Raw genomic sequence first — 57,671 nt, 5'->3', positions numbered from 1 at the left:
CGACGCCATCCAGTGGCTGATCGACGAGGGCAGGGACGTCCGCCCCGCCATGATCAGCGGCTACTGGAAGGACACCGGGAGCGCCGCCGACATGCTGGAGGCCAACCGGCAGGTGCTCGAACAGCTCGAACCGTCCGTCGAGGGCGTGGTGAGCGCCGACAGCGAACTCATCGGCCGGGTGCGGATCGGCCCGGGCGCCGAGGTGCGCGGCTCGCGCATCGTCGGGCCCGCCCTGATCGGCGCCGGATCGTCGATCGTCAACTCCTATGTGGGGCCCTCGACGTCCATCGCGGAGAACTGCCGTGTCGAGGACAGCGAGATCGAGTTCTCCATCGTCCTCAACGACTCCTCGATCACCGGTGTGCGCCGCATCGACGCCTCGCTCATCGGCTGCCACGTCGAAGTGGCCCCCGCTCCACGCCGCCCCGCAGCCCACCGCTTCATGCTGGGTGATCACAGCAAGGTGCACATCACGTCATGACCGTTCCGTACCTCGTCACCGGCGCCGCCGGGTTCATCGGCTCGCACTTCGTCCACGACCTCCTCGGCCCCGGCTCGCCCGCCGACGCGCGGGTCACCGTCCTCGACGCGCTGACCTACGCGGGCGACCCGGCCCGCCTCGGCGCGCTCAGGGACGACCCGCGGCTGCGGTTCGTGCACGGCGACATCACCGACGCCGCGCTCGTGGCCGGCCTCGTCGAACCGGGCACGGTGATCGTCAACTTCGCCGCGGAGACGCACGTCGACCGCTCGATCGCCGACTCCGGAGCGTTCGTGCGCAGCAACGTCCTCGGCACGCACACCCTCCTGGAAGCGGCGCGGGCCGCCGGGGCCCGCACCTTCCTGCACGTGTCCACGGACGAGGTGTACGGCTCGATCGACGAGGGGGCCTGGACCGAGCAGTCGCCGCCCGACCCGAACTCGCCGTACGCCGCGTCCAAGGCGTCCGCCGACCTGATGGCCCTCGCGTACGCCCGTACGCACGGACTCGACGTCCGCATCACCCGGTGCAGCAACAACTACGGCACCCGCCAGCACCCGGAGAAGCTCATCCCGCGCTTTGTGACGACTCTTCTTGAGGGCGGCTCCGTGCCGTTGTACGGGGACGGCGAGAACATCCGGGACTGGCTGCACGTCAGCGACCACTGCCGGGCCATCAGGCTCGTGATCGAGCGCGGCGCCCCCGGCGAGGTCTACAACGTCGGCGGCGGCACCCAGCTCACCAACCGCGCGCTCACCGGGATGCTCCTCGACGCGTGCGGTGCCGACTGGAGTTCGGTGCGCCGCGTCGAGGACCGCAAGGCGCACGACCGCCGCTACTGCGTGGACGACAGCAAGCTCCGCGGCCTCGGCTACCGGCCCCGCGTCCCCTTCGAGGAGGGCCTCGCCCGCACCATCGACTGGTACCGCGCACGGCACGCCGCAGGGACCGGCCGCCCCGCCGACGCCCTCGACCCGGCGGGCGCCCGATGAACGCCGAACTCGCCAGGCAGCGCGTGCTCGACGCCGTACGCGACTACCAGGAGGTGCTCGACGCCGAGTGCGAGCCCTTCGACCCGGGCGTCAGCGAGGTCTGGCCGTCCGGCGCGGTGCTCGGCGCCGACGACCGCGCCGCCCTGGTCGAGGCCGCCCTGGACCTCAGGATCGCCGCGGGCCCCGCGTCGCGCCGCTTCGAGTCCGCCTTCGCCCGCCGGATGGAACGCCGCAAGGCCCATCTGACCAACTCCGGTTCCTCCGCGAACCTGTTGGCGGTGAGCGCGCTGACCTCGCCGCAGCTCGGGGACCGGCGGCTGCGCCCCGGCGACGAGGTGATCACCGTCGCCGCGGGGTTCCCCACGACGGTCAACCCCATCCTGCAGAACGGCCTCGTGCCGGTCTTCGTGGACATCGACCTCGGCACATACAACACCACCGCCGACCGCGTCGCCCGCGCCATCGGGCCCCGCACCCGCGCCGTCGTCATCGCCCACGCGCTCGGCAACCCCTTCGAGGCCGCCGGGATCGCGGACCTCGCGGACGCGCACGGACTCCACCTGGTCGAGGACAACTGCGACGCGGTCGGGGCCCGTTACGACGGGCGGCTCACCGGCACCTTCGGCGCGCTGTCCACGGTCAGCTTCTACCCGGCGCACCACCTGGCCATGGGGGAGGGCGGCTGCGTCCTCACCTCCGACCTGGCGCTCGCCCGCATCGTGGAGTCACTGCGGGACTGGGGCAGGGACTGCTGGTGCGAACCGGGCGAGAACGACCGCTGCCTGAAGCGGTTCAGCCACCGCATGGGCACCCTGCCCGCGGGCTACGACCACAAGTACATCTTCTCCCACGTGGGCTACAACCTGAAGGCGACCGACCTCCAGGCGGCGCTCGGCCTCGCCCAACTCGCCAAGCTGGACGGCTTCGTGGCCGCGCGCCGACGCAACTGGCGGCGGCTGCGCGAGAGCCTCGACGGGGCGCCGCACCTGATCCTGCCGCGCGCCACCGAACGGAGCGAGCCCAGCTGGTTCGGCTTCGCCCTCACCGTGGACCCTCAAGCGCCCTTCACCGCACCGGAGTTGATCGCGCACCTGGAGAGCCGCGGCGTCGGCACCCGGCGGCTCTTCGCGGGCAACCTCACCCGGCACCCCGCCTACTCCGACACCCCGCACCGGATCTCCGGCGAGCTCACCAACAGCGACATCGTCACGTCCCAGACCTTCTGGGTCGGCGTCTACCCGGGCCTGACCGACGAGATGCTCGACCACATCGCCTCCACCGTCAAGGAATTCCTCGCGTCCCGGGGCTGACCCGCCCAGAAAGGAGCGCCTCCATGCGTGTCCTGTTCGTCGTCTTTCCCGCCACCGCGCACACCTTCCCCGTCGTGCCGCTCGCCTGGGCGCTGCAGAACGCGGGCCACGAAGTGCGGGTCGTCACCCACCCCGACATGACGCGCCCCGTCACGGAGGCCGGGCTCGCCGCGGTGCCGCTCGGCCGGGGCGACGAGCTCGACGAGATCGTCGCGTACAGCCGTGACCCCGCGCTCCTCGACGGCCTCGCGGGCGACCTGGCCGCCGACCCCAGGGACTGCCCGGACTGGGGCGAGAAGTGGTTCAAGCTGACCCGTCTGTTCGCCCGGCTCCGCCCGCTCCTGGAGGACCTCGCGGGCACGGCGGTGCGCTGGCGGCCCGACCTCGTCCTGTGGGACCCCTTCTGCCTGCCCGCCGCCATCGCGGCCCGGCTCAGCGGCGCCGCGCACGCCCGGCTGCTGTGGGGCCAGGACACCATCGCCTGGCTGCGGCAGCGCTCGCTGCGCTACCGGGCCGAGCAGGCCACCGGATCCGCGGACGTCTGGCCCGAGCCGCTCGAAGAGGTCATGCAGCAGCTCCTGGAACCGTACGGCCTGCCGTACGAGGAGGAGTTGCTGCTCGGCCAGTGGACCATCGACCCGATGCCGCCGGGCATGCGCCCCTCCGTCCCCGGCGACCTGCGCTACGAGAGCATGCGCTGGATCCCCTACAGCGGCGGCGCGACGGTGCCCGACTGGCTGCACGCGCGCCCCTCGCGCCCCCGCGTCTGTCTGACGCTCGGCGTCGGCGGCCGCGGCAGACAGCTGTTCAAGGAGAGCGGTGTGTCGGTGGCCGAGGTCCTCGCCGCCACCGAGGGCCTCGGCGTCGAACTGGTCGCCACGCTCACCCCCGACCAGACGGCGGGCGTCAGGATCCCCGACCACGTACGGGTCGTCGACTTCCTGCCGCTCAGCCAGCTCCTGCCGGAGTGCGCCGCCGTCGTCCACCACGGGGGCGAGGGCACGTTCTCCGCGGCCGCCGCGCTCGGCGTGCCCCAGCTCATCGTGCCGATGCCGTACTGGGGCGAGCGCTCGGCGGCCCGCTACGCCACCGAGCGGTACGCGGGACTCACCCTGGAACCGGACCGGTTCAGCCCGGACGCGCTGCGGGACGCGGTGCGCAGGCTCGTGTCGGAACCCCTGTTCCACAACGGCGCCACGGTGCTGCGCCAGGAACTCGCCACGCTGCCGGGACCCGCCGAACTCGTCCCCGTTCTGTCCGATCTGACCCGCCGCCACGCGCGGTCCGCCTGATCGGGGGCGGACGGAAGTGAGGCAGGAAACCCCACTCGAGTCGGAGCCGGACCCGCGACTCCGTCCGGCGGGCGGACCCGAGAAAGCAGTCCAGGGACGGACGACCGCGGCACCGGCCGCTGGCACGATCACCGAGAAGAGCCCATCCATGACAGTCCACCCGGACGAGCCGAACGCGGAGCGAGCCATCATGCGGAGCGATGTCGCGGCCATGTGCCCGCGGATGAGGGCCGGGGTGTTCTTCACCCCGGCCCCCGAGGGCGACGGTGTCCTGCTGACCGACGGCAGTGACGTCGTCACCTTCCAAGGGGCCTCCACCTACACCTGGCTGGAGAAGCTCTCCCCCCATCTGAACGGCGGCCACAGCGTCGGGGACCTCACCTCCGGACTGCCGCCCGCCAAGCGCCGGATGGTCGAACGGCTCGTCGGCGCGCTGCACGACGCGGGCCTCGTCCGTGACGTGGGCGCGGACGAGCCGCACACCCTCTCCGACGCGGACGTGGCGGCGTACGCCTCGCAGATCGCCTTCGTGGAGGCGTTCCGCACCTCGCCGGCCCGCCGCTTCCAGCGCCACCGCGAGACCCGTGTCGCCGTGGTCGGCACGGGCGCCGTGTTCACCGCGCTCGTCGAGGCCGTCCTGCTGACCGGCGTGGCCCGCGTGACGGCGCACCCCGTGACGACGGACCCCGCCGAGCACACCCGCCTCACCGCGCTCGCCGCATCGGCGAAGGACCGCGACCCCGGCCAACTCCTCGCCGTCGCACCGCTCGACGCCACGGACCCGGCGGCCCTGACCCGCGCCGCCGACTCCGCCGACGTCCTCCTCGCCGCGACGGACTCCGCGGAACCGGCCCTGCTCACCGCCCTCGACGAGACCTGCGCGACCACCGGCACGACCCTCGTCGCGGCCACCGTCGTCGCCGACGAGGCCTGGATCGGCCCGGTCTGCGCACCGGACGACGGTCCTGGCGCGGCGCGCTGGGGAAGCCTGTGGCGACGGGTCGGAGCGGCGGACCGGGAGCGGGGCGTGGACGCGCCGGCACCGGCGGGCCGCTTCCTCACCGGGCCCGTGCCCGGCATCATCGCCAACCATCTGGCGTTCCGCGTCTTCGAGTACGTCACCGGGGTCGCCGACGACGTGCGGGGCGCCGCCGCGGGAGCCTCGGCGCGGGTGGTGTGCCTCGACCTGGAGACGCTCCAGACGGTCACGCACACCCTGTCCCCGCACCCGGACGCGGCACCGTCCGCCGTCGAAGGCGCGGCCGACGAGGTCGTGGACGCGGCCGAACTCGCCGAGCGGGCCGAGGCGTTGACCGACGCCAGGCTCGGGGTGCTCGCGCCGGTGACGGAGGACCACCTCGACCAGTTCCCGCTGCGCGTCGTGCGGCTCGCGGTGGACGACCCCGGGCGGCCGGGCGCGCCGTTCGACGTGTGGGGCGCGGGACCGGACTTCGACGCGGCCAGGGACGCGGCCCTGCGGCACGGCCTCGCCGCGTACGCGGTGCGGGCCGCGGCCCCCGGGGACGTCCGGGGCATCGCGCTCGCGGACGGCACGGCACGGCAGGTGCCGGGGGAGCGGTCGGCCGACACGGTGCCGGCCGGTGTCGCGGGCGGGATCAGCCGGGACGACGCCGTGGAGCAGGGCCTGCTCGACCACGTCGTACGCGGTGTCCCCGCGGACGCGGTTCCGGCAGCGGCGGTCCCGCTGGTCCTTGAGGGACTTCGGCTCACCGGGACCGCCGACCGGTACCTCGGTCTGCTCACCGCCCTGGGCGGCGACCTGCGCGCGTACGAGGTGACGGCGCCCGACGGCGCCTTCCTCCGCACGGTGGCCCTGGACGGTGAACTCGTCGCCCACGGCGCGGGGTTCACCGCCGACGAGGCCCTGGAGGCGGCGCTCGGCCGGCTGCTCCTGAGCCATCAGGCGGCCGCCGCGGGCCAGCCCCAGTACGGCCCGTCCCCCGCGGTGCGGCTGCGGACCGGCCACCGCGAACCGGGCGAAGGGCGGTACGGCCCCCTGGTCGAAGCCCTGCGCGCGCAGGGCAGGGAACCGGTGGCGGTCCCGCTGGACGGCGACGCCGCCGTGACCGGCGTACTGCCGCACCTGCTCAGGGTGGTGCTCCTCGATGGCTGAGCACCCGCGCCCCACCGTCGCCCTGATCGGCGACGACGGTCTCCTGGACGAGGCGGTGGCCGCCGTCGCCGCCCGCGCCTTCCACGTCGTACGCCCGGACGGCACAGGCACAGGAACAGGCACAGGCACAGGCACAAGAACGGGCCAGGACGGCGACGGCACCCCCGACGCCGCCGTCCTGGCCGCCGCGCTCGCCCCCTGCGCGGCCGTCCTCCTCGTCGGCGACGCCCCGCGCGCCACCGCCGTCGCCCGGGTGCGCGAGGCGGCCGCGCTCGCCGGGATCCCCTGGCTGCCCGTGTTCGCCGCGGCGGACGCCGTGCACGTCGGACCGCTCGCGGGCACGCCCGCCGGTGGCTGCCCCGGCTGCGCCGACTGGCGGCGCAGGCTCGCCCGCGACAAGGCGAGGGAGCACGAGGCGCTGCGCGAGCGGCACGGCACGCGGCTCACCGAGCGGCCCTCGGCGCTGCGCACCAGGCCCGCCGCCGCGGTGGCCGCCGAACTCGCCGTCGACCTGCTCGCCAGGGACCTGGCGGGCGAGCCGCCCCGGCCGCACGGCACCGAAGGACCCGACCGTGAGGTGGCGGGCCGCAGGCCGGGCGACCGGTTCCTGCGCGTCGACCTCGCGTCCCTCGCGGTCGGCTCGCACCGCTACCTCCCGTACGCGCCGTGCGAGCTGTGCGGCGGACTGCCGCAGGACGCCCCGGACGACGCCGTCGTCGCACCCGCCCCGCGGCCCAAGCGGGCGCCCGACGTCTTCCGCGTGCAGGACGTCCTCGCCCGCGCGGACGAGCTGTACGACCTGTATGTGGACGGCGCGGCGGGCGTGGTGCCGTCCGTCGACGACGAGCGGTCGGGACCGCTGCCGCGCGCCGTCGCGCCCCTGAGCTCCCTGCGCGGCAACAGCTCCCAGCACGGCTGGGGCCGCACCCTCGACTACCGCTCGTCGCGGATCACCGCCGTCCTTGAGGCCCTTGAACGCTTCGGCGGCGAGCAGCCGCGCGGCCGGCGCACCGCCGTCACCGCGAGCCGCCGCGCACTGGGCGAACGGGCCGTGGACCCAAGGGTGTTCGGCCTGTACCCGGACGAGCGCCACGACCTGCCCGGCTTCCCCTATGTGCGCTACGACGACGACCTGGTGATGCCCTGGGTCTGGGGATACTCCTTCGGCAGGGGCGAGCCGGTCCTGGTGCCCGAGCGGTACGCCTACTACGCCGCGCACAGCCACGACGAGCCCCGCTTCGTCTACGAGATATCCAACGGCTGCGCGCTCGGCGGCTGCCTGGAGGAGGCGATCCTGTGCGGCCTCCTCGAAGTCGCCGAGCGGGACGCCTTCTTGATGACCTGGTACGGCCGCATGCCCATTCCCCGCATCGATCCGGGCTCGGCACGCGACCGCAGGATCCCGCTGCTCATCGAGCACTTGAGGCAGCGCACCGGATACGAGATCCAGCTCTACTCCGCCACCCTGGAACAGGGCGTGCCGTGCTTCTGGGCCGTCGGCCTCGACGCCCTCGACGACCCGGGCAGGCCCAAGGCGCTGTGCGCCGGAGGGTCCGGCCTCACCGCCGAGAAGGCCGTGCTCAACGTCCTGCACGAGATGGCGCACCTGCTGGAGCACGCCAAGATCTACGACGCGGACGAGCGGGAGCGCGCGGCCGCCATGGTCCGCGATCCCTCGCTGGTCAAGGTGATGGGCGACCACTCGGTGCTCTACAGCCACGAGGACGCGTTCGACCGCTTCGACTTCCTGCTCACGGAGCGCCCCGCGCAGCCGTTCAGCGACTTCGAAGCGGCGTGGAAGTGGCCCGAACACACCGACCTGAGCGACGACTTGGCCGAGCTGGTCCGCCGCTACGCGGACCGCGGACTCGACGTGATCGTGGTCGACCAGACCACCCCCGAGCACCGGGCGGGCGGCTTCGCCTGCGTCAAGGTGATGGTGCCCGGCACGCTCCCGATGACGTTCGGGCACCGCAACCGACGCGTGGACGGCCTGCCCCGCCTCCTGAACACACCGTACGAACTGGGGTACGCCGAGCGCCCGTTGACCCCCGCCGACATCAACCCGCACCCCCACCCGTTCCCGTGAGGAGTTCCGCGATGACCCTCACGCAGCGCCCCGCCCACCCGGCCCGGGCCGTGGGCGGCACGACGCCCGGCGAGCGCTTCTGGCGGCGCTCGCTGTACGACTACGCCGCCATGACCGCCGAGGCGCCGGGCGGCAGGGAGGGCGGACCCGGGGAGCCGGAGCGGTTCCGGCGGTTCGGGGAGCTGCGCCGCTTCCCGCTGCCCGCGCCCCCGTCGACGCTGTCCGCCCCGGTGGCGGCGCCGAGCGCGGACTTCCACTCGGCGCTGCTCCACTACACCAACGGCGTGCTCCGCACCGAGTTCGGCCCGACCGCCCGCTGGCCCTACCACCGGGCCACCCCCTCCGCCCGCTGCTTCGCCCCCGTCGACACCTACCTGTGGACGCCGGGACACGACGGCCTGCCCGCAGGGCTCTACGCCCACGACGCGGCCCACCACGCCCTGGTCCAGCTCAGGCCGGGCGACTTCGGCGACGTCGTCGGCAAGGCGCTCGGCGCGCACATCGACGGCGCCGTCGGCGTCCTGATGCTGTCCACGGTGTTCTGGAGAACCGCCTTCCGGTACGGCAGTTACGCGTACCGCCTGTGCGCGCAGGAGACCGGCCTGGTCGCGGGGAACGCCCTCCTCGTCGCCGACGCGCTCGGCGTGCGGGGGCAGGTGCACCACCAGTTCATCGACGGTGTCCTGGAACGGCTCATCGGCGTACGCCCGCCGCAGGAGAGCGTCGCCCTGGCCCTGCCCCTGTACCCGGCGGGACCGGACGCGGCGGGCCGTCCCCCGCGCCGCAGGGCCGCGCACGTCACCGAGGCGGACCTCGCGGACGGCCCCTGGGCGGTGCCCGTCGACCGGCCCGCGCCCTCGGGCGGCCACGACGACCCGGCCGGGCTCGAACACTGCCCGGAACTGGTCGAGTTGGACCGCGCGGCACGGCTGACCGACACGGCGTCCTTCGCCGAACTGCCCGCAGCCGCAACCGCAGCCGCAGCCGCAGCCGCAACCGCAGCCGCGGACCCGGCGCTGCACGCGCCGCTGCCCGACCTCGCCCGCGCCCTGCGCGACCGCACGTCGGGCAGCCTCGTCCTGCGCGCCGCGGGGCCGCCGGTCCCGGCCGCGACGGTGCACCGGATCGCCGACCGCCTGCCCCACCCGTACACCTCGGACGCCCGCCCCCACGGCGCGCCGTCCCCCATCACCGCCCACCTGTGGGCCTCCCGCGTCGACGGCCTGCGGCCCGGTGTCCACGAGGTGACGCCGCACGGGCTCGTGCACCGCGGGGAGGTGCCGCTGGAGCGGCTCGGGGCCGAGGCGCCCAACATCGACTACCGGTCCGTGCCCGCGGTGCTCTTCCTCTCCGGCCCGCGCCGGGCCGCCCAACTGGCCTTCGGCGACCGGGGGTTCAGGGTCCTGCACCACGAGGCGGGCCTGCTCGCGCAGCGCGCCTGCGTGCTGAGCGCGGCCGAGGGGCTCGCCGCGCGCATCCACAACGGCTACGACGCGACCACCCTGTCGCGCGCCCTGTCCCTGCCCGAGGGCCACGAGCCGCTGTTCCAGATCGTCCTGGGCACGCCGGGCCCCGACGAACGCTGCCTGCTGCCCGTCCCCGGCCGAACCCCCGCGGCAAGCGCCCACCCGGAAGGGGCCCGCCAGTGACCACGTACCCCACGACGGCCCTCCGGTTCCTCGGCACCGGGCACCAGCCGCCCGACGCGCTGCCCTCCGCCGACATGGCACAGTTGCCCCCGCTCTACAAGAGCTACCCGGACGCCCCGCGCCATCCGCTCACCACACCCGGCGAGGCGCCCTCCGACGCCTCCGGGGAGCGGCTCTCCTGGCTGCTGCGGCAGACCAACGGGCTCACCCGGATGCGGTGGATGAGCGGCATCATGCCGACCGGACTCGCCACCGCCGCCACCGAGGCGGCACGGGAGCGGCGCGTGATCCTCGCACCGGGACGCCCCGGCGCGGCCTCCGGGTCCCGCTATCCCGTCGAGGTGTACGTCGCGCACGGCGACACGGACGGCACGGCGGCAGGCCTGTCCCACTACGACCCCGCGCACCACGCCCTGGAGCGGCTCAGGGACGGCGAAGGGCGGGACCTGCTGCTCGCCCGTCTCGCCGAACCCCCGGCCCGGCGGCCGGAGTTCGTCCTCCTCCTGAGCAGCGTCCTGTGGCGCAACTCCGCCAAGTACGGCTCGTTCGGCTATCGGCTGCAGAGCCTGGACTGCGGCGTCGCGGTGGCCCAGGCGGTGGCCGCCGCCGAGGGCTCGGGGCTCGAAGCCGTCGTCCATCTGCGGTTCGACGACCGGGAGCTGGACCGCCTGCTCGGTCTCGACCCGTCGGCGGAGAGCGTGTTCGCCGTGGTCACGGTGCACCGTCCCGCGGGCGACGGGCCGCAGGAGGCGCGGCGGATTACCGGGCAGGAGCCGTCGGGATGGCGGGGCGACGTGCCCCGCGAGCGCCCCGCGCCCCGGCCCCTCACCGGCATCCCCGCGGTCGCGGACGCCGCCGCGCTGCACGAGGCCATCCTCGACGCGGCGCCGGGCGGCGGAACCGGCACCGGGGGAGGGACGCCCCCGCCCCAAGAGCCCGCGCCGCATGCGCCCCCCACCCCCGACGCCATCCCCCTGCCCCCCGTACACCCCACCCCCGAAAGGGGATTCACCCGGCGCCGCACGGTCTACGGCTTCCGCCCAGGACCGGTCTCCCCGGACGCGCTCGCGTCGCTGCTCGCCACGGCCACCGTGCCGGTACGCCACGACCTGCCGCGCACACCGGACGGCGACGCGGTGCGGATCGCCGGGGTGGTGCGCGGGGTGACGGGCGTACCCGTGGGCGCGTATCTCTACGACCGCGGACCGCACGCCCTGGCCCCCACCCGGGGCGCCGACGCGGCGACCGCCCTGCTGCACGCGGCCAAGAGCCCGATGCTGGCCGACGAGTGCCGCACCGCGACCGCGACCCTGGTGGTCTGCGGCGATCCGCGCGGCGGAGTCCTCGCGCACGGCGACCGCTGGTACCGCATGCTCACCATCGCGGCGGGCACGGCCGTGCAGCGCGTCGCCCTCGCGGCGGCGGCCGCCGGGCTCGACAGCCATGTGCACTGCGACTTCGACCTGACGGGCATCGCGGACGTCCTCGCCCTGCCCGCGCCGCTGCAGCCCCTCGTCCTGGTGACGGTGGGGCGCGCGGCCCCCGAGCGGACGGATCCGCAGCTGCCCCTGCGGGGGCGCCGATGACCGCCGACGGCCGCGTACGAACGATCACGAGTGAGAGGGACACCCACTGATGGAGTCATACGACGTGGTGGTCGTGGGCGCACGGAGCGCGGGCGCCGCGACGGCGATGCTCCTGGCCAGGGCCGGGCATCGGGTGCTGCTGCTCGACCGCTCCCGGTTCCCGAGCGACACGCTCTCCACCCAGCACATCCACCGGCCGGGGCTTCGACTGCTCGACCAGTGGGGCCTGTTGGGCCCGTTGGCGGACGGCGGATGCCCGCCGGTGCGCCACATCTCGTACACGCTCGGGGACCTCAGGCTCGAAGGACCCGTGCCGGTGGAGGAGCGCATCGACGCCGTGTACGCGCCGCGCCGCTACGTCCTCGACGCTCTGGTCGCCGACGCGGCGGTCGCGGCGGGCGCGGAGTTCCGGGACGGCTGCACGGTCACCGGGGTGCTCTCCGGCGACGACGGCAGGACCGTCGGGGTCACCTGCCGCACGGACGGCGGCGCGACGGAGGAGATACGGGCCCGCCTGGTGGTCGGGGCGGACGGCATGCGCTCCACGGTGGCCCGCCTGGTGGGGGCCGCGACCGAACGCGAGGACGCCCCGATGACCTGTGTGTACTACGGCTACTGGGCCGGTCTGCCCGCACAGTTCGAGGTCCATGAGCGTCAGGGACGGCTGATCGGCGTGGTGCCGACGCACGACGAACTCACCCTGGTCGCCGCGTACTTCCCGCAGGAGGAGTTCCCCGCCGTACGGCAGGATCCCGCCCTCGCGTACGCGGAGGCCCTGCGCAGCACCGCCCCGGAACTGGCCGAACGGGCCGCCGGTGCGCGCCGCGTGGAGCGGCTGCGCGGCACCGGCAGCCAGTTCAACTTCTTCCGGCAGGCCACGGGCCCCGGCTGGGTGCTCGTGGGCGACGCGGGCTGCCACAAGGACTCGATCACCGGCACCGGCATCAGCGACGCCTTCGAGCAGGCGGCGGCGCTGGCCGACGCGGTGGGTTCCGCGTCGGCCACGGAGCCGGGGCCCGGTCCCGGTGACGCCGCCGCGCTGGACGCGGCGCTGCACGGCTTCGCGGCGGCCCGCGACCGGTTGATGGAGCCGCGCTACCAGATGGCCCTGGACAGCGCGGGACTCCAGGTGACGGACGAGCGAAGGGAATTCCTGCGGTGGATCGCGAGCGATCCGGGGTCCACCCGGGCGTTCCTCTCGGTGGCGGTGAGCCACGTCGACGCGGCCCAGTTCTCCCCGGCGTGAGCCGGGGCCCGGCAGGCGGCGGGTCAGGCCGCGGGGCAGGCGCGCACGAGCCCGGTCTCGTAGGCGAGGATGACGGCCTGGGCGCGGTCGCGCAGGCCGAGCTTCTGGCAGAGGTGGTAGAGATGCGACTTCACGGTCGCCTCGCTGAGGGACAGCTTCTGGGCGATCTCGCAGTTGGAGTGGCCGTTGGCCACCAGGGCCAGCACGTCGCGTTCCCGGTGGGTGAGGCGCGACAGATGCGAGCCGGGGACCACCGTGACGCCGGGCGAGCGGCTGACGAGCCGGTTGATGAGGCCCACGGCCGTCGGCGACTTCAGGAGCATGGCACCGGCGGCGATCTCGCGGATGGCGGAGGCCAGGGTGTACGGGTCCCCGTTCACCGGAAGCACCCCGCGCACGCCGCCCCGGAGCGCCGAGAGCAGCTCTTCGTGCTCCAGGGAGTCGCAGAGCATCAGGACCCCGGCCCCGGAGGACGCCAACTCCGGGCAGGCTCCCAGCTCCTCGGCCACCGCGATGCCGTCCATGACGAGTGGATCATGGCTGACCACCACCACATCGGGCCGTTCCGTGCGCAGGGTCTGTGCCACGTCCTGCGCGTCCCAGACCTCCGCCACCACGGAGATGTCGGGCTCCCGCGCAAGGACTCCGATGAGTCCCGCCCGCGCGAGATGTCGCGCGTCGCAAACGGCAATCCGGATACAATTAACAGGAGCTATTTGACGCATAGGCTGTCCCCCGCCTGATTGTTCACAGCGTTCTGGCCGCGCTTTTACGCAGTATTCACCCGCTGAGTCGCGGGCGAAATGGAACTCTTCGTGGGCCGTCACACACCCGAACCCGTATGAACTCGCCTTGACTGGTCTGGACCACGAGAGTGATCAGTACAGTACTCGACTGACTGGTGCTGGTCCAGATTGGTTCAACCCGATACTTCTGGGCAACTCCCCGGCTCCGCGTGATCGTTGATCTTCCGGTGTCAAGAGCGTCCCGCGGCATCCCGGTCGCTCTCACGCCGCTGTATCAGCATTCAACTCGCGCGCGCTATGCATTCTTTATCGGACCGCGGCACCACCCGCCCAGGGGGAGACCGCCCGCCGGTCTCAGCCTCCGGTCGGAGAGCCGATACACCGTCCCGGACGGACGACACGGGCCGCGCCCGGTGCGAAGGTGAACCGGTCGTCCGGGACCAGGCGAGACAGATCAGGAGACACGGATGCCGGTGCAGCCGCGGTCCGAGCCGTTGGCCGGATTCAGCCCCTACGGCCTGCTCACACGGTCGGCCGAGACGCACCGGCTCATCCGCGCGGAACCACCCGTCCGGCTCGTCCGCGAGGAGAGCGGCTTCACCTACTTCCTGGTGTCGGGCCACGCCGAGGCGCGCCGCGCGCTGCGCGAACCGCGGCTCTCCAACGACCCGCGGCGCCTGGGCCACGCGGCAGGCGCCGCCGTCGCGTACTCGCCCATGGCCAACGACGATCCGCCCGCCCACACCCGGCTGCGCAAACTGGTCTCCCACGGGTTCACCCGGCGCCGCATCGCCGCCCTCGGACCCCGGATCGAGCGCACCGTCGCGGAACTGCTCGACGCCGTGACGCCCACCGGGCACGCCGACCTGATCGCCGACTTCGCCTTCCCGCTGCCCGTCCTCGTCATCAGCGAACTCCTCGGCATCCCCACCGGCGACCGCCCCGCGTTCCGCGCCTGGGCCGCGCGCACCCTCTCCGTGGAGACCGGGCCCCGCACCCGCGACGAGCGCTCGCGGAAACTGCGGGCGTACTTCGGCGGGCTCGTCGAGGAGAAGCGGGCCGGGGTGCGCCACGACCTGCCGCCGGACGAACAGCCGGACCTGCTGAGCGCCCTCCTTGTGGCGCAGGGCGCCGACGGGGAGCACGACGGGCGGGACGGCGGCGGGCTCAGCGACGACGAACTCGTCGGCCTCGCCATGCTGGTGCTGGTCGCGGGCCACGAGACCACCACCAACCTCATCGGCAACGGACTGCTCACCCTGCTCGCCCACCCCGGCCAGCTCGCGGAACTCCGCGCGGACCCGGCGCTCCTGCCGGGCGCCATCGAGGAGCTGCTGCGCTACGAGGGCTCCGCGGGACAGTCCTCGCTGCGCGTCGCCGTCGAGGACGTCGAGCTGGGCGGCACGGTCATCCCCAAGGGGTCGGTGGTGAACGTCGGCCTGTCCCTGGCCAACCGGGACCCCGACGCCTTCCCCGGATCGGCCGCCGTCGCGGGCTCCGACGACTTCGACATCCACCGCGCGCCCAACCCCCATCTCGCCTTCGGGCACGGCATCCACTTCTGCCTCGGCGCGCCCCTGGCACGGGCCCTCGCGTCCCACGCGTTCGCGGCGCTGCTCGCCCGCCTGCCCGGACTCGCCCTCGCCGTGCCGCCCGCGGAGCTGCGGTGGCGGCAGATCAGCATCCTCTGCGGCCTGACGCGGCTCCCTGTCTCCTTCCGACCCGAAGCCGGACCCGAAGCCAGTCCCGAAGCCCGACCCGAAGAAACGAGCGCCGAATGACCACGGCCCACACGTCCACGGAACACCCCTCCCAGGAACACCCCTCCCCGGACCACCCGGCCGCCCCCGACGCCGCAGGCGCCCCCTTCGACCCGGGTGCCGCCGCCCACCTCTACCGGCTCGCCTTCGGCTTCGTCCCCGCGCAGATGATCCACGTCGCGGTGCGCCTGCGGCTGCCCGACCTGCTCGCCGAGCGGACCCGGACCGCCGAGGACCTCGCGGCCGAGGCCGGCGTCCAGGCGCAGGCGCTGCGCCGGGTGCTGCGCGGCCTCGCCTCGCTGGGCGTCGTGACCGAGACGGCGGAGGGCTTCGGGCTCGCACCGGCCGGGCAGCTGCTCCGCTCGGACGTGCCGCACTCCCTGCGGCCCATGCTGCTGCCGTACTTCGACGAGGGCATCTGGGCCGCCTGGGGAGGCCTCCTGGACGCGGTGCGTACGGGACGGCCCTCCATCGAGACGGTCACCGGCGGCCCTGTCTTCGCGTACTTCGAGCAACACCCGCAGCTGGGCGCGGAGTTCCACGCGGCGATGTCGGTCAGCGCGCAGGCGGAGGCGTGGGCCGTCGCGGAGGCGTACGACTTCTCGGACGTCTCCACCGTCGTCGACGTGGGCGGCGGGGACGGCACCCTGCTGACCGGCCTGCTCACGCGGCACCCGCACCTGCGGGGCGTGCTCGCCGACACGGCGCAGGGCGTCGCGGGCGCGCGCGACAAGCTCGCGGACGCGGGCGTCGGGGAGCGCTGCGAGGTCGTGCCGGGGGACTTCTTCGCGTCCGTGCCCCGGGGCGGCGACCGTTACGTGATCAAGAGCGTGCTGCACGACTGGGACGACGACCGGTGCGTGGACCTGCTGCGCAACTGCCGTGCCGCGATGGGCGACACGGGCCGGGTCATGGTGGTGGAGATCGTGGCACCGCCCGTCGTGGACGCGGGCACCGATCCGTTCCTCGCGGTGAGCGACCTCACCCTGATGGTGCTCACCCCCGGCAGGGAGCGCACCGCCGACGAGTTCGACGAGCTGTTCCGGCGGGCCGGGCTCGAACTCGTCGGTCGCAGCGGGCCCTTGGGGTTCAGCGGCTACCGGATCATCGAGGCCCGCAGTTCTCGGTGAGGCTCAGCCGGATGAGGTGCGCGACGGTGGGCGCGGAGCGCTTGTTCCTGATGCGCCGCAGATACGTGCTCACGGTGTGCACGCTGATGCCCATGCGCCGGGCCACTTGCTTGTGGGAAAGGCCCGCCGCGATATGGGCGAGGACCTGACGTTCCCTGAGGGACAGCGCCGGTGCGTTCTCGGGGCGACTCTGTACTGGCATTTTCCCTCCGGGAGGGACTGTCAACTCTGGTGCTGCGACGGCCTCAACTTGATCTAACCATGGTCAGGAGCAAACACAAAGGAAACCTCGCATCCCGAGGGATGAGACGGGGACATTGAACCCGAGCGCTGTTGTCAAGTCACCAATTCGAGCGACTTTAGGTGCGGTTCGGCGCGCGTGAGTGTGAAGACGGTCTCGGCTGATGGCGGCCGTGCACGAACAGTGATGGCAGCTCATCGGCGGACCAGGGGGGAACGCTTGCGGCACTTTCGCCTGCTCGTCGTCGGCAACGGAGTGTCGGCGTACGGCAGTTATCTCAACATGGTCGCCCTCAACGTCTTCATCTACGAGGTGACCGACAGCGCCCTCGCCGCCGGACTCTTCATGGCCGTACGCCTGCTGACGAGTGTCCTCTCCGGCTGGGTGAGCGGGCGTCTCGTCTCGGCGTACGACCGCAAGAGGCTGATGGTCGGGGCCGATCTGACCCAGTGCGCGGCCATGCTGGCCCTGCTCGTCGCCCCTGACGGCACCCGCGCGGGACTCCTCTATGTCCTGGCGGTCGTGACCGGCTTCTGCTCGACCCTGTCGGGTGTCGCGCTGCGCAGCAGCATCCCCGAGATCGTGGGCGGCGACCTGCGCCTGCGCGCCAACGCGCTGCTCGCGACCGGGCGTTCACTGGCGATGATCGCCGGATTCGCCTCCGCGGGCGTCCTGGTCGCGCAGCTCGGCTACACCGCCGCCATCACGCTGGACGCCGTCACCTTCGCGGTCTCCGCCAGTGTCCTGTTCTCGCTGCCGATCCGTACGAGGGCCGGGCGGGCCGCGGAGGCGGGGCAGGCCGTGAAGCAGGGGAAGGAGCGCGGCCCCGGCGCGGGCTCGCTCATGCTGCTGCGCGCCGCCCCCGTGCTCGCGGTGATGATCGTGGTGCGGGCCGCCGACGGACTCGGCTCGTCGTCGCACAACGTCGCCCTGCCCGTCTACTCCAGCGACCTCGACCCGTCCCATCCGGCCACGTTCATCAGCCAGTTCTGGGCGACCTGGGCGATCGGCAACATCCTGGCGCAACAGGTGTGCGGACGCCTCGCGGGGCGCGGCGGGCGGCAGGGGCCGGGGGAGCGGGTCTTCGCGATCGGGTCCTGCGTCATGTCGGCCGCGTTCATCGTGGTCTTCACCGGACTGCCCACGGTCGCCGCCATCGCGGTCGCGCTGGTGGCGGGCATGGCCGACGGGCTCACCGAGACCGCGTACGTCACGCGGCTGCAGGCGGCCCCCGACGAGCAGCGCGGCCGCCTCTTCGGCCTCTCCGCCTCGGTCGAGAACACCGGCTTCGGCCTCGGGATGCTGGTCAGCGGCGCCCTGCTCGACCATCTCTCGCCGCTGCACGTCGTGGGCCTGCTGCACGGGGTGGCGATCGTGCTGTGCGCCGCGCTGTTCGTCGTGCTGGTGCGGCAGGGGAGGCGGGGCGCGGCGGCGCCCGCGGGGGAGAGCGGGAGCGACAGCGTGGCGAACGTGCACGACGCGGAGAAGGAGACCCGATGACCGCCCCGCCCGACGCCGTCGCCGTCGTAGGGATGTCCTTCCGGTTCCCCGGCGCGGACACCCCCGAGGAGTACTGGCGCACGATCCACGACGGCGCCGACCGCATCCGCCGCTTCACCGAGGCCGAACTCGTCGCGGCCGGGGTGCCCGAAGAGCGGTACCGGGCCGAGGAGTTCGTCGGGGCCAGCGGCACGCTGGAGGGCATCGCGGGCTTCGACGCGGGCTTCTTCGGGATGAGCGCGCAGGAGGCCAGGATCACCGATCCGCAGCACCGGCTGTTCCTGGAGTGCGTGCACCACGCGCTGGAGGACGCCGGGTACGCGGGCACGCCCGGCGGCCGCGACGGCTGCGAGGTCGGCGTGTACGCGAGCACCGGCTACCACCTCTACTCCCTGCAGAACTACCTGCTCAACAACGTCCTCCAGGGCGGCGTCGCCGACTGGGTCGCGGGCCTCCAGGTCACCGTCGGCAACTACACCGACTTCACCGCCAACCGCGCCGCGTACCGCCTCGGCCTGACCGGGCCCGCCGTCAACGTCCAGACGGCGTGCTCCAGTTCGCTGACCGCCGTGCACCTCGCCGCGCGGTCCGTGGCCACCGGGGACTGCGACATCGCGGTCGCGGGAGCCACCGCCGTCCACGTCCCGCAGGTCATCGGATACGAGTACGTCAAGGGCTCCATCCTCTCCAAGAGCGGCACGCTGCGGCCCTTCGACGCCGACGCGGACGGCACCGTCGGCGGCACGGGCGTCGCGGCCGTCGTCCTCAAACGCCTCGACCTGGCCGTCGCGGACGGCGACCACATCCACGGCGTGATCCGCGGCTCGGCGGCCAACAACGACGGCGCGGGCAAACGGACCTTCACCGCGCCCAGCGCCGAAGGGCAGCGTGCGGTCATCCGGCGGGCCCTGGACCGGGCGGGTGTCGACGCGTCCACCATCGGCTACCTGGAGACGCACGGCACCGGCACCTTCAAGGGCGACCCCATCGAATTCGACGGCGCCACCGCGGCGTTCCGCGAGGACACCGACCGCACGGGCTACTGCGCGCTCGGTTCGGTGAAGGCCAACATCGGCCATCTCGACGTGTGTTCGGGCCTGGCGAGCCTCCTCAAGGCACTGCTCGTGCTGCGGCACGGCGTCGTACCCCCGATGGCCAACTTCCGCCGCGCCAACCCCGCACTCGACCTCGCGGCGAGCCCCTTCCACATCCCGGAGTCCGCGCGCCCCTGGCCCCGCGGCGACGTGCCGCGCAGGGCGTGCGTCAGCTCGTTCGGCGTCGGTGGCACGAACGTCCACGTCGTACTGGAAGAAGCGCCCGAGCCCGCGCCCCGCCCGGCCGCCGCCCCGCCGCCCCCGGACGTCCTGCCGCTCGCGGGCCACACCGGGGCGGCCCTCGCCGACAACGCCCGCGCCCTGCGCGACCATCTGCGCGCGCACCCCGGCACGCACCCCGCCGACCTGCTGACGACGATGGCGCTCGGCCGCGCCCACCGCAGGCACCGCGTCGCGCTGCGCGGCGCCACCGTCGGCGCGCTCACGGACGCCCTCGACGCCTGGCTCGCGGACCCGGTCCCCGGCGACGGCGGCACCGACGGCGCGGGCGTCGGCTTCCTGTTCACGGGCCAGGGCAGCCTCCACCGGGGCGCGGCACGCCCCCTCTACGAGCGCTTCCCCGTCGTACGCGACGTCCTGGACACCTGCGAACGCCAGTACGCGGAACTCACCGGCGGCGCGGGCCTCCTCGACGTCCTGCTCGGCCCGCCCGACCCGGCAGGCGAGGAGCGGATCCTGCCCACCGAGGTGGCGCAGCCCGCGCTCTTCGCGCTGCAGTGCGCGCTCGTCCGGCTCTGGCGGTCCGCCGGGATCACGCCGCGCGTCGTGGCCGGGCACAGCGTGGGGGAGTACGCGGCGCTGCACGCGGCCGGGGCGCTGTCCGCCGCGGACGGGCTGCGCCTGACCGCCCGGCGCGGCGGACTGATGCGGCGGCACTGCGCGCCCGGCGCGATGGTCGCCGTGACCGCCGGCGAACGCGCCGCCCGTGACCTGGCCGCCGAGGTGCCCGGCGTGGCGCTCGCGGTCGGCAACGCCGAGGACAGCCAGGTGCTCGCGGGCCCGGCCGACGCCATGGCCCGACTGGCGGAGCTGCTCGCCGCGCGCGGCATACCGGCCAGGGCGCTCCCGGTGCGCCAGGCGTTCCACACCGCCCTGATGGACCCCGTGCTCGACGGGCTGCGGGAGCTGTTCGCCGAGGTGCGGCTCCGGCCCTGCGACGTGCCGTTCGTCAGCGGGCTCGACGGACGCACCCGGCCGCCCGGCTGGCTGCCGGACGCCGACTACTTCGTACGGCAGGCACGTGAGCCGGTGCGGTTCGCCGACGTGCTCACGGAGCTGGGCGCCGCGCACGCGGAGGCGGGCGCGCTGGTCGAGATCGGCCCGCACACCACGCTGAGCGGACTCGCGCGCCGTGCGCTGCCCGCCGCGAAGGCACATCCGACCCTGCGGCGCGGCGCCGGGCTCGCACCGCTCTGGGACGCGGCGGCGGGCCTGTACCGGGCCGGGGCGCCGGTCGACTGGCGGCCCTTCCTGGCCGGGGCGGGCCGCAGGATCCCCCTGCCCGGCTACCGATTCCAACACAAGGACTACTGGACAGGACCGGAGAACTTCCTTCCCCGGTCCGCACAACCGGCAAGGGATGGGGCCGAAGTGGCACAGGACGAGGCAGCGGTCGAGCGCGTGCTCCAGCACGTCGTCAAGGTGACCGCGAAGCATCTCAGCTACGACACGAGCGAGATAGCCGACGACGCTTCCTTCTTCGACCTCGGCGCGGACTCGCTGCAGATGATCGGCGTGCTCCGCGAACTGGAGGAGGAGCACCGGGTCAAGGTGTCGATGCGGGAACTCTTCGAGGAGGCGGGGACGGCGCGGGGGCTCGCCGTCATCATCGTGGGGAAGGCGGGGGGAGGCGGGGCGCCCGTGGTGCCCGAGCGGGTGGCGCCGTCGCCCGTGGTGCCCTCTCCCGTGGTGCCCGAGCCGGTCGTGCCCTCGCCCGTGCTGCCCGAGCCGGTCGTGCGTGCGCCCGAGCCCGCGCCGGTGGTGCGTGAACCTGCCCCGGTCGAGTACGCCACACGGCAGGAGGTCCAGGATCTTGTACGTCAGGTCCACCAGCTCTCCCAGATGCAGCTCCAACTGATGGGGCAGCTCTCGCAGTTGCTCGCGGCCCAGACGGTGGGGAGGGCGGACCGGTGACCGGGACCGACTCCGCCACGCCCGCCGTCTCCGCGGCGGTCGACCAGGACCTCGCGGCGATGGCCGAGCTTGCGCAGCGCATCTCCCAGCAGCTGGGAACACCGGCACCGGTACAGGAAGAATCCCAGGAGGCGCCCCGCCAGCACCAACACGGCCCGCGTCTGGAGGTGCCCCGCGCCTCCGGCATGGTCCGCGGCGGCGCCTCCGACGCCCAACGGGCCCACCTGGACGACCTGGTGCGCCGCTACACCGCCAAGACGCCCACCTCGAAGCGCATCGCCCAGCGCTACCGCCGCGTGCTCGCCGACAGCCGTGCGGCGGTCGGCTTCCGCAGCAGCACGAAGGAGATGCTGTACCCCCTCGCGGGGCGGCGGGCGCAGGGCTCGTGGCTAGAGGACATCGACGGCAACCGTTACGTCGACATCACCATGGGCTTCGGCGTGCTGCTCTTCGGCCACGAGCCCGCCTTCGTGACCGAGGCGGTCCGCGAGCACCTCGCGCGCGGCGTCCAGCTCGGCCCGCGCACCGTCGAGACCGGCGAGGCCGCCGAACTCCTCGCCGAGCTGACCGGCATGGAGCGCGTCGCCTTCGCCAACTCCGGTACGGAGGCGAACTCCGCGGCCATCCGGCTCGCCCGCGCCGCCACCGGACGCTCCCGCATCATCACCTTCGAGGGCGCCTACCACGGCCACAACGACAATGTGCTCGGCCGCTCCCCGCGCACCGGCGGCGACGGCCTCACCACCGTGCCGATGTCCGCGGGCGTGCCGCACAACGCCGTCGCCGACCTGCTCGTCCTGCCGTACGGCAGCGAGGAGAGCCTCGCCGTCATCGAGCAGCAGGCGGGCGACATCGCGGCGGTCGTCGTCGAGCCGGTGCAGAGCCGCCATCCGTCGCTGCGGCCCGCCGAGTTCGTGCGGCGGCTGCGCGAACTCACCCGGCGGCACGGCATCGTGCTGTTCTTCGACGAGATGCTCACCGGCTTCCGGCCCGCGCCGCGCGGCGCCCAGGAGCTGTACGGCGTCACCCCCGACCTGGCCACGTACGGAAAGCTGCTCGGCGGCGGCTTCCCCATCGGCGCCATCGCGGGGCGCGCCGACATCATGGACGGCATCGACGGCGGCCACTGGAACTACGGCGACGACAGCTACCCCGCGGCCGACACCACGTTCTTCGGCGGCACCTACATCCAGCACCCGGTGTCGATGGTCGCGGCGCGCGCCGTCCTGACCCACCTCAAGGAGCACAGCCCGCGGCTCCAGGAACGCCTGAACGCCCGCACCGACGAGCTGGCCGCCACGCTCAACGCCTTCTTCGAGGCCGAGGGGTTCGCCCTGAGCCTCGACCACTTCGGCTCGATGTTCCGCTTCGAGCACCGCGCGGACATGGAGCTGCTCTACCACCACCTCATGCTGCGCGGCGTGCACGTGTGGGAGTGGCGCAACTTCTTCCTCTCCACCGAACACACCGACGGTGACGTCGAGTTCATCGTGGAAGCGGTGAAGGACTCGCTCCGGGAGCTGCGCGGGGCGGGGTTCTCCCTCGGCACCCCCAAGACCGGGACCCGGCCCAAGGTCCAGTCCATGGCCTGGAACGGCGCGGCCCTCCCGAAGCCCGAGCCCAAGCCAGAGCCGAAACCCGAGCCCAAGCCCGAGCCCAAGCCCGAGCCGAAGCCCGAGCCGAAGCCCGAGCCCGAGCCGAAGCCCGAGCCCAAGCCCGAGCCCAAGCCCGAGCCGAAGCCCAAGCCCGAGTCGAAGCCCGAGTCGAAGCCCGAGCCGAAGCCCGAGCCCGAGTCGAAGCCCGAGCCCGAGCCCGAGCTCAAGCCCAAGTCCGCGCCCCAGCCCCGCCCCACCCCCGAACCCCCCGCGAAATCCCTCGACTTCGGCGTCTACTTCTTCGGCGACTACCCCCAGGACGAGCGCGCGCCCCGGCACGGCAAGTACGACCACCTCCTGGAGACCGCCCGGTTCGCCGACCGCAACGGCTTCCACTCGCTGTGGATCCCCGAGCGGCACTTCCACTCCTTCGGCGGCCTGTTCCCCAACCCGGCCGTGCTCGCCGCCGCGCTCGCGCGGGAGACCGACCGCGTCAGGATCAACGCGGGCTCCGTGGTGCTCCCGCTGCACGACCCGATCCGGGTCGCCGAGGAATGGTCCATGGTCGACAACCTCTCCGGCGGCCGGATCGGCATCGGCTGCGCGAGCGGCTGGCACGCCAACGACTTCGCGTTCTTCCCCGGCCGGTTCGGCTCCCACAAGGAGACGATGTACGAACAGGTCGCCGAGGTGCGGAAGTTGTGGCGCGGCGATCCGGTGCGCCGCACCACCGGCGACGGCGAGGCCGACCTGAGCCTCTTCCCGCGCCCCGTCCAGGACGCCCCGCCCCTGTACACGGCGGTGGTCGGCAACCCGGCGTCGTACGAGCTGGCCGCCCGCCACGACCTGGGCATCGTCACCAACCTGATGACGCAGGACGTCGAACAGCTCCGTGCGAACATCGCGCTCTACCGCCGTACGCGCGCCGAGCACGGCCTCGACCCCGACGCGGGACGCGTGGCGGTCCTGCTGCACACCTATCTCGCCGACGACCACGCGGCGGCCCGCGCCGAGGCGCGCGATCCGCTGTCCCGCTACATGAAGGCCTCGCTGTCCCTGTTCGGCGGCGTCGCCAACAGCCTGGGCCACCGCGTCGACCTGTCGGCGATGTCCGACGACGACCTGGACGTGGTCTTCGGCCGCGCCTACGACCGCTACTGCGACCAGCGCGCCCTCATCGGCAGCCCCGAGAGCGTGCGGCCCGTCGTCGACGAGGTGCGTGCCGCGGGCGCCGACGAGGTGGTGGCGCTCGTCGACTTCGGCGTCGAGCCCACCGCGATGCGGGACGGCCTGGTCCACCTGGACGCACTGCGCCGCGCGTGCACGGCCCCCGCGCCGCAGACGGCACCGGCACAGGACCCCGTGCCCGACCCCGGCTCGCCCCTGTCCCCAGGGCAGCAGCGCGTCTGGTTCCTGGAGCGGATGCTCCCGGGACGCACCGCGTACAACGAGACCAAGGCCATCGAGCTCGAAGGCCCGCTGGACGTCCCCGCGCTGCGGTCCGCGCTGCGTGCCCTCGCCGCGCGGCACGAGCAGCTGCGCACGGTCTTCCGTGAAGTGGCGGGCGAGCCACGGCAGTTCGCGCTGCCCGCGGGCGACGTGGACTTCCTCGTCGTCGACGGCACGGACGCCGACGACCCCGTCGCCGACACGCTGCGGGCCGAGAGCGGCCGCCGCTTCGACCTCGCGGAAGGACCGCTCTTCGTCACGCGTCTGGTCGGGCTCGGCGAGCGGCGGCACGTCCTCGTCCTGTCCCTGCACCACATCGTGATGGACGCGGCATCGGCGGGCGTGCTCGCCCGCGACCTGTCCGCCCTCTACCGTGCCGAAACCACCGGCGCACCGGCGGAACTCCCCGGCCTGCCCCGTACGTACGCCGATCACGCCCGCGAGCAGCTCGCCACCCTCGACGGTGCGCGGGCGGCCGACGACCTCGCGTACTGGAAGAAGGCACTCGACGGCGAACTGCCCGTCCTCGAACTGCCCGCCGACCGGCCGAGGCCCGCCGTCCTGACGTCCAACGGCCGGGCCATGTTCCGCACCCTGGACCCCGAACTGTCCGACGGCGTACGGAAGATGGGCAAGCAGCGGCGCAGCACCCTCTTCATGACGCTGCTCGCCGGATACGCGACGGCCCTGCACCGCGTCACCGGCCAGGACGACCTGGTGATCGGCACCCCGATGTCCGACCGCACCCCCGCGTACGAGGACGTGGTCGGCTTCTTCGTGAACACCCTCGCCCTGCGCCTCGACCTCTCGGGCGACCCGGACTTCGGCACGCTCCTCGACCGGGTGCGCGCGGTCGCCCTGGACGCGTACGACCACGCCGAGGTGCCCTTCGAGGCGGTCGTCAGGGAGCTGGCCCCCGCCAGGGCGCTCGACCGGACGCCGGTCTTCCAGACCCTCGCCGAGTTCGAGACCGCGGACCCCTTCGTCTTCGACCTGCCCGGGGTGCGCGCCACATCGCTCGACTCGGGCCCCGACAAGGCGCTCACCGACCTCAGCGTGTACTTCACCGACGGCGCCGACGGCATCCGCTGCCACCTGGAGTACCACACCGACCTCTTCGACGAGGCGACGGTCGACGCGCTCTTCGGGACGTTCCGCGACGTGCTCGCCGACGCCGTGCGCGACATCGGCACCCCCCTGTCCGGGCCCGTCCCGGCACGCCCCGCGGACCCCGTCGTGCCGGAGGCGTGGCGCGCGGGCCCGGTCAGGCCGCGCACCCGGAGCACCGTCGACGCCCTGACCGCACGCTGGGCCGAGTCCACCCCGCACCGCACGGCGGTCCGCAGCGGCGACGTCACCCTCACCTACCGCGACCTTGACGAGCGCGCCGAGCGGCTCGCTGCCGTACTGCGCGAGCGGGACCCCGGCGCGGCGACGCCGGTCGCGCTCTGGCTGCCGCGCGGCGCCGACCTGATCGTCGCCATGCTCGCGACCCTCAAGTCGGGCCACGGATATGTGCCGTTGGACCCCGGCATCGGGAGGGCCAGGGCGGCGGCCGTCCTCGCGGAGTGCGGGGCGCGGATCCTGCTGACCGACGGCGGACCCGCCGCCGCGCCGACCGTGCCCGGCACCACCGCCGTCGTCGACGTCCACGCGATCCCCGCGCGGCCGGCGGCGGCGAGGACCCCGGCCGCGGGCGGCACGGACCCCGAGGCCCTCTGCCTCGCCATCTACACCTCCGGCAGCACCGGCACCCCCAAGGGCGTCGCCCTGCCGCACCGGGCCGTCGTCGACCTGTGCCAGTGGCACCACGGACGCTTCGGCAGTACGGCGGACGACCGCGCGGCCGCCGTGTGCAGCCAGGGCTTCGACGCGGCGGTCCTGGAGATCTGGCCCGCGCTGACCGCGGGCGCCACGGTCGTCGTGGCCGACGACGCGGTCCGCAGGGACCCGGCCGTGCTGGCCCGCTGGTACACGGAACAGCGGATCACCTTCTCCATCCTGCCGACGGCCCTAGGCGAGGCGATCCTCGCGCTCCCCGACGCCCAACAGCCGCCGCTGCGCCACCTGTTGCTCGGCGGCGACGTCCTGCGCACCCGGCCGCGCCGCACCGCCCCGTACGAGACCGTCAATGTGTACGGGCCCACCGAGGTGACGGTGCTGTGCACCACGCAGACGGTGACACCGCAGGCCCCCGAAGGGACGGCTCCAGGGGCCCCGATCCCGATCGGCCGCCCCGTGGACAACGTCACGCTGCGCGTGCTCGACGCGGCAGGCCGCGAGGTCCCCGCGGGGCGGCAGGGCGAGCTGTACGTCGGCGGTCCCGGAGTGGCCACCGGCTATCTGGGCCGCCCCGACCTGACGGCGGAACGCTTCGTGCGCGACCCGCTGGACGGCCGGACCGGGCGGATGTACCGCACCGGCGACCTGGTGCGCAGGACCGAGGACGGCGTCCTGGAGTTCCTCGGCAGGTCCGACGACCAGGTGAAGATCCGCGGCTACCGCGTCGAGCCCGAGGAGGCGTCCCGCGCGCTCAACTCCCTGACCGGGGTGGCGTCGGCGGTCGTCCTGCCCCGCCGCGACCGGCGCGGCGACGCCCACCTCGCCGCGTACGTCGTCCCCGGGGCGCCCGCCGCCGGACGCGCACAGGAACTCGCCGACCGGCTCGCGGCGGAGCTTTCCGGGCTGCTGCCCGACTACCTGGTGCCGCACGCCTGGGCGGTACTGCCCGCGCTCCCGCTGTCCGGCAACGGAAAGCTGGACAGGACGGCCCTGCCCGCCCCGTCGATCGTCACCGCGGCGACCGCACCCGCCGCCGCGGCCGGGAGCGGTGACCCGGCGCCGGGTCAGGTCCTGGAACGCCTCCGGCGGCTGTGGGCCGACGAGTTCGACGTGGCCCCGGCGTCGATCGGCCCCGACGCCTCCTTCTTCGACCTCGGCGGCCACTCCATCACGGCGATCCGCCTGGCCAACGGCGTGCGCGAGGAGTTCGGCACGGAGTACCCGATCGCCCGCTTCTACGAGGAGCCGACGCTGCGCGCGATGGCGGCGTACCTCGGGGCGGAAGAGGGTGCGACCGGCGAGGAGCGCGGCGACGGGATCGGCGACGTCCTGGACCGCGCCCCCGTCACCGTCCAGCAGAGCGCCTTCATCACCCGCCACCGCACCCACCCCCGCCCCGAGATCTACAACGTGGCGATGCGCCTCACCCTCACCGGCGACCTCGACGTACCGGCCCTGCGCACCGCGCTGGGTCAACTCGTCGCCCGCCACGAGGCGTTGCGCACCCGCTTCGTCGAGGACGGCGGCGAGTGGTGGCAGGAGGCGCTGCCGCCCCGGCCGGTGGAGCTGCCCGACGAGGACCTCCTCGCGCGGTGCGGCACGGCGGACGGCGCGGCGGCGGAGGCCGAGCGCATCGCGGCGGAGACCGCCGCGACGCCCTTCGACATCGACGCCGAACTCGCCCCGGTGTTCCGCCTGTTGCGCACCGGACCCGACCGCAGGGTGCTGCTCTTCGTGCTGCACCACGCCGCGTGCGACGGCTGGTCGGTCAGCGTCCTGCTGCGCGAGCTGGCCGCGCTGTACCGGGCGGCGGCCACCGGGGTGCCGCACGGCCTTGCGGAGGACGTGCCGCAGCCGGGCGCGTACGCGCGCTGGCAGCACGAGCAGTCCCGCACGCGGGACAAGGGCCGCCTGGTCGACTACTGGGCGCGGACGCTGGCGGGTGCCCCCTTCGACCGCGGCCTGCCGCTCGACCGGCCGCGCCCCGACGAGCTGAGCGGGGCGGGCGACGTGGTCCTGTTCACGGTCCCCGCGGCGGTGCGCGCGGATGTCGACGCGCTCGCGCGGCGGCACCGCACGACGCCGTTCGTGGTGACGGCCGCGGCGTTCGCGCGGCTGGTCGGCGATCTGACGGGCGAGCCCGACACGGTGCTCGGCATCTCCTACGCCAACCGCGAGCGCCGCGAGTTCGAGGCGCTCGCCGCCTGCACGGTCTCCTCCTTCACGCTGCGGGTGCGCGGGGGCGACGCGGGCGGGGACGGGGCGGGGGCCTTCGGTGCGCTCGTCGACCTGGTGGCGCGCGGCGCGGTCGAGGCGATCGACCACGCCGCCCCGATCCGCGCGGTGGCGGCCGAGCTGAGCGCCGCCCTTGGCACGGAGGTGCCGGACCGGCTGCCGCTCGGCTTCCAGTACCAGAACTCGCTGGAGACGGAGATCGACCTGCCGGGGCTGACCACGGCGGTGGAGGACCTCACGGTCCCGGGTGCGCGCTCCGAGTTCAACTTCGGTCTGATCCCGACGGGTGACGTGCTCTCCGGCTATCTGGAGTACTCCAGCGACCTGTGGGACCGGTCCACGGTCGAGGCGTGGACGGCGGCGTACGTGGAGCTGCTCGCGCGGGAGGTGGCGGGCGCGCTGTGAGGCGGGGCATCCGGTGACGTGGGGCGTCCTGCGACGCGGGGCGTCCGGTGGGGCGGGGCGTCCTGTGACGCGGACGGCGGACCGTTACGGCGCGACCGGTTTTGGTCGTGACATGTCAAGGTTCCCGGGGATGGCCTTGCCGTCCCCGGGGCCCTGTGTCTCAATGGGCAACGATCCGGAGTGCTGACGACCCGTCAGGGCGGGTTCCGCACCCCGGACCCCGCACCCGCATCTCCACCCCGCCTGATCACCCCCCACTGAACCCTCACCTGATCACCCCCCCACCATGAAGGCAGGCCCTCCATGAGACATGGCAGATTCGGCACGGCCACCACAGGACGCACGGCCCGCACCGGCGTCGGCGCGGCACTGGCCGCAGGCGCGCTGGCCGTCGGCGCCCTCGCGATGGCGCCCGCGGCGGGCGCCGTGGATCCGCAGTCCGCGACCCTCTCGTTCGACTGCGGGTCGTACGGGTCGGGCACGGCGACGCTCAAGGCCACCCAGGACGGCACCAACGCGACCATCGAGGTGTCCACCTCGGCGATCACCGCCCCCATCGACATCGGGGCGGGCTCCGTCAACTCGACGCTCACCCTCACCAAGAACGGCTCGGGGACGACCGACTTCACCGGCAACGCCAACCCGGCCATCCCGGCCGGCGGCGCCGTCTCCACCGGACCCCTCAACGGAACCGTGGCCTCCGGCGACAGCCTCGAAGGGAAGTCCCTGACGATCGTGGTCCTCGGCATCACCGTGACCTGCAACGCCACATCGGCGCAGTCACCGGGCCCGTTCGTGTTCTGACCGCACCGCTCTCCCGACCGCACTCCGGGCGGCTCCCCGCAACACCAACGGGAGCCGCCCACCCGCGTGCGCAGGGAACCGGCACCCGCGCGCGCGGCCGAAAGTCGCTCGCGGCCCCGCTCCGGCGGCGGCTACGGTGCCGATCATGCTGCCCGAGGTGACCACCGACGAGGAGTGGGACCGCGTCGTCCCCGACGAGACGGTCATGCGGCCCGCCGCCGAGGACCTCTGCGCCGCGCTCGGCCTCGCCGGAGCGCCCCTGACCCGCTTCCCGGAGGGCTCGCAGCCCGTCTACGCGGTCGGTGACGAGCACGTCCTGAAGCTCTTCCCCGGCGCGGCCGCCCAGGACGCCGTCGCGGAGGCCCGCGTGCTGCGCCACATCGAGGGCCGCCTGCCCGTCCCCACGCCCCGGATGCACGCCGCCGGCGCGTACGAGAACGGCTGGCGCTACGTCCTGATGTCCCGCATCCCCGGCGAGGGCCTCGCCGCCGCCTGGCCGCGCATCCCGCGCGCCGACCGCGAGCGCGTCGTCACCGCGGCCGCCGAGGCCCTCGCCGCACTGCACGCCCTCGACCCCGAGCCGCTCGCCGATGTCCTCGGCCCGGACGACTGGACCGCGTTCCTCCGCAGCAGGCGCGCCCGCGCCGTCGACCAGCAGCGCGACCACGGCCTGCCGCGGCGCTGGCTCGACCAGATCCCCGACTTCCTCGACCGGACCGACCTGCCCGCCGCCGGGCATACGGCCGAACACGCCCTGCTGCACACCGAGTTCATGCGCCAGCACCTGATCGTCGACCCCGCCGACGGCTGGCGCCTCACCGGACTCCTCGACTTCGAGCCCGCCATGATCGGGGACCGGGCGTACGACTTCGTGGGCGTCGGCCTCTTCGTCACACGGGCCGAGCCGGGCCTGCTCGCCCGCTTCATGAAGGCGTACGGCAGGACGTACGATCCGCGCCAACTCCTCGCGTACACCCTGCTCCACGTGTACAGCAATCTGCCCTGGTATCTCCGGGAACTGCCCGCACCGCCCGAGCCGACACTCGACGCGCTCGCCGAGACGTGGTTCGGTCGGGGCTCGTAGCGACCGGTACGGGCCGCGCCCCTCGGCCGACCCGCCCGGCTACGCCCCCTGCTCCTGCGCCCCGCCCTCCCTCGCCCGCACGTTCCTGCTCCGGGCCCCGAGCGTCGCGAGCACCCCGATCGCCGTGCCCGCGAGTGCCGCGGGGACCATCCAGGCGCGGTTGAGGGAGTGGCCGAGCGCGTGGTCGGCGGAGTAGCGGCCGGGGCCGGTGACCGCGAGGGCCGCGGAGGTGAGGCCGAGGAAGGCCGGGTACTCGTAGCCGCCGCGCTGGCTGAAGAAGCCGTTGGGCGTGTGCAGCGCGGTGGCCCCCGCCATCGCACCGGCCGCCGCCGAACCCGCCGCGGGCGTCGCGAGGCCCAGGGCGAGCAGGACGCCGCCGCCCGCCTCGGCGACCCCCGCGACCAGGGCGTTCAGCTTGCCGGGCGCGTATCCGACGGACTCCATGAAGGCGCCGGTGCCCTCGATGCCGCCACCGCCGAACCAGCCGAACAGCTTCTGGGCGCCGTGCGCGGCGAGCACCCCGCCGGTGCCCGCGCGGAGCAGCAGCAGGCCGAGGTCACGCCGGTCCGGGCACGAGCAGGTCATGGGAACTCCCGGGTCTCTCCTAGGTGGCATCGGGTCCGCTCCCACCGTCCGTCGGCGCGGCGCCCGGCACCCCGCCCGAGGGGCCGTCCGGGTGACCCGGGGCGCGGGGCACCGGTGGCGCGACGGGCGGCCCGGTGTGACCGTGGGCCCATGAGCATCCAAGTGAACCGGCTCGCCGACCCCGTGGTCCGCGCCTTCGTCACCGCCGTGAACGCGCACGACAAGGACGCCTTCGACGGCCTGCTCGCGTCCGGCGCGACCATGTCCGACGACGGCTCGGACCGGAGCATCGCCGAGTGGACGGACCGGGAGATCTTCTCCTCCAACGGCCACATGGACGTCGAGTCGGAGTCGGACGGCGGCCGCACGCTGATCGTCACGTACCGCAACGACACCTGGGGCGAGATGCGCACGAAGTGGCGGTTCATCGTCGACGACGCGGGCCAGGTGTCCCGCTTCGAGACGGGCCAGGCCTGAGGTCAGACGACCACTCGCACCGCCGCCCCGCCCACCCGCACCCGCGCGTCCCCGTCCCGCAGCGTCACCGTCAGGACGCCGGGCCTGCCCATGTCCGCGCCCTGGTGGAGCGTGAGCACCGACTCGGCGGGCACGAGGCCGAGTTCGCGTGCGTAGGCCCCGAAGGCCGCCGCCGCCCCGCCCGTCGCCGGATCCTCCACGACGCCGCCGACCGGGAACGGGTTGCGCACGTGGAAGACGGACTCGCTCTCGCGCCACACCAGTTGGACCGTGGTCAGGTCGAGGCGGCGCATCAGTGCTTCGAGGCGCGCGAAGTCGTACGAGAGGTCGGCGAGCCGTGCCCGGGTCGCGGCGGCGACGACGAGATGGCGGGCGCCCGCGAAGGCGATCCGCGGCGGCAGGGCGGTGTCCAGGTCGGCCGCGGACCAGCCGAGCGCGGCGAGCGCCTCGGTGACGTCGTCCCCGGCGGCCCCCTCGACGTACGGCGCGACGTTGGTGAGCGTGGCCCGCAGCACGCCCGCCTCCCGGGACACCGTCACCGGCACCGTGCCCGCCCGGGTCGCGAACACGAAGTCACCGGCCCCGTCCCGCTCGGCGAGCGCCACCGCCGCGGCGACCGTGGCGTGCCCGCAGAAGGGCACCTCGGTCTTGGGGCTGAAGTAGCGGACGGCGTGGGCCCGTTCGGCGCCCGCCGGGTCCGCGGTGAGGAACGCCGTCTCGCTGTAGCCGAGCTCCGCCGCTACGGCGAGCATCGTCGCGTCGTCGAGGCCCGTCGCGTCGAGGACGACCCCCGCGGGATTGCCGCCCGCGGGGTCGGTGCTGAAGGCGGTGTACCGCAGCACGTCGGGGGATGTACCGGTGTTCGTCGTCATGTCGCAGGGCAACCACTCCGCGCTCCGGGTCATTCCCGCGGCCCCAACCGCGGGTTCCGGTCCTTCGCGGAGCGGTCGCCCTGCCCCCTCCCCTTGGTGGTGGTCAGTGGCAGTTCTTGTGCCCGGGGTCGCTGCGCTTCCAGGAGCAGGAGTCCAGGAGCGAGCCGCTCGGCTTGATCAGGCGGGCCTTGTCGCTGGTGTTGTTCCAGACGTAGCTGCCGCGGCCCCAGTAGCGCACGCCCGAGGCGTTGGTGCCCTTGCCGGTGCGCACCTTGACGGTCTTGCCCGCGCCGATCCTGTAGCTGCCGAAGGTGTAGGTGTAGCCCGTGTCGTCCTTCAGCTTGTAGCCCTTGAGCTGGATCGCGGAGCGGGAGTTGTTGTGGATGTTCACCCACTCCGCGTTCAGCGAGGAGTTCGTGCGGGTGTCCCGGCCCGGGCTGTCGTACTGGATGTAGCCGAGGTGCAGTCCGCCCTGGTGCCGCGCGGCCGCCGCCGATGCCGGGGACGCGGCGAGCAGCGACACCGCGAGGGTGGTGGCGGCGAGGACGGCGGGGGCGGCGGTGCGTATGCGCAAGGAGTGCTCCAAGTGTGAAGTTCTCGTGGAGAGGAGCTGAGCATACGGGGTGCGCTGACCTGTATTGAGGCGGTAGGTCCGATTCCACTTGTAGAGATCTTGGTCACACCTCCGTACCGCCGCGCACCACCCCGGCCCCCGCCGTCGGCTCAACCCCGCCCGACGTACGGCATGTTGGTCGCGAGGACCGTCGCGAACTGCACATTCGCCTCCAGCGGCAGCTCCGCCATGTGCCGTACCGTGCGCGCGACATCGGCCACATCCATCACCGGCTCGGCCGCCAGCTCGCCGTTGGCCTGCAGGATCCCGGACTGCATGCGCTCGGTCATGTCGGTCGCGGCATTGCCGATGTCGATCTGCCCGACGGCGATCCGGTACGGACGGCCGTCCAGGGAAAGGGACTTGGTCAGCCCCGTCAGGGCGTGCTTCGTCGCCGTGTACGCCACCGAGTGCGGGCGCGGCGTGTGGGCCGAGATCGAGCCGTTGTTGATGATCCGCCCGCCCTGCGGCCGCTGCTCCTTCATCTGCCGGAAGGCGGCCTGCGCGCACAGGAACGCGCCATTGAGGTTGGTGTCGACGACATGGCGCCAGGCGTCGTAGGGGAGTTCCTCGACCGGGACGCCGCCGGGACCGAACGTACCGGCGTTGTTGAAGAGCAGATCGAGGCGGCCGAAGCGCTCGCGCACGCCCGCGAAGAGCGCGGCCACGTCCTCGGGCCGCGCCACGTCCGTGCGCACGCACAGGGCGGCGCCGTCCTTGGCGGCGGCGAGGGCGGCGGTCTCCTCCAGGGTCTCCGTGCGGCGGCCCGCGAGCGCCACCGACCAGCCGGCGGCGAGCAGTTCGAGGGCGACGGAGCGGCCGATCCCGGACCCCGCCCCGGTCACCACTGCGGTCTTCGATGGTGCAGTTCGCTCAGCGTTCATGGCCCCGCAGCGTACGGGAGGGGTGTCCACGCGGACATCATCCGACCGCCATGCGGTTGTTGTGTACGCGACGGTCGGGCGTCGTCCCCCGCCACTTCCATGCCCCTGACACCAATCGTCAGGGGAGGGCCACATGACCGCCGCAGGCCAGCACCGCACAGCCGAACTGGAAGCAGCCGCACGCCACTTGGGGCGCCGCCGGTTCCTCACCGTCACCGGCGCCGCCGCCGCGCTCGCCTTCGCCACCGGGCTGCCCGGCGCGGGCGTCGCGGGCGCAGCCGAGCTGGACGCCCGCAGGATCACGGACAACCCCTTCACGCTCGGCGTCGCATCCGGCGACCCCCAGCCGTCCTCCGTACTGCTCTGGACCCGGCTCGCCCCCGCCCCCTACGAACCCGGCGGCGGCCTCCCCGCCGAGCGCGTCACCGTCCACTGGGAACTCGCCCACGACGCCCGCTTCCGCCGCGTCGCCAGAAGGGGCACGGCCACCGCGCACCCCGAGTTCAGCCACGCCGTGCACGTCGAGGCCGAACACCTCGAAGCGGGCCGCACCTACTACTTCCGCTTCAGGGCGGGCTCCTGGATCAGCGAGACCGGCCGCACCCGCACCGCGCCCCCCACCGGCAGCCGCCCCGGCGCCCTCACCCTCGCCGCGGTCTCCTGCCAGGCGTACCACGACGGCTACTTCACCGCGTACAAGCACCTGGCGCAGGACGACGTCGACGTCGTCTTCCACCTCGGCGACTACCTCTACGAGTACGCGGTGAACGCGGTCGGCGGCGCCCGCAACTACACCGACCGCACCCTGCCCGCCCACTACAACAAGGAGACCCAGAACCTGGAGGACTACCGCCTGCGGTACGCCCTCTACAAGTCCGACCCCGACCTGCGCGCCGCCCACGCCGCGCACCCCTTCGTCGTCACCTGGGACGACCACGAGACCGAGAACAACTACGCGGACGACACCTCCGAGAACAACGACCCGCCCGCCACGTTCCTGCTCCGCCGCGCCGCCGCCTACCGCGCGTACTGGGAGAACCAGCCGCTGCGCCGCCCGCAGCTCCCCAAGGGCCCCGACGCCCAGCTCTACCGCCGCCTGAACTGGGGCCGCCTCGCCCAGTTCGACATCCTCGACACCCGCCAGTACCGCTCCGACCAGGCCTACGGCGACACGGCCCACGCGCCGGGCCCCGAGTCCGACGACCCGGCACGCACCATCACCGGCGCCACCCAGGAACGCTGGCTCATCGACGGCTGGCACCGCTCGCGCGCCCAGTGGAACGTCGTCCCGCAGCAGGTCACCTTCTCCCAGCGCAAGCTCGACCTCACCGCACAGGCCAAGCTCTCCATGGACGCCTGGGACGGCTACCGGGCCTCGCGGCAACGCGTCCTCGCGGGCGCGAAGGCCGCGGGCCTCGACAACCTCATGATCCTCACCGGCGACGTCCACGTCGGCTACGCCTTCGACATCAAGGCCGACTTCGACGACCCGTCCTCCAGGACCCTCGGCACCGAGATCGTCGCCACGTCCATATCCAGCGGCAAGGACGGCGCCGACAAGCCCGCCAACTGGGACACCTACACCAAGGCCAACCCCCACCTGAAGTTCTACAACGGCCGCCGCGGCTATGTGACGGTCTCCCTCGACAGGGAGCAGGCACGCGCGGACTTCAAGACGGTGAGCGCGGTGACGGTCCCCGGGGCCTCCATCAAGACGACGGCCTCCTTCGTGACCGAGTCGGGCAACCCGGGCCTGAAGCCGGTCTAGCTCCAAATTTCAGCCCCTCCGGCGCTAAATTCCAGCCCCTCCGGCGTTTGAGGAGCGGGGTCTGGGGCGGCGCCCCAGGAGACGGCGCTCAGGACGGAAACCGGTCCGCACCACCCACCCGGAACTGCGACCATGGTCAGCGGATCCAGAACCCACCGGGAGGGGCACGATGCCTGAGCGCGGGCAGACCACGGAAGAGCACGAGATACGGACGGCGACGGGGCCGACGAACCCCGTCGCCGTCCGCAGGACGGGCGCGCTCGTCACCCTCGTCCTCGGCGGCCTCACCGCCGTCCCCCCGCTCTCCATGGACATGTACCTCCCGGCCCTGCCGGAGGTCACCGACGCCCTGAGCTCCCCCGCCGCGACCGTCCAGCTGACCCTCACCGCCTGCCTGATGGGCATGGCGCTCGGCCAGCTCGTCGTCGGCCCGATGAGCGACAAGTGGGGGCGCCGCCGCCCGCTCCTCATCGGCCTGCTCGTCTACATCCTCGCCACCGCGATCTGCGCCTTCGCGCCCACCGCCGAACTGCTCATCGGCTTCCGCCTCCTGCAGGGGCTCGCGGGCGCGGCCGGCATCGTCATCGCCCGCGCCGTGGTCCGCGACCTCTACGACGGCGTGGAAATGGCGCGATTCTTTTCCACGCTCATGCTGATCTCCGGCGTCGCACCGGTCGTCGCGCCCCTCATCGGCGGCCAGGTCCTGCGCTTCACGGACTGGCGGGGCATCTTCGTCGTCCTGACCGGCGTCGGCATCGCGCTCACCGCGCTGGTCTGGCGGTGCCTGCCCGAGACGCTCGCCCCCGAGAAGCGGCACGGCGGCGGCACGGCCGAGGCGCTGCGCACCATGCGGTCGCTGCTCGCCGACCGCGTCTTCACCGGCTACATGATCGCGGGCGGCTTCGCGTTCGCCGCGCTGTTCGCCTACATCTCCGCGTCGCCCTTCGTGATCCAGGAGATCTACGGCGCGTCCCCGCAGACCTTCAGCCTGCTCTTCGGCATCAACTCCGTCGGCCTGATCGTCGTCGGCCAGATCAACGGCAAGGTCCTCGTCGGCCGGATCAGCCTGAACAAGGTGCTCGCCTTCGGCCTGACCGTGATCACCCTCGCCGCGACCGCGCTCCTGCTGCTCACGACCGGCGTCTTCGGCGACATCGGGCTGATTCCGGTCGCGGCCGGCCTTTTCGTGCTGATGTCGGCGATGGGCCTGGCCATGCCGAACACCCAGTCCCTCGCGCTGATCCGCACCCCGCACGCCGCCGGTTCCGCTTCCGCGCTGCTCGGCACCTCGTCGTTCCTCATCGGCGCGATCGCGTCGCCGCTCGTCGGCATCGCGGGCGAGGACACCGCCGTCCCGATGGCCGTCGTCCAACTGGTCTGCGCGCTGGCGGCCATCGCCTGCTTCGTGGGACTGTGCCGCCCCTGGCAGCACGGCCCCACGGAGGGAGCGGACCACTGAGCGCACCACGGCTCCTGCGCGCCGGCACACCGGACCGCGCGGGACTCGACCCCGACGAGATCGGGCGCCTCGTCTCCGAGGTGCGGGAGCTGACGCGCGGCCCGCGCCCCTGGTGCGCGGGCGCCGTCGTCCTCGCGGGCCGCGGCCCGGTGATCGCCGCCGAGGAGGCGGAGGGCTGGGCGGTGCGGTACGCCGCGTACGACGCGGAGACCGACGCGGGCGTGGAGCTGCCCCGCGAGTGGCGCGTGCCGATGCGCACCAGTACCCCCTTCGACCTGGCCTCGCTCACCAAGCTGTTCACCACGGTGGCCGCCGTGCAGCAGCTGGAGCGCGGCACGCTCGGCATCGACGCGCTGGTGGGGGCGTACGTCCCCGAGTTCAGGGCCGCCGCCGAGCACGGCATCACGGTCCGCCAGCTGCTCACCCACACCTCGGGTCTGCGGCCCGAACTGCCGCTGTACGACTGCCCGGACCACGCCGCGCGGCTCGCCGCCCTGCGGACGGAGGCCCCGGTCACCGAGCCCGGCGCGTACGTCTACTCCGACCTGAACATGCTGCTGCTCCAGCACGTCCTCGAACGCCTCACCCGCCGCCCCCTCGACGTCCTCGTCCGCGAGGGCATCACCCGGCCGCTCGGCATGACCGGCACCGGTTTCGGTCCGCGCCCGGACGCCGCGGCGACGGAGGACCAGCGCAGACCGTGGGCGAAGGCCGACCGGGGGATGCTGCGCGGCACGGTGCACGACGAGAACGCGTGGGCGCTCGGCGGCGTCGCCGGGCACGCGGGCCTCTTCTCCACCGCCCGCGACCTCGCGGTGTTCTGCCGCACGCTGCTGTGCGGCGGCTCGTACGGCAGGGCCCGCATCCTCGGCCCCGACTTCGTGGAGCTGATGCTGACCGCGCCGGGCCTCGGCTTCGCCATCGACAAGGCGTGGTTCATGGGGGAGCTCGCGGGCGGCGGAGCGGCAGGCCACACCGGCTTCACCGGCACGTCCCTGGTCCTCGACCCGGTGACGGACACGTTCCTCGTGCTCCTCGCGAACACCGTGCACCCGCGGCGCAGGCCCGCCGACAGCGCGCCACGCGCGGCGGCGGCCACCCGGCTTGCCAGGGCGGCCCGGGGCCGGTAGCCGCTACGGCGCCCCCAGCGCCCTGCGGAAGCAGACCCGGTGGTGCCCGGGCCCGTCGTAGTCGCTGTGCACGGGCAGTCCGCCGATCTCCCGGTCGCCCGGCTCCAGCGTGAACCCCAGGGCGCGGTGGAACGCGACGGAGCGGGTGTTGTGCGGCGAGGTGATCGCCCGGACCTCCGTGCGGCCCGCGGCGGCGCCCCGGCGGAAGAACTCCTCGTAGAGCCCGCGGCCCACGCCCTGACCGCGCAGGCCGGGGGCGACGCCCACGAAGTGGATGTACGCGCCGTGGTCGTCGTCGGTGGAGTGCAGCCCGATCAGGAAGGCCCCGATGCCGCCGTCCCGCTCGACGACCAGGCTGGTGTGCGCGAAGAACTGCAGGAACAGCCGGGGCAGCAGCAGCGAGAGCTCGCGCGACTGCTCGGCGGAGTGGGTGTCGCCCCACCAGGTCCGCACCCGGTCGACGATCGCGGGATGGTCGGACACCCGGGCCTGCCGCACCTCTGTGATCATGACGCTCCCTCTCCGCCCCGTCCGCCGTCGGCTCCTGGCTCCCTCCTACCCCCGTAGAATCGCCGGGTGAACGCCCCGATCCCCCCGGCTTCCCCGGCCGCCCCCGCCGATACGCTGCGCACCGCGCTCGCCGGGCTCCTCGACGGACTCCCGCCCAAGCAGGCGGCGCAGGCCGTCGACCGGCTCATCGCCAACTACCGGGGCCGCACACCGACCGACGCGCCGATCCTGCGCGACCGCGCGGACGTCGCCGCCTACGCCGCGTACCGCATGCCCGCGACCTTCGAGGCGGTACGTGCCGCGCTCGGCGCCCTCGCGGACGCGGCGCCCGAGGGCTGGGCGCCCGGCAGCCAGGTGGACGTGGGCGGCGGGACCGGCGCCGCGACCTGGGCGGTCGCGTCGACCTGGCCCGGCGAGCGTCCCGTCACGGTGCTCGACTGGGCCGAGCCCGCGCTCGCCCTCGGCCGTGAACTGGCCGCGTCCTGCGCCCCGTTGGCCGCCGCGCGCTGGCAGCGGGCCCGTATCGACGCCGCGCTGACCATCGAGAGCACCGACCTCGTCACCGTGTCGTACGTCCTGGGGGAGCTGACGGAGGCCGACCGCCGCTCGGTCGTGGACGCCGCGGCCGAGGCCGCGACCCAGGCCGTCGTCGTCATCGAGCCGGGCACCCCGGACGGCTACACGCGGATCATGGAGGCGCGCGACCGGCTGCTCACGGCGGGCTTCCGGATCGCCGCGCCCTGCCCGCACAGCGCGGCCTGCCCCATCGAGCCCGGCACGGACTGGTGCCACTTCTCGGCGCGGGTCAGCAGGTCGTCCCTGCACCGCAAGGTCAAGGGCGGCTCACTGGCGTACGAGGACGAGAAGTTCAGCTATGTCGCGGCGGTCCGCTTCGACCCGGCCCCCGCACCCTCCCGCGTCGTGCGCCGCCCGCAGATCCGCAAGGGCCAGGTCCTCCTCGACCTGTGCGGGGCCGACGAGGAGCTGCGCAGGGAGACCGTGACCAAGCGCCACGGCCCCCTCTACCGCGCGGCGCGCGACACGGACTGGGGCGACGCGTGGCCGCCCCCGTCCGCGGGGTGACTCAGGCCGGGCCCCAGACGCCCTGGTTGACCGAGCAGTGCCAGCCGGTGCCGTGCAGCGTGAACTTCGCCCCGTAGGAGTTGAAGTTCTTCAGCTGCGTCTGGACCTTGACGCCGAGCTTGGCCTTGCCCTTGAGGCTCTTGTCGTACACGGAGACGCTCTTCGACGTCTTGTGGGTGACCTTGCCGCCGGTCGGCGTCGCCTTCTTGAAGCGGAGGTTCTTGGTGTTGGTCACCGTGAAGGTGACCTTCTTGATGCTCTTCGTGCTCTTGTTCTTGATGCCGAAGTAGAGCCCGCCGTTCTTCACGTTGCCCTGGGCGTCGTAGTAGAAGCGCTTCGGGAAGGTGATGTCGATCGGGCAGCCGGCGACGGCGCGCGGCGCGGCCTTCGGAGCGGTCGAGCCGGTGGCCGCGGACGCGGACCCGGCGAGGCCGAGCTGCGCGGCCGTGAGTGCCCCCGCGGTGGCCAGGACAGCGGCGGACGTGCGCATACGGTTCACTGCGCTGATACCTCTTCTTCCCCCTGGGCCCCTGTGGACCCAACTTTTTGATTGTCGTGACGCGTTCGCCCAGGTCGGTCTGTGCACCTGTGCGTGCGTCCGTATTGTTAGCACGTCCTCGGCCAGGTGGCTGAACTGGCCCTCTTCTTAAGAGGTTCTTAGCCCCGGCGACTATCCACATCCCCATGCCCACCAAGATCAGTTCTCCCGGCCATGCCCGCAGGCGGTCGGAGAGGCGTTTCCTCGCCCTGTCCGTCGCGCTCGCGGTCACCGCGGCCTGCGCCACCACCTACGCCTTCACCGCCGGGGCCGAGCCGCCGCGCGGCACCCGCGTCACCTTCGCCGTCGACGGCGGCACCGCGGCCGTCGACACCGCCTCGCTCGCCGTGCGCGCCCGCACCCGCGACGGCCGCGACCTCACCCTCTCCGACGCCGCGGACACCGGACTCGGCGCACCGGGCCCGGTGACCCGCACCGGCAAGGACCTGGCCCGCTGGAGCTACCCGGAACGCGGCATGTCCGTCACCGCCCGCACCGACCACGGCCGCCTCTCCGTGCGACTGAAGGCGGACCGCGACACCTCCGTCAGCTGGCCCGTCACCGGCACCGACGCCACCGCGTCCGCCCTCCAGCTCCCGCGCGGCGAGGGCCTGGACATCCCCGTGCGGGACGCCTTCTGGACCACCGGCGAGGGCGGGCTCGGAGGCAGCGCCGTCGACGTCGGCGAAGGCCTGACGCTGCCGCTGTGGGGCTACTCCCTCGGCGGGCGGACCGGCGTCAGCTACCTCACCCCCACCGACATCGGCACGACCCTCGGCTTCACCACCCCCGGCGGCCGGCTGCGCACCACGGCGGAGCACACCTTCGACCGCGGCGCGGGCACCCGCGACTACGCCGTCACCTTCGCCCTGACCGACGGCAACGCGGTCGCACCCGCCGCCGACTACCGCTCCTACCTCGCCGAGCGCGGCCGGCTCGGCAGCCTGAAGCGGAAGATCGAGAAGAACCCAGCCACCGAGCAGCTCCTCGGCGCCTTCCACGCCTACACCTGGGGCACGGCCCGCACGGCGGAGGGCATCGAGCGGCTCCGCAAGCTCGGCGTCGACCGGATGTGGCTCGGCTACGACGGCACGCCCTACCCCGACAAGGCCGCGGTGCAGGCCGCGAAGAAGGCCGGATATCTGATCGGCCCCTACGACTCCTTCGCCAACGGCCAGGACCCGAAGAGCGCCGACGCCCCGAACGCGGTCTGGCCCGGCACCGTCTACCCGGACTTCTGCGTCCGCGACGCCGAGGGCAGGCCCGAGACCGGCTTCGGCGGCCGCGGCTGCTATCTGAGCACGGCGGCCTTCGAACGCGCCGAGCCCCGCAGGCACTACCTCGCCGACCGCACCCGCGCCATGGTCGCCAACGGCGCCGACAGCTACTTCCTCGACGTGGACGCCACGGGCGAACTCTTCCGCGACCACGACAAGAAGCACCCGATGACCAAGGCGCAGGACCGCCGCAACCGGCTCGCCCGCATGGCCCGCATCGCCGACCGGGGCCTGGTCCTCGGCTCGGAGTCCGCCGCGGCCTGGGCCAACCAGGTCCTCGCCTTCGACCACGGCGCGGGCACCCCCGTCGCCGACGGCCTGTGGGCGCTGCAGAAGGACCGCGAGAAGTGGGGCGGCTACTACCCGGAGAACGCCCCCGGCGTCTTCTTCAAGCCGGTCGACCTGCCCGCCGACCTCGCGAAGTCCCTCTACGACCCGCGCTACCGCGCCCCGCTCTACGAGACCGCGCTGCACGGCTCGCTGGTCAACACCGAGCGCTGGGAACTCAGTTACGAGAAGCTGCCGCGCCAGAAGAAGGACCGCGCGCTGCTCGCGATGCTCTACAACACCCCCCTCAACTACGTCCTGGACGGCCCATCCCTGACGAAGCACGGCGCCGAACTGGCCGCCCTGCAGCGGTACTTCGCGCCCCTGCACCGGGCCGCAGGCACCGAGCCCCTCACCTCCTACCGGCGTCTGACCGCCGACCGCACGGTCCAGCGCACGGTGTTCGGCAGGGGCACGCTGACCGTCACGGCCAACTTCGGCACCACGGCGTACGAAGGGCTGCCCGGCGGCTGCGTCGACGCCCGCCTCAAGGGCGACGACGCACCGCGCAGGCTCTGCCCGGCGAAGCTGGGCTAGGCCCGCAGCTCCTGCGTGCAGCACTTCACGCTGCCGCCGCCCTTGAGCAGCTCGCTCAGATCCATCCCGATGGGTTCGTAGCCACGCGCCCTGAGCGGCTCGAACAGCCCCAACGCGGCCTGGGGGAGCAGCACATGGAGCCCGTCGGAGACGGCGTTGAGCCCGAGCGCCACGGCGTCGGGCTCCTCGGCGATCACCGCGTCGGGGAAGAGCCGCTCAAGAACGGCGCGGCTGCCGGGGGAGAAGGCGGGCGGGTAGTACATGACGTCGTCCGCCGTGTCGTCGAGGACGGCGAGCGCGGTGTCCAGGTGGTAGTAGCGGGGGTCGACCAGATCGAGCCCGATCACCGGGCGGCCGAAGAACTCCTGGGCCTCGCCGTGCGAGAGCGGGCTGGCCCGGAAGCCGCGCCCGGCCAGGACGTAGGAGGAGGTGACGGCGAAGTCGCCCTCGCCCTCGTTGATGTGGGTGGGTTCGTGGATCTCGGTGTAGCCGTGCGCCCGGAACCACTCCAGGTGGGCGGCGGCCTCCTCCTCGCGCTCGCGGTAGGCGAAGCGCGCGCCGAGCACGCGTCCCTCGACGACGGTCGCGCCGTTGGCCGCGAAGACCATGTCCGGCAGGTCGCGCCTCGGCGTGAGCTCCTCGACGGTGTGGCCGAGCGAGCGGTACCGGTCGCGCAGGTCCTCCCACTGGGCGACGGCGAGCGGCACGTCGACCGGCTTGGCGGGATCCATCCAGGGGTTGATGGAGTACGTGACCTTGAAGTGTGCCGGTGGGCACATCAGGTAGCGCCGGGGTGTGGCGTACCGAGGAGAGCGAGGAAAACGGGACAACGAAAGCTCCTCACGTACCGCAGGGTCAGGTGCTGCCCTTGGTTGGGGCAGTTGCTGCCCATAGTGCGGTGTGAGGAGCCTTCGCGCTGTGCACCGAACGGGTGGTTGCGGCACCATCCGGCCAGTCGCTCATGACCGGCCGTGCGACTCGCGGCCTTCCTGCAGTTTGCGCAGCAGCTCACGCTTCTGCGCCTGGGGGCTGAGCCCGCCGCCGACCCGGCCGTCGCGGCCCGCGCCGCGCAGCGCCTTGCGGGAGAGATTGCTGCGCGTGCCGCCGACGCCCAGCATGTTTCCGGATCCGCCTCGCGACATCGTCGTACCTCCGTAGTCAGGGAATCTTTAGCGAGACGATGCGTCTCGCTTCGCCTCTCACTTTGGACGAGACGATCCGTCTTGTCAAGACGATGCGTCTCGCCTCGCCCGCTGCTACGTTCGACGGCATGGCCCAGAAGACCGCCCCTGACTCCACGCGCCGCAGCGAACGCTCGCGCCGCGCGATCTACGACGCCGCCCTCGCCCTCGTCGGCGAGGTCGGCTACGCCAAGATGACGATCGAGGCCATCGCGGCCCGCGCCGGCGTCGGCAAGCAGACGATCTACCGCTGGTGGCCCTCCAAGGGGGACCTCCTGCTCGACGCCTTCCTGGACCTGGGGGAGCAGGCCGCCCGGGAGGCCGGCGAGAAGGCGGGCCAGAGCGTGACCCAGTACGAGATCCCGGACACCGGTGACCTGGAGGCCGACCTCAAGCTCGTCATGCGGGCCACCATCGACGAGTTCAGGAACCCCAAGTACGACGCCCCCTGGCGCGCGCTCGCCGCCGAGGGAATGCTCAATCCGGCCCTCGGCGCCGAGTACGTCGAAAAGCTCCTCGAACCCTCGCTCCAGCTCTACGTCGACCGCCTGCGCAAGGCCCAGGAAGCGGGCCACATCGCGGCGTCGGTGGACCTCCGCATCGCCCTGGAACTGTGGACGGGGCCGCTCGCCATGCGCTGGCTGCAGCGCACCGGCGAGCTCACCCACGAGTACGCCGACCAGCTCGTCGAGTACGCGCTCTACGGCATCACGCCGCGCCCCGCGCCCTGAGCCCGGCCGGTTCCGACGGCGCCACCGGGGTGCGCGAGAGCAGGCCCGGCGCGTCCGTGATGACGCCGTTGCAGCCGAGCCGCAGCACCCGGTCGCGCTGCCTGGGCGTGGTCACCGTGTGCGCCCACACTCGCGGGATGCCCGAGTTCACCGCGCGCAGCAGATCGGCGTCGCGCGCCTTGTAGTCGACGTCGAGCACGTCCACGTACGACGCCCAGCGCTCGGGCCTGTCGGTGCGCATCTGCGTCTTGGAACGCCACAACTGCGCGAGCAGGCCCAGGTGGTGGGCGCGCCGGGCGACCGCCGGGCTGTTGGAGTTCACGAACACCGAGCGGGTCAGACCGCGGACCCGGATCAGCCGCGCGAGCTTCTTCAGGCTCTGCGGGTCCTTGGCCTCCAGCATCAGCATGATGCGCCCGCCGAACCGGTCGAGCACCTCCCCGACCGTCGGCGGGCGCTCCGGGCGCCAGCGGCCCGGCAGCTCGGTGCCGGGGCGCAGCCGGACGTCCTGCCACGTCCCGCGGTCCAGCATCCGTACGGGACCCGTGCCGTAGGTGGTGCGGTCCAGGGTCGCGTCGTGCATCACCACCATCGTGCCGTCGCCCAGCATCCGGGTGTCGAAGTCGATGACCTGGGCCGTCCCGCGTTCGTATGCCGCCATGAGGCCCGACATGCTGTTCTCCGGCACCTCCAGGGCGCCGCCGCGGTGCGCGGTGTAGACGACGCGGGGGAGCGCGTCCACGGTCAGGGGGCCGCCGCCCCATTCGATCGGGGTGAGGAAGCCGCTCGGTGCCGTGAGGGCCAGCGTGGTGAGAGCTGTCAGCACAGTCCTGATGACCATGGCGACCACCGTAGGGGTGCAAATCCCTTCTTAGTACGCAATGACGCGCGAAGTGGTCCGGCGCCTTGGATCACCCCAGGTACCCCGGATGTGGGCTCCGGCCCCCCGGGGCGCAGGATGGTGGGACCATGGGTCATGCTTTCGGCACAACGGCGAGGTGAGGGGCTAGATGGGCGCGGAGTTCGGCAGCCGGTCCGGCGGACAGGGCAGGATTTCCCAGTGGCTGCGCCGTCGCCCCAAGGACACCTCGGGCGATGACCGGGCCCGCGAGGAGCTGCTCCTCGCCGCCGCGGCGGCCGGTCTGCCGCTCGCACCGGCCGCGCACCCGTCCGGCTACCGATGTTCCTGCGACCGCATCGGCTGTCCCACGCCCGCACGGCACCCCGTCTCCTTCGCCTGGCAGACGCAGTCCACGACCGACCGCGGCCAGATCGAGCGGTGGGCCCGCCATCAGCCGCAGGCCAACTTCATCACCGCGACCGGCATGGTCCACGACGTCCTCGACGTGCCGCTCGACGCCGGGCGCGCGGCCCTGGAGCGGCTGCTCGCGGCCGGTATCGAGGTGGGCCCCGTCGCCGAGTCCGGCGACAGCAACGGCCAGGGGCGGCTGCTCTTCTACACCGCCACCCGCGGCACCCCCGAGGACGAGGACGAGTGGTGGCCCTGCGAGCTGGACTGCCACCCCGAGACGATGGACGAGCACCCGGGCCTGCGCTGGCACTGCCGCGGTTCGTACGTCCTGGTGCCGCCCGCCCGGCTCCCCGGTGACCTGGACATGCGCTGGGTGCGCGGCCCCGAGCATCCGCTGCCGGACCCGCTGACGCTCCTGGAGACGCTCACCGACGAGTGCGCCCGGGTCGCGGGCGAGCCGCAGGACGACATCGCGGCCTGGGGCGCCCCCTAAGGGCGCGGCGCTCAGTCGCCCTTGGCGCCCGTCAGTCCCTGGATGCGGCCGAGGAACGTCACCTTCCCGCCGCCCGGCTTCTTCGGGTCCACGACCACCTGGTTGGAGGTGCGGTCCAGCAGCAGGGACTGCTTCACCTCGCCCTTGAGCAGGGCCTTCGCGTCCGCGTCGACCTTCGGGCTCAGGCCCTTGAACGCGGTCTGCTTCTCGTAGTGCCGGGTGGAGAAGAACACCAGCGCGCCGCCGTCCTCGGTGCGCAGGCCCAGCGGCGCGAACGTGCCGCCGTTCTGCGGCTCGTCGATGTACTGCACGGCGAGACCGGCCCGCTCGGTGTTCTTGTCGCGGTACGCCTTCCAGCGCGTCGTGTGGTCGCCGGGCGCGAAGACGTCACCGCCCGACTTCAAGTACGACGTGTACTCCTTGCCGAGCCGGGCAGGGGGCAGCGCGAGATCCTTGGCGCCCACGGTCACCGGCTCCGCCCAGCCGTCCTCGTCCTTCTTCAGCTCGGGCATCTTGTCCGGCGAGACCAGGTTCAGATACGTCGCGCGCCACAGCCCGTCCGGGCCGCTCTTGGTGAAGACCCACAGCCAGCGCAGGTCCGAGCGGCGGGTGGCCTTGGAGTCGGCGAGGAACCAGCGCGGCCAGCCGGCCTTCTTCGGGATCGAGTACTTCACGTCCGTCAGCTTCAGCGGCACCGCGTTGGGGTTGCCGTCCGGGTGCTGGACGCCCCGCGAGGTGAGGCCCGCCTGGTTGATGGCGCCGAGCGGGCCGGTGATCCGGGCCGCGTCCAGGGCGGGATCGTAGGCGGCGTCCGCCTTGTTGTAGGCGGTGAGGAACTCCTTGAGGGCCTTGGCCGCCTCGGACTTGGTGGCCGACGGCACGACCTCGCGCTCGCCGTGCACGGTCACGCATCCGCTCGCCGTCAGCGCCAGAACCGTCACCGCCGCCGTCGCCACGACAGGCCGACCGAGACCGCGAACCCTGCGAACCTTGCTCATCGGAATACCTTCACCTACCCCTTCCCGGGGCCGAACCATATCGGGCCCCGGAAAAGGGCGTGCGGCGCGGGTCAGATCTCCTGGAGGAGCATCGCGTCGACCCAGCCGCGCTTGCTGGTGCCCGGCAGGTCGCCGTAGTACCACTGGGTGCCGCGCTTGACCGTGTAGCAGCGGACGTAGACCTGGTCGAACCACTCGAGGCGCTTGACCTTGCGGTAGCTGCCGCCGGGGCCCGAGTGCGCGGTGGCGCCGACGTTGATGACCATCATGTTGTGGTTCTTGACGTTCTTGGTGCAGGCGCTGCCGCCGACCGCGGAGGCGGTGGGGGCGGTCAGGAGCGAGGCGCCGAGCGCCACGGCGGTCGCGGCCGTCAGCGTGGCAAGGCTCTTCCCGAGACGGGAGTTACGCATGGGGGGATCCTCAGATGTCGAACAACTGGTGAACGATGATCATAGGCACGGGAGTTCGGGCCTGAGGTGTCCCGCTCAACCCTGTTCCGGAACTGTTGCCTTCCCCGCCGCCGGGGCCTTGTCGCGGGACCCCGGCCTGGTCGGCGCGAAGAAGAACGCGAGCGTCGGCACCAGGTACAGCAGCCAGACCACGACCTGCAGCACCGTCGGGTCGGGCTGGAAGTTGAAGACGCCCTTGAGGAGCGTGCCGTACCAACTGTCCGGCGGGACCGTCGTGCTGATGTCGAACGCCTTGTCCCGCAGGCCGCCGATGAACTCCGCCTCCTGGAGGTCGTGCACCCCGTACGCGAGGACGCCCGCCGCCACCACGACCAGCATCGCGCCGGTCCAGGTGAAGAACTTCGCCAGGTTGATGCGGACCGCGCCCTTGTAGAACAGCCAGCCGAGCGCGATCGCCGTGAGCAGCCCCAGGATCACGCCGATCAGCGGCGCGTGCGAACCGTCGCTGGAGGCCCGCACCGACGCCCACACGAACAGCGCCGTCTCCAGGCCCTCCCGGCCCACCGCGAGGAACGCGGTCGCCACCAGCGCGGCCGTGCCCATCTGCAGCGCCGTGTCCAGCTTCCCGTGCAGCTCGGCCTTCAAGTGCCGTGCCGTGCGCCGCATCCAGAAGACCATCCACGTCACCAGGCCCACGGCGACGATCGACAGGGAACCGCCGAGCGCCTCCTGCGCCTCGAACGTCAGCTCCTGCGAACCGAAGGTCAGCGCACAGCCGAAGCCGAGCGCGAGCGCCACCGCGACGCCGATGCCGATCCAGATGGGTACGAGCGCGTCCCGCCGCCCGGTCTTCACCAGGTACGCGATGAGGATGCAGACGACCAGGCTGGCCTCCAGGCCCTCGCGCAGGCCGATCAGATAGTTGCCGAACATCGGCTCACGCCTTCCCGGTGAACAGGCCCCTGCCCCACCAGTCGTCCTTGTCGCGGACGCCCGGCGGGACCGCGAAGACCGCGGAACCCACGTGCTGGATGTACTCGTTGAGCGCGTCGGAGCGGGCCAGATTGCGCTGCACCGGGATGAAGCCCTTGCGGACGTCACGCTGGTACGCGAGGAAGAACAGGCCCGCGTCCAGGCGGCCGAGGCCGTCGGTGCCGTCCGTGAAGGAGTAGCCGCGGCGCAGGATCGTCGCCCCGTCGTTGGCCGACGGGTGCGCGATGCGCACGTGCGCGGTGGGCTTCATCGCCTTCAGGAACGGCTCGTCGTGCTCCTTGGCCTTGCCGACCGGGGCGCCTTCACCCTTGTCGCGGCCGAAGATGTCCTCCTGCTCGCCGAGCGGCGTGCGGTCCCACGTCTCGACGTTCATGCGGATGCGCCGCGCCACCAGATAGGAGCCGCCCGTCATCCAGTCAGGCCCGTCCTTCCCGCCGACCCAGATGTGCTTGGCCAGGGCCGCGGAGTCCTCGCCGGACACATTGCGCGTGCCGTCCTTGAAACCGAAGAGGTTGCGCGGGGTCTGCGCGCCCGGCGTCGTCGACGAGGTCTTGCCGAAGCCCAGCTGGGACCAGCGCACGGCGACCTTGCCGAAGCCGATGCGGGCGAGGTTGCGGATGGCGTGCACCGCGACCTGCGGGTCGTCCGCGCAGGCCTGCACGCACAGATCGCCGCCGCTGCGGGTCCTGTCGAGGTTGTCGCCGGGGAACTTGGGCAGGTCGACCAGGGCCTCGGGCCGCCGGTCCGTGAGCCCGAACTTCTCGAACAGGGAGGGTCCGAAGCCGATCGTCAGAGTGAGCCGGGACGGCTTGAGGCCGAGCGCCTCGCCGGTGTCGTCCGGCGGCGCCTCGGCGAGCCCGCCGTACGCGCCCTCGCCGACCGAGTGCCCCGCGGTCATCCGCGCCGCGGCCTTCGTCCAGTCCTTGAGGAGCTGGACGAACTCCTCGCGGTCATCGGTCTTCACGTCGAACGCCGCGAAGTGCAGGCGGTCCTGGACGGCGGTCGCGATACCGGCCTGGTGCGCGCCGTGGAAGGCGACGGCCGCCCCCGACTCGGCGGCGGGCGCCACCTCGTCGCCGGAGCGGGTCATCGCCACCGCGCCGCCCGCCGCGGCCGCGCCGAGCGCGAGCCCCGCGCCGCCCCAGCCGAGCAGTGAACGCCTGGACGGCGCGGGAGAGCCGCTCTCGTCGACGCCCGCTCCGGGTGCGGTGCCCGCGTCGTCCGTGGTGATCTCAGTCATCGTTCCCCCTTGCCGCTACTTGGACTTGGCGACGGCCGCGGCGAGCTTCGACAACGGCTCGGCCAGCGCGTTGACGCCGTCCTGCAGCTCCTTGCGGTCCGCCTTGCCGACCTTGTCGTACGACGTGAACTCGTAGGAGTCGGCGCCGCCCTTGCGGTGCTTCTCCAGGAGCTTGCTCAGGGCCCCGAACTGCTGGTCGAGTTCCTTGGCCAGCTTCGGGTCGTTCTCGGCGGCGACCGGCTTGAGCAGCTCGTAGGACTTCTGGGCGCCCTCGACGTTGGCCTTGAAGTCGACCAGGTCGGTGTGCGAGTAGCGCTCCTCCTCGCCGGTGACCTTGCCGGTGGCGACCTCGTCCAGGAGCTCCTTGGCGCCGTTGGCCATGGAGGTCGGCGTGATCACGGCCTTGCCGACCCGCTTCTGCCAGTCGAGGAGGTCCTTGTCGAGCTGCGTGGCGAGGGTCTTCTCGCGGGCGCCGATCTTCTTGTCCTTCCACAGCGCGCGCTCCAGACGGTGCCAGCCCGTCCAGTCCTTCTCCAGGTCCTGGCCCTCCTCGAGGCCGTCCTCGCGGACGTCGACCTTCGGGTCGATGTCGCCGAAGGACTCGGCGACCGGCTCGGTGCGCTCCCAGCCGATGCGGGAGGCGGCGTACGCCTTCTTCGCCGCCTCCAGGTCGCCCTTGCGGACGGCGTCGGTGAAGGTCTTCGTCTTGGGCAGCGTCTCGTCGGCCTGGGCCTGCGCGTAGGCGCGGTACTCGGCGACGGCCCTGTCCAGGCGCGGGTCCCGCTCGGGGGTCCTGCCGCCGCCGGTGACGGTGACCTTCTGGCGGATGCCGGGGCCCTTCATGCCGGGCTTGCAGGCGATCTCGTACGAACCGGCCTTCACCTCGGCGGTGAGTTTCTGCTTGGTGCCCGGGCCGATGTTCTCGCGCTCGCTGACGATGCGGTCGTCGGGGAAGAGGATGTAGACCTCGGTGACCTTGGAGCCCTTGTTCTCGATGGACAGCTCGACGTGCCCGGCGGAGAGCTCCTTCTTGGAGACCTCGCACTTCTCGTCGGTGGCGGTCACGTGCACGCTGTTCGCGCCGCCGTCCTCGGCGTCGCTTTTCTCCGTGCAGCCCGTGACGGCGGTCAGGGCGGCCGCGGTGGCGACGGCGGTGACGACGGAGACGCGGGCGGGTCGCACGGGTCGCATAGAGGGCTCCAAGGCGGTTCATGGGCAGGCGCTGGCCCCACCGCAGGCCGGTGAGGCGGACCTAACTTAACTGAGCCTTACCTCGGTGATACCCGTCTGTTCCGTGATTCAGCTCTCAAGCTCCACGGCCGCTCACAGGCTGATCACAACGGGCTGATGGATCGCCCATGACCAGGCAAAGCAACGGTCAAACAGGGGGGTGCGCGCCCCGGAGCGGAGCGACCACGGGTGCGCCGGTCCGCGGATGCGGGAAGACCTCCACCGGCTGCCGGTACACCTCGGAGAGCAGCTCCTCGTCGAAGACGTCGACGGGCGCGCCCTCCGCCGCGACGCTCCCGCCGCGCAGCACCGCGACCCGGTCCGCGTACGCCGCCGCGAGACCCAGATCGTGCAGGACCACCACGACCGCGTCCCCGGCCGCCGCCCGCTCCCGGCAGATCCGCAGGACCAGTTCCTGGTGGCGCAGGTCGAGCGCGGCGGTCGGCTCGTCGAGCAGCAGCAGCGGGGCGCGCTGGGCGAGGACCCGGGCGAGCGCGACCCGGGCCCGCTCGCCGCCGCTGAGCGCGGAGAAGGGACGTACGGCGAAATCGCCCACCTCGGTGGCGGCCATGGACGCGCGCACGATCCGGTCGTCGTCGTCCGCGAGACGGGTGCCCGCCCAGGGCGCGCGGCCCATGCGGACGACGTCCTCGACGGGGAAGGGGAAGGAGAGCGCCGCGGACTGCGGCAACACGGCGCGGCGCAGGGCGAGTTCGGGCGCCGGCCACTCGGCGGCGGGCCTGCCGCAGACCCGGACGACGCCCTCGTCCGCGGGCAGGTCGGCAGCGAGCGCGGCCAACAGGGTCGACTTCCCCGCGCCGTTGGGCCCGACCAGGGCGAGCACCTCACCGGCGCGGGCGGCCAGCGAGATCCCGGCGAGCACCTCGCGCCCGCCGAGCCGCACCCGCAGCCCCTCGGCCTCGGCGAGCACGTCACCGGCGGCGCTCGGCCCCGGCAGCGCACGCTCGCGTACGCCGAAGAGCCGCTTGCCCAGCTGCCCGATCATGCCCAACCACCTTGCTTGCGACGGGTCCTGCGCAGCAGCCAGAAGAAGAACGGGCTGCCGAAGAGAGCGGTGAGCACGCCCAGCGGCAGCTCGGCGGGTGCCGCCACGGTGCGCGCGGCCAGATCGGCCGCGACCAGGACGAGCGCCCCGCCGAGCGCGCTGCCGGGCACGAGGAAGCGATGCCCGGGACCTGCGGCCATCCGCAGCAGATGCGGTACGAGCAGGCCGACGAAGGTGATGATCCCGGCGACGGCCACGGCGGCCGCGGTCAGCAGGGCCACCACGAGGACGAGCACGAGGCGCAGCCGCTCGACGTCCACGCCCAGATGCCGCGCGGGCCGCTCGCCGAGCGCGAGCAGGTCCAGCTTCCGTGCGTGGAACGGCGCGACGGCGAGACCGAGCAGCGCACACGGAAGCACCGCGAGCACCTTCGGCCAGGTCGCCTGGGCGAGCGAACCGAGCTGCCAGAACGTGATCTGGCTGATCTGCGCGTTGTCCGCGAAGAAGATGCACAGGCCGATGAGCGCGCCCGCGAAGGCGTTCACGGCGATGCCGGTGAGGATCAGCGTGACGACTTCCGTACGGCCGCCGTCGCGCGACATCACGTACACGAGAAGGACGGTCGCGAGTCCGGCGACGAACGCGCAGATGGTGACGGTCCAGTTCCCGAAGAAGCTGAGGCCGAGCGCGATGGAGGCGACCGCGCCGACTGCCGCGCCCGACGAGATCCCGATGACGCCGGGCTCCGCGAGCGGATTGCCGAACACGCCCTGCATCAGCGCGCCCGCGCAGCCGAGCGAGGCGCCGACGAGCAGCGCGAGCACGACGCGCGGCAGCCGCACGTTCCACAGGACGCTCTCGCCGACCCGGTCGAGCGCGCTGCCGCCGAGCCCGATCCTGTGCTGCACGGAACCGAGCACGTCGCCGAGCGGGATCCGGTAGGCGCCGGTGCCCGCGGAGATCAGACAGAGCAGGACGAGGGCGGCCACGAGCCCCACGGTCAGCGGGAGCGCGGCGCCCCGACGGCGGTGGGGGGTCTCACCGGGCGGCACCGCGGCTTTCGGCTCCGCGGTCTTGGTCAGGACGCTCACTTGGTGTCCCCGTAGAGCTGCTCGACCAGGGACTTCAGCACCTGGTCGGTGCGCGGCCCGTAGTTGAGGAGCACTCCGTCGTCGATCGAGACGATGCGCCGGTCCAGGCCCGCGGGGGTCTCGGCGACCCCGGGGACCTTGAGGAGTCCGTCCACGCCGTCCACCGATGCGAGTCCCTTCTTCATCACCAGGATCGCGTCGGGCGCGGCCTTGGCGAGGGCCTCACTGGTGATCGCCGTGAAGTCCTTCGTCAGCCCCGACTCCTTGCCCGCGTCGACCGCGCCCGCCGCCTCAAGCAGCGAACTCGCCCCGGATTCACGGCCGCCGAGCAGATAGACGGAGGCCGGGCCGCGCAGATAGAGGAAGGCGACCCGCGGCTTCTTCGCGCCCTTGTCGGCGGGGATGTCCTTGCGGACCGCCGCGATCCGCTGCTCGGTCCGCTTCGTCAGCTCGGTGCCCGACTTCTCGACGCCGAGGGTCTTGGCCACCGCCTCGATGCGCGGGCTCACGTCGTCGAGGCCCTTCGCCGGGTCGAACACGACGAGGGGGATGCCCGCGTCGCGGATCTGGCCGATGGCCTCGGCGGGGCCGGTGGTGGTGTCCGCGAGGACGACGGTCGGCTTGAGGGAGAGCACGCTCTCCGCCGAGACGTCATGGGCACGTGTCACCACCGGCAGCTTCTTGGCCTGGTCGAAGGTGGCGGTGATGTCGCGCGCGACCACGTGGTCGCCGAGTCCGAGGGTGAACACGATCTCGTTGAGGCTGCCGGTGAGCGGCACGATGCGGCTGGTGTCCTTGACGGTCACCTGGTGGCCGTCGGCGGAGGTGACGGTGGCGGGCAGCACGGGCTTCGGCCGGTTCTTCAGGGGCTCGACCCGGTCGGGCGCGGCCGCCTTCGCCTGCGCTTTCGGCGACCCCGTGCCGCCGTCGCCGTCCGATGTCTGGCACCCCGTGAGGCCGAGGGCGAGTACGGCGGCCCACGCGCCTGCGATACGGAGTGAGCGCGGCATACGCACCGAAGTCCACCGTCCTGTCGTGCTGTTGAGGTCTGGGGTGCCGGGGTTCCCGGTGGTGGGGGTTCCGGCCGGGATGATCGTAGTTTAGGTTAGCCTTACCTCATTAGCTAGACCTGGAGGGGTCCCCATGCCGTCGTCGAGACAGGCGCGCGTCACCGCCCGCGCCGGATCCGTGGCCGTCCTGACCGCACTCGTCGGAGCACTGCTCCCGGCGGTCACCGCGCACGCCGAGAGCCGCACGGTCCAGGGCGGACGGCTCGACTGGGGCATCAAATCCTCCTTCCAGAGCTATGTCACCGGGCCCATCGCCCAAGGGAGTTCGACCCTGCAGGGCGGCGCCGCCACGGTCGGCGGCAGCCAGTTCCGCTTCCACTCGGCGAAGGGCTCCTACGACCCGGACAGCGGCGCCTTCGACGCGGGCTTCTCCGGCGGGGTGCGCTTCACCGGGCACAAGAAGGGCGGTTCGTACGAGCTGGATCTCACGATCAGCCGTCCCACCGTCAAGATCTCCGGCGGCTCCGGCACGCTCTACGCCGACATGGTCAGCAAGGAGAAGGGCACCGGCAAGGTCACATCGACCCCGCAGGTCCCGCTCGCCTCGCTCAACATCTCCGGCATCAACATGAAGGGCGGCACGGGGCCGATCGCCCTCAACAACCTTCCCGCGACGCTCACTTCACAGGGTGCCAAAGCCTTCGCCGGGTACTACACCGCGGGCACCGCGCTCGACCCGGTGAGCCTGTCCACGGACCTGGCCGCCAAGCCCGACGGCAAGAAGGACGAGAAGTCCGCCGGCAAGAAGGACGAGAAGTCCGCCGACAGGAAGAACAAGAAGAAGGCGAAGGCGGGCCGCATCGAGGACGCCGCCGTCGACTGGGGCGTGCGCCGCACCTTCCGTGAGTACGTCACCGGATCCATCGCCAAGGGCGAGTGGAAGCTGTCCGCCGGTGCCCAGGACGGGGGCGCGCTCTTCCGCTTCCCGCAGGGCGAGGGGACGTACGACGAGAAGAAGGGGACCCTCGACGCGGACTTCGCGGGAACCGTCCGCTTCACCGGCGCACACGGCCTCGACCTCGCGCTGAGTGATGTCGCCGTCGAGGTGAAGGACGGCAAGGGCACGCTCAGCGCGGACGTCGAGAGCAAGGGCGACAAGGGCGTGTCCCTGAAGAAGGCGCCCCTGGTCACCTTCGCCGCCGCCGACAAGGACCTGAAGCCGAAGGACGGCCTCGTCGCCCTCACCGAGGTGCCCTCCAAGCTCACCGCCGACGGCGCCAAGGCCTTCGGCGGCATGTACAAGGCGGGCTCCGACATGGACCCGCTCTCGCTCGCCGTCGCCCTCGACGCCGGCGCGGAGCTGCCCGCGCTGCCCGACCTCGGCTCGTCCGCGAAGCCCGCACCGCAGCCGGAGAAGTCCGCGGAGCCCAGGACCGAGAACGCCGCCGACTCCTCCGACTCCTCGTCGAACGCCGTGCCGATCGGCATCGGCGCGGGTGTGGCGGTGCTGCTCGCCGCGGCGGTCGCGTTCGGTGTCGTACGCAAGAAGCGCACGGCGGCGGCCGCCCCCGGCTCCACGGACACCCCGACGTCCGCCGACTCCTGACCTGCCGCGCCGCTGACCCGCTCCACGGTCAGCCCCCTCACGCATCCATCCCCCTCTCCCGAAGGAGAAGCCTGATCATGGCCGCCACCCGTCGACCTCTCACCCTCGCGGCAGCCGTCGCGACCGCCTGTGCGCTCGGCGCGACCGCCCTCGCCCTGCCGGCGCTCGCCGCCGACGGCGACAAGGCCGCGCCGCCGAAGCTCGAACTCAAGGACGGCACGCTGGACTGGGGCGTCAAGGAGTCCTTCCGCAAGTACGTCACGGGCATCGCCATGGGCTCGATCGAGGCCACGGACGGCGCCAAGCAGGCGCCGGACAACGGGGTGTTCACCTTCACCGACGGCAAGGGGACGTACGACCCCGGGCCGACGCACGCCACCAGTGTCGGCTTCAAGGGCAACGTCCGCTTCCTCTCCAAGGCCCACGCCTTCGACATCAAGATCGCCGACGTGAAGGTCGTCACCGAGGGCAAGGGCGGCGCCATCCAGGCCGACGTCACCCTCAACGGCGCCACCCAGAACGACATCGACCTCGCCAAGCTCGACCTGAGCACCATCAAGCCGGGCCAGGGCGAGGGCGGCGCGATGACCTTCAAGGACATACCCGCGACGCTGACGGCGGACGGCGCCAAGGCGTTCAACGGCATGTACAAGGAGGGCGAGAAGCTCGACCCGGCCACCCTCACGGTGAAGGCGGGCGCCGCCCCGACCGAGGAGCCCACGGCCGACCCGACCGGATCGCCCGAGCCGACGGGCTCCGCGAAGCCCACGGCCGACCCGACAGGATCCGCCAAGCCGACGGCCGACCCCACCGGTTCCGCGAAGCCGACCTCCGGCACCGAGCGGCCCGCCGACAAGATCGCCGAAGGCAGCCTCTCCTGGGGCCTGAAGGAGTCCTTCCGCACGTACATCTCCACCGGCGGCGACGCGACCGTCGCGGGCGGCGCCAAGAAGGTCTCCAGCGGCTACACGTTCCCGTACGCCAAGGCCGACGTGGACTCCGACGCCAAGAAGATCGACGCCTCCTTCGGCGGCAGCGTCCGCTTCGCCTACAAGGCGCACGGCATCGACATGAAGTTCAGCGACATCAAGGTGAAGGCGAACGGCGCCAAGGGCACCCTCCTCGTCGACGTCACCACGCCCCAGGGCACCAACAACGACGTCGAGTTCGCCACGCTCGACCTCTCCAAGGTCTCGTACGAGGCCAAGAACGACGTCGTCCTGCTCGACAAGGTCCCCGCGACCCTCACCGAGCCCGGTGCCAAGCAGTTCGCCAACCGCGGCACCCGCCCCTACGAGCCCGGCGAGAAGCTCGACCCGGTGACCGTCGCCCTCGGCGGCGACCTCCCGTCCGACGACGGCAAGACCGGCAACGACCCGACCGCCAGCACCGGCACCGGCACCACGGGCTCCGGCTCCGTGGGCGGCGGCGGTTCGGCCGGCGGCGACACCGGCGGCTCCCTCGCCTCCACCGGCGCCTCCATCCCCTCCACCGCCCTCCTCGGCACGGCAGGCGTGGCGATGGCCGCGGGCGCGGCAGCGGTCGTCGTCGCCCGCCGCAGGCGGGGCGGCCCGGAGACGGCCTGACACAGCCGAAGAGCCGGGTCCTCGAC

The 57,671-nt window shown here is 72.9% G+C and carries 44 protein-coding genes and 1 pseudogene (1 of these 45 running past the window's edge); 26 read left to right on the top strand and 19 right to left on the bottom strand.

Going from position 1 to position 57,671, the window contains the following annotated elements; all coding sequences use genetic code 11:
- From ACFWZ2_RS05675 to ACFWZ2_RS05635, 9 genes are all read left to right on the top strand, one after another.
- A protein-coding gene (locus ACFWZ2_RS05675) for a glucose-1-phosphate thymidylyltransferase (protein WP_384542288.1) crosses the window boundary here: on the top strand, window positions 1-481 show its final stretch. It extends 587 nt beyond the left edge of the window; the window shows 481 of its 1,068 coding nt (coding positions 588-1,068); its start codon lies beyond the left edge, outside the window; it ends in the stop codon at window positions 479-481.
- The gene (gene rfbB / locus ACFWZ2_RS05670; protein ID WP_384542285.1) at window positions 478-1,473 is read left to right on the top strand and encodes a dTDP-glucose 4,6-dehydratase; all 996 of its coding nucleotides are present in this window, start codon (window positions 478-480) and stop codon (window positions 1,471-1,473) included. Before ACFWZ2_RS05675 ends, rfbB begins: the two co-directional genes overlap by 4 nt.
- A complete protein-coding gene (gene rfbH, locus ACFWZ2_RS05665) occupies window positions 1,470-2,783 on the top strand; it encodes a lipopolysaccharide biosynthesis protein RfbH (RefSeq protein ID WP_384542283.1) in 1,314 nt (437 codons plus the stop codon). Before rfbB ends, rfbH begins: the two co-directional genes overlap by 4 nt.
- A gap of 23 nt (window positions 2,784-2,806) precedes the next feature.
- Entirely contained in the window at window positions 2,807-4,075 is a 1,269-nt protein-coding gene (locus ACFWZ2_RS05660) for a nucleotide disphospho-sugar-binding domain-containing protein (RefSeq protein ID WP_384542280.1), read from the top strand.
- Between the two features lie 148 nt (window positions 4,076-4,223).
- A complete protein-coding gene (locus ACFWZ2_RS05655) occupies window positions 4,224-6,209 on the top strand; it encodes a hypothetical protein (RefSeq protein ID WP_384542278.1) in 1,986 nt (661 codons plus the stop codon).
- Complete coding sequence (locus ACFWZ2_RS05650) at window positions 6,202-8,298, top strand: TOMM precursor leader peptide-binding protein (RefSeq protein ID WP_384542275.1); 2,097 nt, start codon at window positions 6,202-6,204, stop codon at window positions 8,296-8,298. Before ACFWZ2_RS05655 ends, ACFWZ2_RS05650 begins: the two co-directional genes overlap by 8 nt.
- A gap of 11 nt (window positions 8,299-8,309) precedes the next feature.
- Entirely contained in the window at window positions 8,310-9,947 is a 1,638-nt protein-coding gene (locus ACFWZ2_RS05645; protein ID WP_384542272.1) for a hypothetical protein, read from the top strand.
- The gene (locus ACFWZ2_RS05640) at window positions 9,944-11,533 is read left to right on the top strand and encodes a SagB family peptide dehydrogenase (RefSeq protein ID WP_384542269.1); all 1,590 of its coding nucleotides are present in this window, start codon (window positions 9,944-9,946) and stop codon (window positions 11,531-11,533) included. Before ACFWZ2_RS05645 ends, ACFWZ2_RS05640 begins: the two co-directional genes overlap by 4 nt.
- Before the next feature lie 49 nt (window positions 11,534-11,582).
- Window positions 11,583-12,779: an NAD(P)/FAD-dependent oxidoreductase gene (locus ACFWZ2_RS05635; RefSeq protein ID WP_384542267.1), complete on the top strand. Its 1,197-nt coding sequence runs from the start codon at window positions 11,583-11,585 to the stop codon at window positions 12,777-12,779.
- Between the two features lie 23 nt (window positions 12,780-12,802).
- Here the strand turns inward: ACFWZ2_RS05635 and ACFWZ2_RS05630 are convergent, their stop codons facing one another.
- Complete coding sequence (locus ACFWZ2_RS05630) at window positions 12,803-13,396, bottom strand: DNA-binding response regulator (protein WP_384542264.1); 594 nt, start codon at window positions 13,394-13,396, stop codon at window positions 12,803-12,805.
- Window positions 13,397-13,992: 596 nt separating this feature from the next.
- Between ACFWZ2_RS05630 and ACFWZ2_RS05625 the strand changes: the two genes are divergently transcribed.
- On the top strand, window positions 13,993-15,306 hold the full coding sequence (locus ACFWZ2_RS05625) for a cytochrome P450 (protein ID WP_384542261.1): 1,314 nt from the start codon (window positions 13,993-13,995) through the stop codon (window positions 15,304-15,306).
- Entirely contained in the window at window positions 15,303-16,415 is a 1,113-nt protein-coding gene (locus tag ACFWZ2_RS05620) for a methyltransferase (RefSeq protein ID WP_384542259.1), read from the top strand. The genes ACFWZ2_RS05625 and ACFWZ2_RS05620 overlap by 4 nt, the downstream gene beginning before the upstream one ends.
- Here ACFWZ2_RS05620 and ACFWZ2_RS05615 read toward each other — a convergent pair.
- A complete protein-coding gene (locus ACFWZ2_RS05615; RefSeq protein WP_384542256.1) occupies window positions 16,390-16,617 on the bottom strand; it encodes a response regulator transcription factor in 228 nt (75 codons plus the stop codon). The genes ACFWZ2_RS05620 and ACFWZ2_RS05615 overlap by 26 nt on opposite strands.
- Window positions 16,618-16,875: 258 nt before the next feature.
- Between ACFWZ2_RS05615 and ACFWZ2_RS05610 the strand changes: the two genes are divergently transcribed.
- From ACFWZ2_RS05610 to ACFWZ2_RS05590, 5 genes are all read left to right on the top strand, one after another.
- Entirely contained in the window at window positions 16,876-18,156 is a 1,281-nt protein-coding gene (locus tag ACFWZ2_RS05610) for an MFS transporter (RefSeq protein ID WP_384542253.1), read from the top strand.
- Complete coding sequence (locus ACFWZ2_RS05605) at window positions 18,153-21,404, top strand: type I polyketide synthase (RefSeq protein ID WP_384542250.1); 3,252 nt, start codon at window positions 18,153-18,155, stop codon at window positions 21,402-21,404. The genes ACFWZ2_RS05610 and ACFWZ2_RS05605 overlap by 4 nt, the downstream gene beginning before the upstream one ends.
- The gene (locus ACFWZ2_RS05600) at window positions 21,401-28,870 is read left to right on the top strand and encodes a MupA/Atu3671 family FMN-dependent luciferase-like monooxygenase (protein ID WP_384542247.1); all 7,470 of its coding nucleotides are present in this window, start codon (window positions 21,401-21,403) and stop codon (window positions 28,868-28,870) included. The genes ACFWZ2_RS05605 and ACFWZ2_RS05600 overlap by 4 nt, the downstream gene beginning before the upstream one ends.
- A gap of 303 nt (window positions 28,871-29,173) precedes the next feature.
- Entirely contained in the window at window positions 29,174-29,674 is a 501-nt protein-coding gene (locus ACFWZ2_RS05595) for a hypothetical protein (protein ID WP_384542244.1), read from the top strand.
- A gap of 145 nt (window positions 29,675-29,819) precedes the next feature.
- The gene (locus tag ACFWZ2_RS05590; RefSeq protein ID WP_384542242.1) at window positions 29,820-30,758 is read left to right on the top strand and encodes an aminoglycoside phosphotransferase family protein; all 939 of its coding nucleotides are present in this window, start codon (window positions 29,820-29,822) and stop codon (window positions 30,756-30,758) included.
- Between the two features lie 39 nt (window positions 30,759-30,797).
- Here the strand turns inward: ACFWZ2_RS05590 and ACFWZ2_RS05585 are convergent, their stop codons facing one another.
- On the bottom strand, window positions 30,798-31,343 hold the full coding sequence (locus tag ACFWZ2_RS05585) for a DoxX family protein (RefSeq protein WP_384542239.1): 546 nt from the start codon (window positions 31,341-31,343) through the stop codon (window positions 30,798-30,800).
- A 150-nt stretch (window positions 31,344-31,493) separates the two neighbouring features.
- Here ACFWZ2_RS05585 and ACFWZ2_RS05580 point away from each other — a divergent pair, with 150 nt between their 5' ends.
- Entirely contained in the window at window positions 31,494-31,820 is a 327-nt protein-coding gene (locus ACFWZ2_RS05580) for a nuclear transport factor 2 family protein (RefSeq protein WP_384542236.1), read from the top strand.
- A 2-nt stretch (window positions 31,821-31,822) separates the two neighbouring features.
- Here ACFWZ2_RS05580 and ACFWZ2_RS05575 read toward each other — a convergent pair whose 3' ends face one another.
- The 3 genes from ACFWZ2_RS05575 to ACFWZ2_RS05565 form a co-directional block, all read right to left on the bottom strand.
- Window positions 31,823-32,692: a PhzF family phenazine biosynthesis protein gene (locus tag ACFWZ2_RS05575; protein WP_384542234.1), complete on the bottom strand. Its 870-nt coding sequence runs from the start codon at window positions 32,690-32,692 to the stop codon at window positions 31,823-31,825.
- A 103-nt stretch (window positions 32,693-32,795) separates the two neighbouring features.
- Window positions 32,796-33,266, bottom strand: coding sequence for a lamin tail domain-containing protein (locus tag ACFWZ2_RS05570; RefSeq protein ID WP_384542231.1), 471 nt, complete (start codon window positions 33,264-33,266; stop codon window positions 32,796-32,798).
- Between the two features lie 149 nt (window positions 33,267-33,415).
- Window positions 33,416-34,189 carry an SDR family oxidoreductase gene (locus ACFWZ2_RS05565; protein WP_384542227.1) on the bottom strand — a complete coding sequence of 258 codons (774 nt, stop codon included), beginning with the start codon at window positions 34,187-34,189 and terminating at the stop codon, window positions 33,416-33,418.
- A gap of 133 nt (window positions 34,190-34,322) precedes the next feature.
- Here ACFWZ2_RS05565 and ACFWZ2_RS05560 point away from each other — a divergent pair, with 133 nt between their 5' ends.
- From ACFWZ2_RS05560 to ACFWZ2_RS05550, 3 genes are all read left to right on the top strand, one after another.
- On the top strand, window positions 34,323-35,957 hold the full coding sequence (locus ACFWZ2_RS05560) for an alkaline phosphatase D family protein (protein ID WP_384542225.1): 1,635 nt from the start codon (window positions 34,323-34,325) through the stop codon (window positions 35,955-35,957).
- A gap of 169 nt (window positions 35,958-36,126) precedes the next feature.
- Window positions 36,127-37,416, top strand: coding sequence for a Bcr/CflA family multidrug efflux MFS transporter (locus ACFWZ2_RS05555; protein ID WP_384542222.1), 1,290 nt, complete (start codon window positions 36,127-36,129; stop codon window positions 37,414-37,416).
- Entirely contained in the window at window positions 37,371-38,546 is a 1,176-nt protein-coding gene (locus ACFWZ2_RS05550) for a serine hydrolase domain-containing protein (RefSeq protein ID WP_384542219.1), read from the top strand. The genes ACFWZ2_RS05555 and ACFWZ2_RS05550 overlap by 46 nt, the downstream gene beginning before the upstream one ends.
- A 3-nt stretch (window positions 38,547-38,549) precedes the next feature.
- Here ACFWZ2_RS05550 and ACFWZ2_RS05545 read toward each other — a convergent pair.
- Window positions 38,550-39,080, bottom strand: a pseudogene (locus ACFWZ2_RS05545) (GNAT family N-acetyltransferase); the annotation flags it as partial.
- A gap of 42 nt (window positions 39,081-39,122) precedes the next feature.
- Between ACFWZ2_RS05545 and ACFWZ2_RS05540 the strand changes: the two are divergent.
- On the top strand, window positions 39,123-40,139 hold the full coding sequence (locus ACFWZ2_RS05540; RefSeq protein WP_384542217.1) for a small ribosomal subunit Rsm22 family protein: 1,017 nt from the start codon (window positions 39,123-39,125) through the stop codon (window positions 40,137-40,139).
- A gap of 1 nt (window position 40,140) precedes the next feature.
- Here the strand turns inward: ACFWZ2_RS05540 and ACFWZ2_RS05535 are convergent, their stop codons facing one another.
- Window positions 40,141-40,629, bottom strand: coding sequence for a hypothetical protein (locus ACFWZ2_RS05535; RefSeq protein ID WP_384542215.1), 489 nt, complete (start codon window positions 40,627-40,629; stop codon window positions 40,141-40,143).
- 194 nt (window positions 40,630-40,823) lie between these two features.
- Between ACFWZ2_RS05535 and ACFWZ2_RS05530 the strand changes: the two genes are divergently transcribed.
- Window positions 40,824-42,818, top strand: a complete 1,995-nt coding sequence (locus ACFWZ2_RS05530) for a glycoside hydrolase (protein ID WP_384542213.1) — start codon at window positions 40,824-40,826, stop codon at window positions 42,816-42,818.
- Here ACFWZ2_RS05530 and ddaH read toward each other — a convergent pair.
- Together ddaH and ACFWZ2_RS05520 are read right to left on the bottom strand one after the other, a co-directional pair.
- Entirely contained in the window at window positions 42,815-43,648 is an 834-nt protein-coding gene (gene ddaH, locus ACFWZ2_RS05525; RefSeq protein WP_384542211.1) for a dimethylargininase, read from the bottom strand. The genes ACFWZ2_RS05530 and ddaH overlap by 4 nt on opposite strands.
- 129 nt (window positions 43,649-43,777) lie before the next feature.
- Complete coding sequence (locus ACFWZ2_RS05520; protein ID WP_384542207.1) at window positions 43,778-43,960, bottom strand: DUF6243 family protein; 183 nt, start codon at window positions 43,958-43,960, stop codon at window positions 43,778-43,780.
- Window positions 43,961-44,088: 128 nt separating this feature from the next.
- On the opposite strand from ACFWZ2_RS05520, the gene ACFWZ2_RS05515 reads away from it, so the two are divergent.
- The gene (locus ACFWZ2_RS05515; protein ID WP_384542204.1) at window positions 44,089-44,730 is read left to right on the top strand and encodes a TetR/AcrR family transcriptional regulator; all 642 of its coding nucleotides are present in this window, start codon (window positions 44,089-44,091) and stop codon (window positions 44,728-44,730) included.
- On the opposite strand, the gene ACFWZ2_RS05510 is transcribed toward ACFWZ2_RS05515, so the two are convergent.
- Window positions 44,708-45,571 carry a glycerophosphodiester phosphodiesterase gene (locus tag ACFWZ2_RS05510; protein WP_384542201.1) on the bottom strand — a complete coding sequence of 288 codons (864 nt, stop codon included), beginning with the start codon at window positions 45,569-45,571 and terminating at the stop codon, window positions 44,708-44,710. The genes ACFWZ2_RS05515 and ACFWZ2_RS05510 overlap by 23 nt on opposite strands.
- 169 nt (window positions 45,572-45,740) lie before the next feature.
- On the opposite strand from ACFWZ2_RS05510, the gene ACFWZ2_RS05505 reads away from it, so the two are divergent.
- On the top strand, window positions 45,741-46,475 hold the full coding sequence (locus ACFWZ2_RS05505; protein ID WP_384542199.1) for a bifunctional DNA primase/polymerase: 735 nt from the start codon (window positions 45,741-45,743) through the stop codon (window positions 46,473-46,475).
- Window positions 46,476-46,486: 11 nt separating this feature from the next.
- Here ACFWZ2_RS05505 and ACFWZ2_RS05500 read toward each other — a convergent pair whose 3' ends face one another.
- The 8 genes from ACFWZ2_RS05500 to ACFWZ2_RS05465 form a co-directional block, all read right to left on the bottom strand.
- Entirely contained in the window at window positions 46,487-47,473 is a 987-nt protein-coding gene (locus ACFWZ2_RS05500) for a hypothetical protein (RefSeq protein ID WP_384542196.1), read from the bottom strand.
- A gap of 71 nt (window positions 47,474-47,544) precedes the next feature.
- Window positions 47,545-47,883 (bottom strand): SH3 domain-containing protein, encoded by a 339-nt coding sequence (locus tag ACFWZ2_RS05495; protein ID WP_384542193.1) that lies wholly within the window; start codon window positions 47,881-47,883, stop codon window positions 47,545-47,547.
- 75 nt (window positions 47,884-47,958) lie between these two features.
- Window positions 47,959-48,816, bottom strand: coding sequence for an iron uptake transporter permease EfeU (gene efeU / locus ACFWZ2_RS05490; RefSeq protein WP_384542191.1), 858 nt, complete (start codon window positions 48,814-48,816; stop codon window positions 47,959-47,961).
- 4 nt (window positions 48,817-48,820) lie between these two features.
- The gene (efeB, locus tag ACFWZ2_RS05485) at window positions 48,821-50,116 is read right to left on the bottom strand and encodes an iron uptake transporter deferrochelatase/peroxidase subunit (RefSeq protein WP_384542188.1); all 1,296 of its coding nucleotides are present in this window, start codon (window positions 50,114-50,116) and stop codon (window positions 48,821-48,823) included.
- A gap of 15 nt (window positions 50,117-50,131) precedes the next feature.
- Window positions 50,132-51,298 carry an iron uptake system protein EfeO gene (efeO, locus tag ACFWZ2_RS05480; protein WP_384542764.1) on the bottom strand — a complete coding sequence of 389 codons (1,167 nt, stop codon included), beginning with the start codon at window positions 51,296-51,298 and terminating at the stop codon, window positions 50,132-50,134.
- Window positions 51,299-51,494: 196 nt separating this feature from the next.
- Window positions 51,495-52,352, bottom strand: coding sequence for a heme ABC transporter ATP-binding protein (locus ACFWZ2_RS05475; protein WP_384542185.1), 858 nt, complete (start codon window positions 52,350-52,352; stop codon window positions 51,495-51,497).
- Window positions 52,349-53,404, bottom strand: a complete 1,056-nt coding sequence (locus tag ACFWZ2_RS05470) for a FecCD family ABC transporter permease (protein ID WP_384542761.1) — start codon at window positions 53,402-53,404, stop codon at window positions 52,349-52,351. Before ACFWZ2_RS05470 ends, ACFWZ2_RS05475 begins: the two co-directional genes overlap by 4 nt.
- A gap of 35 nt (window positions 53,405-53,439) precedes the next feature.
- Window positions 53,440-54,453, bottom strand: coding sequence for a hemin ABC transporter substrate-binding protein (locus tag ACFWZ2_RS05465; RefSeq protein WP_384542182.1), 1,014 nt, complete (start codon window positions 54,451-54,453; stop codon window positions 53,440-53,442).
- 133 nt (window positions 54,454-54,586) lie between these two features.
- Here ACFWZ2_RS05465 and ACFWZ2_RS05460 point away from each other — a divergent pair, with 133 nt between their 5' ends.
- Window positions 54,587-56,059, top strand: a complete 1,473-nt coding sequence (locus ACFWZ2_RS05460) for an HtaA domain-containing protein (RefSeq protein WP_384542179.1) — start codon at window positions 54,587-54,589, stop codon at window positions 56,057-56,059.
- Window positions 56,060-56,136: 77 nt separating this feature from the next.
- Window positions 56,137-57,645, top strand: coding sequence for an HtaA domain-containing protein (locus tag ACFWZ2_RS05455; RefSeq protein WP_384542177.1), 1,509 nt, complete (start codon window positions 56,137-56,139; stop codon window positions 57,643-57,645).
- The last annotated feature ends 26 nt before the right edge of the window (window positions 57,646-57,671 follow it).

Source organism: Streptomyces sp. NPDC059002 (assembly GCF_042740435.1).
Lineage (GTDB): Bacteria > Actinomycetota > Actinomycetes > Streptomycetales > Streptomycetaceae > Streptomyces.
This window is presented reverse-complemented; position numbering and strand designations above follow the sequence as displayed.

Coding starts and splice junctions, on each gene's coding strand:
- ACFWZ2_RS05655 (WP_384542278.1), top strand. CDS start 4,224: ATGACAGTCCACCCGGACGAGCCGAACGCGGAGCGAGCCATCATGCGG.
- rfbH (WP_384542283.1), top strand. CDS start 1,470: ATGAACGCCGAACTCGCCAGGCAGCGCGTGCTCGACGCCGTACGCGAC.
- ACFWZ2_RS05530 (WP_384542213.1), top strand. CDS start 40,824: ATGCCCACCAAGATCAGTTCTCCCGGCCATGCCCGCAGGCGGTCGGAG.
- ACFWZ2_RS05580 (WP_384542236.1), top strand. CDS start 31,494: ATGAGCATCCAAGTGAACCGGCTCGCCGACCCCGTGGTCCGCGCCTTC.
- ACFWZ2_RS05560 (WP_384542225.1), top strand. CDS start 34,323: ATGACCGCCGCAGGCCAGCACCGCACAGCCGAACTGGAAGCAGCCGCA.
- efeU (WP_384542191.1), bottom strand. CDS start 48,816: ATGTTCGGCAACTATCTGATCGGCCTGCGCGAGGGCCTGGAGGCCAGC.
- efeB (WP_384542188.1), bottom strand. CDS start 50,116: ATGACTGAGATCACCACGGACGACGCGGGCACCGCACCCGGAGCGGGC.
- ACFWZ2_RS05495 (WP_384542193.1), bottom strand. CDS start 47,883: ATGCGTAACTCCCGTCTCGGGAAGAGCCTTGCCACGCTGACGGCCGCG.
- ACFWZ2_RS05505 (WP_384542199.1), top strand. CDS start 45,741: ATGGGCGCGGAGTTCGGCAGCCGGTCCGGCGGACAGGGCAGGATTTCC.
- ACFWZ2_RS05575 (WP_384542234.1), bottom strand. CDS start 32,692: ATGACGACGAACACCGGTACATCCCCCGACGTGCTGCGGTACACCGCC.
- ACFWZ2_RS05585 (WP_384542239.1), bottom strand. CDS start 31,343: ATGACCTGCTCGTGCCCGGACCGGCGTGACCTCGGCCTGCTGCTGCTC.
- ACFWZ2_RS05625 (WP_384542261.1), top strand. CDS start 13,993: ATGCCGGTGCAGCCGCGGTCCGAGCCGTTGGCCGGATTCAGCCCCTAC.
- ACFWZ2_RS05645 (WP_384542272.1), top strand. CDS start 8,310: ATGACCCTCACGCAGCGCCCCGCCCACCCGGCCCGGGCCGTGGGCGGC.
- ACFWZ2_RS05565 (WP_384542227.1), bottom strand. CDS start 34,189: ATGAACGCTGAGCGAACTGCACCATCGAAGACCGCAGTGGTGACCGGG.
- ACFWZ2_RS05535 (WP_384542215.1), bottom strand. CDS start 40,629: ATGCGCACGTCCGCCGCTGTCCTGGCCACCGCGGGGGCACTCACGGCC.
- ACFWZ2_RS05475 (WP_384542185.1), bottom strand. CDS start 52,352: ATGATCGGGCAGCTGGGCAAGCGGCTCTTCGGCGTACGCGAGCGTGCG.
- ACFWZ2_RS05455 (WP_384542177.1), top strand. CDS start 56,137: ATGGCCGCCACCCGTCGACCTCTCACCCTCGCGGCAGCCGTCGCGACC.
- ACFWZ2_RS05510 (WP_384542201.1), bottom strand. CDS start 45,571: ATGGTCATCAGGACTGTGCTGACAGCTCTCACCACGCTGGCCCTCACG.
- ACFWZ2_RS05620 (WP_384542259.1), top strand. CDS start 15,303: ATGACCACGGCCCACACGTCCACGGAACACCCCTCCCAGGAACACCCC.
- ACFWZ2_RS05515 (WP_384542204.1), top strand. CDS start 44,089: ATGGCCCAGAAGACCGCCCCTGACTCCACGCGCCGCAGCGAACGCTCG.
- ACFWZ2_RS05590 (WP_384542242.1), top strand. CDS start 29,820: ATGCTGCCCGAGGTGACCACCGACGAGGAGTGGGACCGCGTCGTCCCC.
- ACFWZ2_RS05460 (WP_384542179.1), top strand. CDS start 54,587: ATGCCGTCGTCGAGACAGGCGCGCGTCACCGCCCGCGCCGGATCCGTG.
- ACFWZ2_RS05635 (WP_384542267.1), top strand. CDS start 11,583: ATGGAGTCATACGACGTGGTGGTCGTGGGCGCACGGAGCGCGGGCGCC.
- ACFWZ2_RS05595 (WP_384542244.1), top strand. CDS start 29,174: ATGAGACATGGCAGATTCGGCACGGCCACCACAGGACGCACGGCCCGC.
- ACFWZ2_RS05465 (WP_384542182.1), bottom strand. CDS start 54,453: ATGCCGCGCTCACTCCGTATCGCAGGCGCGTGGGCCGCCGTACTCGCC.
- ACFWZ2_RS05555 (WP_384542222.1), top strand. CDS start 36,127: ATGCCTGAGCGCGGGCAGACCACGGAAGAGCACGAGATACGGACGGCG.
- ACFWZ2_RS05500 (WP_384542196.1), bottom strand. CDS start 47,473: ATGAGCAAGGTTCGCAGGGTTCGCGGTCTCGGTCGGCCTGTCGTGGCG.
- ACFWZ2_RS05605 (WP_384542250.1), top strand. CDS start 18,153: ATGACCGCCCCGCCCGACGCCGTCGCCGTCGTAGGGATGTCCTTCCGG.
- ACFWZ2_RS05650 (WP_384542275.1), top strand. CDS start 6,202: ATGGCTGAGCACCCGCGCCCCACCGTCGCCCTGATCGGCGACGACGGT.
- ACFWZ2_RS05660 (WP_384542280.1), top strand. CDS start 2,807: ATGCGTGTCCTGTTCGTCGTCTTTCCCGCCACCGCGCACACCTTCCCC.
- ACFWZ2_RS05520 (WP_384542207.1), bottom strand. CDS start 43,960: ATGTCGCGAGGCGGATCCGGAAACATGCTGGGCGTCGGCGGCACGCGC.
- ACFWZ2_RS05615 (WP_384542256.1), bottom strand. CDS start 16,617: ATGCCAGTACAGAGTCGCCCCGAGAACGCACCGGCGCTGTCCCTCAGG.
- rfbB (WP_384542285.1), top strand. CDS start 478: ATGACCGTTCCGTACCTCGTCACCGGCGCCGCCGGGTTCATCGGCTCG.